Genomic DNA, 40,930 nt, shown 5'->3' with positions numbered 1-40,930 from the left:
GACTCCGAAAAAAACGTTTCCAACGTATGCAGATGGGTTGCAATGCTGCCGTTGCAACCCCCAAAAACTGGTGCCCTTTGCGGGAATCGGACCCGCGACCTCTCCCTTACCAAGGGAGTGCTCTACCACTGAGCCAAAAGGGCTTTGTCTAACCAAATCGCTTTCCGGCGCCGAACCGGGTCTCTGGAGCGGGAGACGGGAATCGAACCCGCGTCATCAGCTTGGAAGGCTGGGGTTCTACCATTGAACTACTCCCGCATCGGGGGCACTCAAGGCACCCAAAGCGCGAAATCCAATCGCTCTTAGAAACCAAATTCATCGCTGGTGGAGAGGGCTGGATTCGAACCAGCGTACTCGTAAGAGGGCAGATTTACAGTCTGCTGCCATTAACCACTCGGCCACCTCTCCGGCGAACCTCGAAATATAGCACGGTTTTGTGACTACTCGGAAATCCAAGCATCACCGAAGATGCCAGGGAACCGCTCGAGGCGTTAGCCCACGATTATCGCCTAAGTTTTCACCCCTCCGACCGCTGCGCTTCCCGCCAGGCACGTGCTTCGCCGAAATGCCCGCAGCCGATGAACGGAACGGGCGGCCGCTGCGCCGAGAGAGGCGACGGATGATTCGACATCAGCACCTTATGGCGCTTAACGTCGATCAACGCCCGCTTACTTTGAGCGTGCGAGCCCCACAACATAAAAACAACAGGTTTGACACCATCTGAAACACGCCGAATGACGGCATCCGTCAGCACCTCCCAGCCACGGCCAGCATGGCTGGCCGGCTGCGCTTCCTCGACCGTCAGGCAGGTGTTGAGCAGCAGCACGCCGTGGGTCGCCCACTTGACCAGACTGCCGCCCGGATTGGGGAACGGCGGCGGCGCGGTGCCGAGATCGCGCTGCAGCTCCTTGAAGATGTTGCGCAGCGACGGCGGCAGCGCCACGCCGGGCGCCACGGAAAACGCCAGCCCCTCGGCCTGCCCGCGTCCGTGATACGGGTCCTGGCCCAGGATCACCACGCGCACATCCTCTGGCGGCGTGAGTTCCAGCGCCCGCAGCGGCTGCGGCGGAAAGATCACGGCGCCCGCGTCGAGCCGTTCGCGCAGGAAACCTTGCAGCTTCTGCCCCACGGCGCCGCCGAAAAACTCGTCGACCAGCGGCTGCCAGCCCGGCGACACCGGCCAGTCGGCAGGATCGCTGCTCGACAGCTGATCGGGCCGGCTCATTTGAACAACGCAGCGAGGGCCTCGCCGGGTTCCTTGGCACGCATGAACGCCTCGCCGACCAGGAATGCATTGACGCCGGCCGCGCGCAGCGTGGCGACGTCCTCGCGCGTCGCGATGCCCGACTCGGTCACCGGCAAGCGATCGGCGGGCAGCTTCGGCAGCAGATCGATGGTCGCCTGGATCGACACCTCGAAATTGCGCAGGTTGCGGTTGTTGACCCCGATCAGCGCCGTCTTCAGCTTGAGCGCACGATCGAGCTCGGCCGCATCGTGCACCTCCACCAGCACGGCCATGCCCAGCCCGCGCGCGATGGCCTCGTAATCCTTCATCTGCGCATCGTCGAGGCAGGCGGCGATCAGCAGGATCGCATCGGCACCCATCGCGCGCGACTCGTACACCTGGTAGGCATCGACGATGAAATCCTTGCGCAGCACCGGCAGGTCGCAAGAGGCGCGTGCCTGCTTGAGATAGTCCACGCCGCCCTGGAAGAACTGCTTGTCGGTCAGCACAGAAAGGCAGGCCGCGCTGATCTCGCCATCGCCCTCGGCGTAGCTCTGGGCGATGTCGGCCGGAATGAAGTCCGCGCGCAGCACGCCCTTGCTTGGACTGGCCTTCTTGACTTCGGCGATCACCGCGGCGTGCCCGGCTGCGATCTTGGCGCGCAGTGCGCCTTCGAAGTCGCGCGTCAGCACGCGGCTCTCCGCGTCGAATCGCACGGCTTCGAGCGGCGCGCGCTTCAGTGCCGCAGCCACTTCCTGGTGCTTGACGGCAACGATCTTGTCGAGGATGTCGGACATGACTTCTGGGGTTCCTGTTCTCTTGAAACTCAGACGGTCGCGGATGCCTTGACCAGCTCGGCCAGCTTGGCCTTCGCTGCGCCCGACGCGATGGCGGCGCGGGAACGCTCGACGCCCGCCTGCACCGAATCGACCACGTTCGCCGCGTACAGCGCCGCGCCGGCATTGAGCAGCACGATGTCGAGCGCTGGGCCGGCCTGATTGTCGAGCACGCCGAGCAGCATCGCCTTCGACTGCTCGGGCGTCTCCACGCGCAGCGCGCGGTTGCTCGACATCTGGAAGCCGAAGTCCTCGGGGTGCAGTTCGTATTCGCGGATCTCGCCGTCCTTCAGTTCGCCCACCATGGTGGCGGCGCCGAGCGAGATCTCGTCCATGCCGTCGCGCCCGTAGACCACCACCGCGTGCTCGGCCCCGAGCCGTTGCAGCGCGCGTACCTGGATGCCCACGAGGTCGGGGTGGAACACGCCCATCAGGATGTTCGGCGCGCCGGCCGGATTGGTCAGCGGCCCGAGGATGTTGAAGATGGTCTTGATGCCGAGTTCCTTGCGCACCGGCGCGACGTTCTTCATCGCCGGGTGGTGGTTCGGCGCGAACATGAAGCCGATGCCGCATTCCTCGATGGAGCGCGCGATCTGCTCGGGCTTGAGGTTGATGTTCACGCCCAGCGACTCCAGCACGTCGGCGCTGCCCGACTTGCTCGACACGCTGCGCCCGCCGTGCTTGCTCACCTTGGCGCCCGCCGCGGCCGCCACGAACATCGAGCAGGTCGAGATGTTGAAGGTGTGCGAGCCGTCGCCGCCGGTGCCGACGATGTCCACGAGGTGCGTCGTGTCAGCGACGGGCACCTTGGTCGACACCTCACGCATCACCTGCGCGGCGGCGGTGATCTCGCCGATGGTTTCCTTCTTCACTCGCAGGCCGGTGATCAGCGCGGCCATCATCACGGGCGAGCACTCGCCGCTCATGATGAGGCGCACGATGTGCAGCATCTCGTCGTGGAAGACTTCGCGGTGCTCGATGGTGCGCTGCAGCGCTTCCTGGGGGGTGATCATGGAAAGTCTCCTCGGGGTGAATCAGCGGCCGACGCGAACGGCGGGCGCATCGGTGAACGCGAGCTTGAGGCCGAAGCCGATGAACAGCACGCCGGCTGCGCGGTCGAGCCAGTGCATGCCCTTCTGCACGGCGCTGCGGCGGGCCATCCACCCAGCGGCGACGGCCCAGCCGACATTCACCGGAATGGCGTTGATGTTGAACAGCACGCCCAGCAGCACGAAGTAAAGCGCCGTGTTGCCGGCGCCGGGCGCGATGAATTGCGGCACGAAGGCCAGGAAGAAAAGCGCGACCTTGGGGTTGAGCACATTGGTCCAGAAGCCGCCGAGGAAGATCGCCTTCAGGCTGCGCTCCCCACCTGCCGCGGCTTCGGCCCGCAAGTCAGTTGGCGGCTTTGCACGCGACAGCACCATGCGCACGCCGAGGTACAGCAGGTACGCCGCGCCGATGTACTTGAGCACGGTGAAGGCCGTGGCCGACGTCGCCATCAGGGTACCCACGCCCACGGCGGCGGCGAAGATGTGAACGAAGCAGCCCGTCGTGATGCCGAGCCCCGCCATGATGCCGGCCCGCACGCCGGAGCGCAGCGAGTTGGTCACGACGTACAGCACGTCGGGTCCCGGTGTCAGGTTGAGCAGCCAGCCGGCGGCGATGAAGGCGAGCAGATGAGGAAGATCAGGCATCACGCTCCCCCAGGGCTCAGGCGTTGAAGAATCCGCGGATCGCGGTGACCGCGCGGTCGACGCCTGCGGCATCGACATCCAGGTGCGTCACGAAGCGCAGCCGGTAGAGCCCCGTCGCCAGAATGCCCTGCCGGTTGAGGCTCGCGAGCAGTTCCGCGGACCGCGCCTGCGCGGCACCGGTGAGGTCGACGAACACGATGTTCGTGTGCGGCGCCTCGACCTTCAGCCCCTCGATGCCTTCGAGCCCCTGCGCGAGCCGCTGCGCCAGCGCGTGGTCGTCGGCAAGGCGGTCGACATGGTGATCGAGCGCATGCGAAGCCGCAGCGGCCAGCAGGCCGGCCTGCCGCATGCCGCCGCCCGCCATCTTGCGGATGCGGTGCGCGCGGGCGATGAACTCGCGTGAGCCGACCAGCGCAGAGCCGATGGGTGCGCCCAGCCCCTTGCTGAAGCAGACCGACACGCTGTCGAAGCACTGCGCGATGCGGCGCGCTTCCGCGCGGATGTCGCTGCGCTTGTTCAGTGCCGCCTGCGCCGTCGCGGCATTGAAGAGCCGCGCGCCGTCGAGGTGCCGCTGCAGCCCCTTGCTCTTCGCCAGCTCGGTCGCGGCCTGCACGTACTCGAAGGGCAGCAGCTTGCCGCCCAGCGTGTTCTCCAGCGCCAGCAGCCGCGTGCGCGCGAAGTGCGCGTCGTCGGGCTTGATGGCCGCTTCGATCTGCGCCAGCGGCAGCGTGCCATCGGGTGCATGGTCCAACGGCTGCGGCTGCACGCTGCCGAAGACCGCCGCGCCACCGCCTTCCCAGCGGTAGCAGTGCGCCTGCTGGCCGACGATGTACTCGTCGCCCCGGCCGCAGTGCGACAGGATCGCGCACAGGTTGCTCTGCGTGCCGGTGGGCACAAAAAGCGCCGCCTCGAAGCCCAGCATGGCGGCGATCTTTTCCTGCAGCGCGTTCACGCTCGGATCGGTGCCGAAGACGTCGTCGCCAAGAGGCGCCGCCATCATGGCCTCGCGCATCGCGGGCGTGGGTTGCGTGACGGTGTCGCTGCGCAGGTCGACGAGGGAATCAGAGGTGGGCATGTCTTTGGGTCCTTAGTGGGAATACCGCGGAACCGGCTTTGCCGGGCCGCCGGTATTGCCCCCGGCGAGGGGGTTGGCGAAGCGACACGAAGTGCGCGAAGCCTGGGGGAGAGCCATGCTAGTCCAGAAAGTTTTTCAGCATGGCGTGGCCGTGCTCGGTGAGGATCGATTCGGGATGGAACTGCACGCCTTCGATGCGCACATCGTGCGCGAATCCGGTGTGCCGCACCCCCATGATCTCGCCGTCGTCGGTCCAGGCAGTGACAGCCAGGGCCTTCGGGCAGCTCTCGCGCTCGATGGAAAGCGAGTGGTAGCGGTTGACGATGAACTTCTCGGGCAGCCCCGCGAACACGCCCTCGCGCGTGGTCGTGATCTCGCTGGTCTTGCCGTGCATGAGCTGCTGCGCGCGCACGATCTTGCCACCGAAGGCCGCGCCGATGGCCTGGTGGCCGAGGCACACGCCCAGGATAGGCAGCTTGCCCGCAAAGGCCTCGATGGCCGCCACCGACACGCCCGCCTCCGCCGGCGAACACGGCCCGGGCGACACCACCAGCCGCGTCACGCCCGAAGCGATCAGCTCGCCGATCTGCTCCAAGGTGATCTCGTCGTTGCGGTGCACCTGCACGTCCGCACCCAGCTCGCCGAAGTACTGGACGATGTTGTAGGTGAAGGAATCGTAGTTGTCGATCATCAGCAGTTTCATGGCTTGCTCACAATCCGGTGCACGCCCTTGACGACGGGGAACACGTTGAAGTTGATCAGAAGGCCCAGCTTGAGGCCCGAGAGACGCAGCGCGGCCAGCACCTGCGCGCGATGAAGGTCGGTCAGCACGTCGGCCGCCCTGAGTTCGACGATGACCGACTGCTCGACCACGAAGCCCGCACGGTACACCTCGCCGAGCGAGCGGCCCTTGTAGCTGGCCGACAGCGCCACGTCGCGCGCGAAGCCGATCTCGCGCTCGGCGAGTTCGATGGCCAGCGCCGCGGCGTAGGCTCCTTCGTCGAGCCCCGTGCCGAGCACGCGCTGCACCTCGACGGCCGCGCCGATGATCTCGTGCGAGAAGTCGTTCTGGATGTCTGGCGCGGCGCTCATTCCAGCCCCTCCTCGACCAGCTCGGCCGCACGCAGCAGCGCACGCGCCTTGGCTTCTGTTTCCTTCCACTCCAGCTCGGGCACCGAGTCGGCCACCACGCCGGCCGCGGCCTGCACGTGCAGCATCTGGTCCTTCACGATGCCGGTGCGGATCGCGATGGCCACGTCCATGTCGCCCGCATAGCTGATGTAGCCGCACGCACCGCCATACAGGCCGCGCTTGGTGGGCTCCAGCTGGTCGATGAGCTCCATCGCGTGCACCTTCGGCGCGCCGGTCAGCGTGCCGGCCGGGAAGGTGGCCTTGAGCACATCGATGGCGGTCATGCCGTCCTTCAGCGTGCCCTCGACGTTGCTCACGATGTGCATCACGTGGCTGTAGCGCTCCACCGCGAAGGCTTCGGTCACTTTCACGGTGCCGGTCTTGGCGATGCGGCCGATGTCGTTGCGCGCAAGGTCGATCAGCATCACGTGCTCGGCGCGCTCCTTCGGGTCGTTGATGAGTTCCACCTCGGCCGCCTTGTCGAGCTCGATCGACGCGCCGCGCGGACGCGTGCCGGCCAGCGGGCGGATGGTGATCTTCTGCTCGCCCTCGCCCGTGTTCTCCTGGCGCACCAGGATCTCGGGCGAAGCGCCCACCACATGGAAGTCGCCCAGGTTGTAGTAGTACATGTAGGGCGATGGGTTGAGCGAACGCAGCGCGCGGTACAGCGACAGCGGCGACTCGGTGTAGCGCTTGCTGATGCGCTGGCCCACCTGCACCTGCATGAAGTCGCCGGCGGCGATCATTTCCTTGGCGCGCTCCACCGCCGCGAGGTAGTCGGCTTTGGCAAAGCTGCGCTCGGGCGGATGCGGCTGCGTGGGCTTCACGACGGGTGCGCTCACCGAGTACTTGAGCTTTTCCTTCAGCTCCCGCAGGCGGCGCTTGCCCGTCGCGTAGGCCTCGGGCTGCTTCGGATCGGCGTAGACGATGAGATACAGCTTGCCCGACAGGTTGTCGATGACAGCCAGTTCCTCGCACTGCAGCAGCAGGATGTCGGGGCAGCCCAGCGCGTCGGGCGGGCAGGTCTTCTCGAGCTTGCGCTCGATGTGGCGCACGGTGTCGTAGCCGAAGTAGCCCGCAAGGCCGCCGCAGAAGCGCGGCAGGCCCGGCCGCAGCGCGACCTTGAATCGCTTCTGGTACTCGGCCACGAAGTCGAGCGGATTGCCTCTGGCGGTCTCGACCACCTGCCCGTCGGTCACCACTTCGGTGACGGCCTCGGCGCCGAAGCCGCTGGCGCGCAGCAGCGTGCGCGCCGGCAGTCCGATGAAGCTGTAGCGCCCGAAGCGCTCGCCACCCACGACCGATTCGAGCAAGAAGCTGTGCTTGCCACCGCCCTGCGAATGGGCCAGCTTGAGATAGAGGGAAAGAGGCGTCTCGAGGTCGGCAAAGGCCTCGGCCATCAGCGGGATGCGGTTGTAGCCCTGGGCGCTGAGGCTCTTGAATTCAAGTTCGGTGATCACGGATACGTTCTCCAGTTGCCTGCGGCGCTCCTTCGGCCGGCGGCAAGGTCATTCACGGGTGGCCCGGTGTCGGCGTGCATGCCGGTCCGGAACCGCGGGCGCACGGCGTGCGCCGCGCAATCAAACAGTCAGCGAAGTATGGCTACGCCAGGGCCAGGCTCCCCGGCTGCCTTCACCTGTTTGAATGATGTGATGAACGAACATATGAGGCGCCGAGTTTAGCCCACGAAAACGCCGAAGCGTGCAATCGGCCGCATCCACGCTCGCCTTCAGGGTTCCCCCGAGGCCGTGGACATAAAACAAAAAGATACATTCGCACGACCGTTCGCAAAATTCCAAGGAGACTGCGTTGACCGCCCTTTCGCTCCCGACCGTGCTCTTCTCCCGCCTCGCACTGGCCGCCTGCCTGGCCGCCACCGCCCTCGGCGCCTCGGCCGCGCAGGTCGACGTGGCCGGCGTCAAGCTCGAAGACCAGATGGACCTGCGCGGCAGCCCCCTGGTGCTCAACGGCGCGGGCGTGCGCTACAAGGCCATCTTCAAGGTCTACACGGCTGGCCTGTACGTGGGCAAGAAGGTCTCGACCGCCGAAGAGGCGCTGGCCGCGCCGGGCCCCAAGCGCGTGGCCATCACCATGCTGCGCGACATCGACGCGAACGAGCTCGGCAAGCTCTTCACCAAGGGCGTGGAAGACAACTCGCCCAAGAGCGAAATGGTCAACCTCATCCCCGGCCTGCTGCGCATGGGCCAGATGTTCGCCGACCAGAAGCAGCTGAAGACCGGCGACACCTTCACCATCGACTGGCTGCCCGGCACCGGCACGGTGATCACGGTGCGCGGCGTGCCGCAGCCCGATCCGGTGAAGGAGCCGGCTTTCTTCAACGCGCTGCTGCGCATCTGGCTGGGGCCGAACCCGGCCGACTGGAAGCTGAAGGACGCGCTGCTCGGCAAGCAGTAGCGGCTACCGCCCGGTGACGGGCACCAGCTCCGCCAGCGAATCGACGAAACCATCGGCATCGACGCCGCGCACCGGCTCGCCGTGGTTGTAGCCGTAGGTCACGAGCACGACGGGGCATCCGGCGGCGCGCGCGGCACGCGCGTCGTTGCTCGAGTCGCCGATCATCAGCGTGCGCGAAGGCGCGGTGCCCAGCGCTTCGCAGGTCTTCAGCAGCGGCAGCGGATCGGGCTTCTTGCGCTCGAAGGCATCGCCGCCGAACACCAGCTCGAAGAAGCCGTCGAGCCCCTTGTCGACCAGCAACGGCTTTGCGAACGAAGTCGGCTTGTTGGTGAGGCAGGCCAGCCGCAGGCCGCTCGCGCGCAGCGCCTTCAGCCCGTCGATGACACCGGCGTACACCGCCGAGTGCCGTCCGTTGATGGCCAGGTAGTGGTGCTGGTAGCGCTCCCACGCGCGACCGAACAGGGCGCGCGCCTTCGCATCGGCATCGGCTGGCGGCAGCACATGCACGAGCGCGGAATGGATCAGGTGCTCCGAGCCCTTGCCCACCATCGTCTCGATGGCGGCGGGCGCCACGTGCGGCAGCGAGAGGTCGTCGAGCATGCGGTTCAGCGAAGCGGCGAAGTCGCCGAGCGTGTCGACCATGGTGCCGTCGAGGTCGACGATGGCGGCGTCGAAGTTGGTGTGATCGAAGCTGATGGGGTTCAAGACAGGCAAACAGGGTTGCGAAAACTGCCCTTCACTTTACAGGGCACCAGGAAGCGGAGCCTTGTCCGAAGCGGAAGTGCCGCACATCGGCTCGAAGTTCATCGAAGGCCCGCATTCGTCTTGCCGGCGCGCCCTCGCCGCCGGCCGGCCTGCAGCTCCCTCTCGGTGAGCACGTATTCCGAGCTGTCGCCGAGTCGCCGAACCGCCAGATCGATGAACGCGCGTGCGCGCATCGGCTGCGAAGACCTGCTGCCGAAGTAGACGAAGTAGTTGGCGTAGTTGGGCATGTGGTCGACGAGGATGGGGACCAGCTGGCCCGACCGGATATAGGGCGCCGCCGTCACACCTGCGAGCTGGCCCAGCACCTTGCCCGCCAGCACGGCTTGCAGCTCGAACAACTCGTCGTTGCTACAGATCGCCGGCACGACGGGCTGGTCGGCAGGCTGGTCGCCGATCCTCACGCGCCATGGAAGAACCCTCCCCGTGCTCGGATGCCGATAGGCGCTGCAGCGATGCGAGGCAAGGTCGGCCAGGGAGTCCGGCACGCCGTGCTGCTTGAAGTACGAAGGTGCGCCGCAGATCGGCAGCTGCACGGGAAACAGCCGTCGCGCGATCACCCCTTCATGCGGTGACGGCCCGAGGCGAAAACCGACGTCGACGCGGTCCTCCACCCAGTTGCCGATACGGTCATCCAGCAGCACGTCGGGCTGTATTCCAGGATGCAGGTCGCAGAACTCCTCGACCAGGCGCCAGAGAATCGGCTGGAACGTCGTGCGCGGCCCGGTGATCCGGAGGGGGCCGGCAAACTCGCCCTTCGCCGACCTGGCCGTCTGCAGCGCTCGCTGCATCCCCAGCACCGAAGGCTGCACGTCTTCGAACAGCCGTTGCCCCGCATCGGTCAGCGACATCACGCGTGTCGTGCGATGGAACAGGCGCGCATCCAGGTGCGCCTCCAGCTGGGCCAGCGCCTTGCTCGCCGCCTGGGGGCTGATGCCCAGCTCGAGCGCCGCCTTGCGCAGGCTGCCCAGCTCCGCTGCCTTGATGAAGGTCGTGATGGACCGGAGTTCGTTGATCGCCATGAAGGGGCTCCTCTTCAAATGGATTGTCATCATCCGGATGCCAATAAATCAACCCGAATATCACTATTCAGATGCCAGTGCCGTGCCTAAAGTTCGACCCCAACGAACCATCGAAGGCAGCAACCCATGCAACACGTCACCCTGAACAACGGCCTCCGGATGCCCGTGGTCGGCTACGGCGTCTTCCAGATTGCGGACGCCGACGAATGCCAGCGCAGCGTCGTCGACGCCATCGAAGCCGGCTACCGGCTGATCGACACCGCCGCCTCCTACATGAACGAAGAGGCGGTCGGCAAGGGCCTGCGGTCCAGCGGCATCGCGCGCGACCAGCTCTTCGTGACCAGCAAGCTCTGGGTCCAGGAGACCGGCTACGAGCGCACCCGGCTGGCCATCGAGAAGTCCCTGCGCCGGCTGCAGCTCGACTACCTGGACCTCTACCTGATCCACCAGCCCTTCGGCGACGTCCACGGCTCGTGGCGCGCCATGGAGGACGCATACCGCGCCGGCAAGCTGCGCGCCATCGGCGTCAGCAACTTCCACCCGGACCGCCTGATGGACATCAAGGGGTTCAACGAGATTGCGCCGGCGGTCAACCAGGTCGAAGTGAACCCCTTCCAGCAGCAGCTGGAGAGCATCCCCTTCATGAACGACATGGGTGTCCAGGCCGAGGCCTGGGCTCCGTTCGCGGAAGGGCGCAATGGCCTCTTCCAGAACGAGGTGTTGCTGGCCATCGCCGAGCGGTACGGCAAGTCCGTCGGGCAGGTCGTGCTGCGTTGGCTGGTGCAGAGAGGCGTTGTCGCCCTGGCGAAGTCGGTGCGCAAGGAGCGCATGGCCGAGAACATCGCCATCTTCGACTTCGCGCTCGACGACACGGACATGGCTCGCATTGCGGCGCTCGACACCAACACGAGCAGCTTCTTCTCGCACCGCGATCCGGCCATCGTCAAGTGGATGTCCGAGCGCAAGCTGGACATCTGAGCAAAGGCCATGAACGTCGCCGACACGCCTCTGCAGAGCCGGAAGGCTGGCACCGTGCTGGCCATCATCGTGGCCAGCTACCTGATGATCGTGGTGGACATCTCCATCGTCATCACGGGCCTGCCCCGCATCCAGGCAAGCCTCGGTTTCAGCGCCGCGCAGCTTTCGTGGGTGACCAATTCCTACACCCTGGCCTTCGGCGGCCTGCTGCTGCTGGGGGCACGCGCGGGCGACATCATGGGCCGCCGGCGCATGTTCGTCGCCGGGCTCTCCTTGTTCACGCTGGCGTCGCTGGCGATCGGCGTTGCCCCGTCGGCAACCTGGCTGCTCACGGCCCGTGCCATCCAGGGCGCCGGCGCCGCCATCCTGGCCCCTTCGACCCTGGCCCTGCTGTCGACGCACTTCGCGGAAGGCCCGGCGCGCAACCGGGCCCTGTCCATGTACGCCGCGGCGGCCGGTGTGGGCGCCACGCTGGGGCTGGTGCTGGGTGGCCTGTTCGCAGACCTGGTTTCGTGGCGCGCCGGCTTCTTCATCAACCTGCCCATCGGCCTGCTGCTGATCGTCGCGGCCCGCCGGCGCATCCCGGAGACGCCGAGGCATGCAGGCCGTTTCGACCTGGGCGGAGCGGCCAGCTCCACCCTGGGAATGACGGCACTGGTCTACGGGCTGGTGCGCGCAGCCGACGCTGGCTGGGCCGATACCCGGGCGCAGGCCGCGCTGGTCGGCGGGGTCCTGATGGTTGCCGCATTCGTGTGGATCGAACGCCGCGTCCGCCAGCCGATCCTGCCGCTGCGCCTGCTGGCAAGCCGCACCCGCGCGGGCGCCTATCTCGCTCGCATGCTCTTCCTTGGCGGTGCCGTCGGCTTCTGGTTCTTCTCCACGCAGTTCCTGCAGGGCGTGCTGCATCTGCGGCCTCTGCAGGCGGGCCTCGCGTTCCTGCCTGTCACGCTGCCCAATTTCGCTTCGGCCATGGCCGTCCCCAGGCTGGCTCGGCGTTTCGGCAACGAAAGGCTGCTTCTCGTGGGCTTGCTGCTGGCTGCCCTTGGCCTGCTGTGGCTGGGGCTGGCCGATGCCGACTCGAGCTACTGGACGCACGTTGCGCCACCCATGCTCCTCATCGGCCTGGGCCAGGGCCTGCTGCTGGGGCCGCTGACCGCTGCGGGTGTGGCGGGTGTCGCTCCCGAAGATGCCGGTGCGGCATCGGGCATGGTCAACGTCGCGCATCAACTGGGCGGGGCCCTGGGGCTGGGCTTGCTGGTGCTCGTCTTTGCCAGCGCGGCGCCCTCCGCCGCACAAGACGGTGCTGCTGCTCTTGCTCACCGGATTTCAGCGGTCATGAACGCAGGCGCCCTGCTGCTTGGCCTGGCGCTGCTCGTGTCCTGGGTCTTCATCGTCTTGCCGCGCCGCGGCGCTCAACAGAAGCCACAGGAGGCAATCTCGTGAAGTCACTGCTTTGCATGGCCATCAGCGGCGCTGCAGCAGCCGCCGGAGCGCAGTCTCCTGGCAATGCCGCTACTGCCGTGCCGCCAGTCGTGGAAGTGCGCACCGCGTCGTCCTCGCCAGTCGCCACTGGCGCAAGGGAGAACTTCACCGGCATCGCGCGCATCAGCTCTCCGTTCCAGGCGCTGCCGCCCGGAAGAGCCGGCGGCGCAACGGTGAGCTTCGAGGCTGGAGCCCGTACGGCGTGGCACACCCACCCGCTGGGACAGACGCTGATCGTCACGGCCGGGCTGGGCATGGTGCAGCAGCAGGGGCAAGCCGCCCGGGCCATCCGTCCCGGCGACGTCGTCACCATTCCCGCCAATGTGCGGCACTGGCACGGCGCCGGCCCCGACGGCCCGATGACCCACGTCGCCATCGCGGAGAAGGAAGACGGCATCTCGGTGGCCTGGCAAGACAAGGTCACCGATCAGGACTACCGGGCCGCCTTGGCCAGTGTTGGTCCCGGAGCCCCGGCGGCAGCACGTGCATATCCCAGGTCCGAAACGCTGTCCGCCAGGCAGCGTGCTCTTCCGCTGATCGCTGCCTTCACCGCGACCAGCGACATGCCCAGGCTCAACGCTGCGTTGAACCGGGGCCTGGATGCGGGCTTGACCATCAGCGAGGCCAAGGAAGTCCTGGTGCAGCTGTATGCCTACGCGGGTTTTCCCAGAAGCCTCAACGCGCTTGGCGAACTGCTGAAAGTCGTGGAGGCACGCAGGCAGCGCGGCATCCAGGACGCGCAGGGCCGGGACGCCGGCATGACGGTTGCCACAGGCAACGAATTGATCATGGCGGGACGGGCGAACCAGACCGAGATTTCCGGCGGGCCGGTTCAGGGCGCCGTGTTCGAGTTCGCGCCCGTCATCAACCAGTTCCTGCAGGCTCATTTGTTCGGCGACATCTTCGAGCGCGACAACCTCGACTGGCAGAGCCGCGAACTGGCCACCGTCGGCGCGCTCGCTGCAACCCCGGGCGCGGAGGCTCAGTTGCGCTCCCACATGCGGGCCAGCCTGCGCGTGGGCTTGAGCGCCGCGCAGTTGCGGCAGCTGGTACAGGCACTGGCCGACGGGGTCGGCCCCGAAGTCGCCAGTCGCGCGAGCGAGGCGCTTGCGCAGGCTCTTGCCGCCGCATCGAAGGATCGGACATGAGCGTCACCCGAGCCCTGTTGACCGCGAGCATCGCCATGGCGAGCCTGCTGACGGGCTGCAGCGCTCCCGGTCCCTTGATGATCCAGGCCCAGGGCAGCTTCGCGGTCGGCGGCACGGTACTGAAGACCCCGGGCGACTACGAGAACAACAAGCCGACCGCCGCGGGCCAGAGCTTCCACGGCGATCATCTCTACGCCTTCTATCAGGTCCCGCAGAACCCGAAGGCATTGCCCATCGTGATGCTGCACGGCGCTTTCCAGTCGGCACGCAGTTGGGAGACCACGCCGGACGGTCGGGAGGGTTTCCAGACCTTGTTCCTGCGCCGCGGTTTCCCGGTCTATCTGGTCGACCAGCCGCGGCGCGGACGAGCCGGCAACAGCACCGTAGCGACAACGACCGGGCCGACGCCCAACGATCAGCTCTTCTTCGACCAGTTCCGCATCGGCAAGTGGCCAGGCTACTTCGACAACGTTCAGTTCGACCGCAGGCCGGACACCCTGAACCAGTTCTTCCGCTCGGTCACGCCCAACACCGGACCGTACGACGCCGCCGTGATTTCCGACGCCATGTCGGCGCTGTTCGCCAGGACCGGCCCGGCGATCCTGTTCACCCACTCCCAAGGTGGCGGGCCGGGCTGGCTGACGGCGATCAAGAACCCCGACGTCAAGGCCATCGTCGCGTTCGAGCCCGGCAGCGGCTTCATCTTTCCGCAGGGCGAATTGCCGCCGGCAATGCCCAGTGCTGCCGGCACGCTGGTGCCCGAGGCGGTGTCGCCCGCGGAGTTCCAGAGGCTCACCCGCATTCCCATCGTCATCTACTACGGCGACAACTTCCCACTGGAGCCGACCCCGGAGCGCGGCCAGGACAACTGGCGCGTGCGGCTGGCCATGGCCCGGCTCTGGGTGGACGCCATCAACAGGCACGGCGGCGATGCCCGCCTGGTGCATCTCCCGGAGATCGGAATTCGAGGCAACACGCACTTCCTGATGTCCGACCTGAACAACGTCCAGATTGCCGACCTCGTGTCGAGGTTTCTGGCCGTGAAGAAGCTCGATTGACCCCTCTTGCCCGGCCGCGCGGTGCGGCGGGGCCACACGAAGAACTGGAGTTTGAATGAACCACGAAGCCGTCGACGAGAAGAGACGCGAGTTCCTCGGAACCTCTGCGCTCGTTCTCTCATTCGCAACCGCTGGAGTATCCGCAATGACCATGCCCTCCCCTGCAATCGCTGCCGACTACAGGAAGAATCCCTTCACGCTGGTGTATGACGGGGCCATCACGGCCAACGAACCCGGCAAGGTCAACATCCACCCGGTGAAGTACAAGCTCAACGGCCTGGACATCGTCGCCAACGTCTACACGCCAGCGAACTTCGATCCCAAGAAGAAGTACGCCGCGGTCGTCGTCGCGCACCCGAACGGCGGCGTGAAGGAGCAGACAGCCGGCCTGTATGCGCAACGGCTGGCGGAGTCGGGCTACGTCACGATCGCCGCCGATGCCGCATACCAGGGCGGAAGCGGCGGGCAGCCGCGTTCGGTGGACAAGCCGGCGAACCGCATCGAGGACATCCATGGCATGGCGGACTTCATCACCGCCTATCCGAGCGTCGATGCCGGGCGCCTCGGCCTGCTGGGCATCTGCGGCGGTGGCGGCTATTCGCTGTCAGCGGCAAAGACCGACAAGCGCTTCAAGTCGGTGGCGACGCTCAGCATGTTCAATTCGGGCCGCGTCCGTCGCAACGGCTTCGCCGATTCGCAACTCGCCACGGTCCAGCAACGCCTCGCACAGGCTTCCGACGCGCGCGCCCGGCAAATGGCCGGGGGGAAACCTCCCTACTCGGGCGACGCGGACATGACCGACGCCCAGATCGCCGCACTGCCCTTCGAGATGTACCGGCAGGGCTACGAGTACTACTGGAGGACGCACGCCCACCCCGGCTCCACCTTCAGGTACACCACGAGCAGCCTGCTGGACCTGATGCGTTGGGACGCTACCGACCAGATCGGGCTGATCGAGCAGCCGCTGCTGATGATTGCCGGCAGCAAGGCCGACAGCCTCTACATGACCGAGGAAGCGTTTGCGAAAGCGACGGGTGCGAAGAGCAAGGAGCTGTTCAAGATCGAAGGCGCCACGCACATCGAAACCTATTGGGTTCCCAGGTACGTGGACGCCGTGATTGGCAAGCTGACCCCGTTCTACGCCGGGAACCTCTGACCGGAAGCGCCGAGTCCGCTCTATTTCCGGATGTCGCCCAGGCAGAGGTACTTGATCTCCACGTAGTCGTCCATGCCGTGGTGCGAGCCTTCGCGCCCCAGGCCCGACTGCTTCACGCCGCCGAAGGGCACGTGCTCGGTGGCGATCACGCCGGCGTTGATGCCGACCATGCCGTATTCCAGCGCCTCCGCCACGCGGAAGATCCGGCCGACATCGCGGGTGTAGAAGTAGCTCGCCAGGCCGAACTCGGTGTTGTTGGCCGCGTCGATGCCGTCCTGCTCGGACTTGAAGCGGAACACGGGCGCGAAGGGGCCGAAGGTTTCCTCCCGCGCGCACAGCATGTCGGGCGTGGCCTCGGCGATGACGGTCGGCTCGAAGAACTGGCCCTGCAGCCTGTGGCCGCCCGCCAGCACCTTGCCGCCCTTGGCGACGGCGTCGTCGACGTGGCGCTGCACCTTGTCGAGGGCCGCGTCCTCGATCAGCGGGCCCTGCACCACGCCGTCGTCGAAGCCGTTGCCGACCTTGAGCGCCCTGACCCTGGCGGCGAACTTCTCGACGAAGGTGTCATAGATGCCTTCCTGCACATACAGCCGGTTCGCGCACACGCAGGTCTGGCCGGCGTTGCGGTACTTGCTCGCGATGGCGCCCTCGACCGCCGAATCCACATCCGCGTCGTCGAACACCAGGAAAGGCGCGTTGCCGCCCAGCTCCAGCGACAGCTTCTTGACCGTCGGCGCGCACTGGCTCATGAGGATGCGCCCCACCTCGGTGGAGCCGGTGAAGCTCAGGTGGCGCACGACGTCGCTTTCGCACAGCTCCTTGCCGATCGCGATGCTGTTCTGGCTGTCGGCCGTGAGCACGTTGAGCACGCCCGCCGGAATGCCGGCGCGCACGGCCAGTTCGGCGGCGGCGAGCGCGGTCAGCGGCGTGAGCTCGGCCGGCTTGATGACCACCGTGCAACCCGCGGCCAGCGCCGGCGCCACCTTGCGGGTGATCATCGCCAGCGGGAAATTCCACGGCGTGATCGCCGCGCACACGCCGATGGGCTGCTTCAGCACCAGCAGGCGGCGGTTGTTGTCGAACTGCGGCAGCACCTCGCCGTTCACGCGCTTGGCTTCTTCGGCAAACCACTCGATGAAACTCGCGCCGTAGGCGACCTCGCCCTTGGCCTCGGCGAAGGGCTTGCCCTGCTCGGCGGTCATCAGGCGGCCGAGGTCTTCGGTGTTGGCGACCATCAGGTCGAACCACTTGCGCAGCACGATGCTGCGCTCCTTGCCGGTCTTGCCGCGCCAGGCTGCGAGCGCCTTGTCTGCAGCGGCAATGGCGTGCGCAGCGTCCGCGCGCGCGAGGTTGGCGACGTCGACCAGCTTGCGGCCGGTGGCCGGGTCGTTCACGTCGAAGCGGCTGGCGCCGGCGATCCATTCGCCGGCGATCAGCGCATCGGTCTTGAGCAGGGTCGGGTCGTTCAGCAGTGCGAGGGGAGATGTCTTCGTATCCATGGTGTCGTGTTGTCTCGAAAGAAATAGGTAGCCGGTGTCAGCGGAAAGGCACGCCGGGAAGCACGCAGAGCATTTCGTAGAGCAGGTTGGCTCCGAGCAGCGCGGTGTTCCCGCTCGTGTCGTAGGGCGGGCTGACCTCCACCAGGTCGGCGCCCACCACGTTCAGGCCGCGGCAGCCGCGCACGATCTCCAGCGCCTGCGGCACGGTGAGCCCGCCGATCTCGGGGGTGCCTGTGCCGCCGGCGAACGAAGGATCGATGCCGTCGATGTCGAAGCTGATGTAGACCGGGTGCGTCGGACCGATGCGCTCGCGCACCTGCGCCATCAGCGGCGCGAGCGACTGGTACCAGACCTCGTGCGCCTGCACCACGGTGAAGCCCTGCGCGCGCGGCCAGTCGAAATCGTCCGCCGCATAGCCGGTGCCGCGCAAGCCGATCTGCCAGACCTTGTCGCAGGCCAGCAGCCCTTCTTCGACGGCGCGCCGGAACGGCGTGCCATGGGCGATGCGCTCGCCGAACATGTCGTCGTTCACGTCGGCATGCGCATCGACGTGCACCAGCGCGACCGGACCATGCCTGCGAGCCACCGCGCGCAGGATCGGCAGCGCGATGGTGTGGTCGCCGCCGAGCGTGAGCGGCGCGCAGCCGGCGGCCAGCACCGTGTCGTAGAAGGCCGAGATGATGTCCAGCGACTTGTCGAGCGAATAGGTGTTGATCGGCACGTCGCCAAGGTCGGCCACGTTCAGCCTGTCGAAGGGCGCCGCTCCGGTGGCCATGTTGTAGGGCCGCAGCAATGCCGATTCGGCGCGGATCTGGCGCGGCCCGAAGCGCGCGCCCGGCCGGTTGGAAGTGCCGATGTCCAGCGGCACGCCGATGAACGCGGCGTCCAGTCCTTCGGGCGAAGTCGCGGAAGGCAGCCGCATCATCGTGCCGGGGCCGGCGAAGCGCGGCATGGTGTTGCCGCCGAGCGGCTGGTTCGGAGTGGTGGGCATCGTGTGTGTGTATTCAGCGCCGCCGCCCGCGCAGCCATTCGAGCGCAAGCAGCAGCGTGGTGGTGAAGATGATCAGCAGCGTCGCCACGGCCGCGATGGTGGGCGAGATGTTCTCGCGGATGCCGGTGAACATCTGACGCGGCAGCGTGACCTGGTCCGGCCCCGCGAGGAACAGCGTGACCACCACCTCGTCGAACGAAGTGGCGAAGGCGAACAGCGCGCCCGAGATCACGCCCGGCGCGATCACCGGCAGCGTGACGCGCATGAAGGTCCTGAACGGCGTCTCGCCCAGGCTCAGCGACGCGCGCACCAGGTTCTGGTTGAAGCCGGCCAGCGTGGCGAGCACCGTGGTCAGCACGAAGGGCGCGCCCAGCGCCGCATGCACCACGATCAGCCCGAAGTAGGTGTCGGCCAGCCCGATGGGCGCGAAGTAGAGGTACGTGGCAACGCCCACCACCACGATCGGCACCACCATCGGCGAGATCAGCACGCTCATCAGCAGGCCCTTGAAGGCGAAGTTCGTGCGCGACAGCCCCACCGCCGCCAGCGTGCCCAGCACGGTGGCCAGCACCGTGGCGGCCGGTGCGACGATGAAGCTGTTGCGCGCCGCGCGCGCCCACTCGGGCGAGTCGAAGAGATTGCGATACCAGCGCAGCGACCAGCCCGGGATCGGATACGCCAGGAACGAACTGTCGGAGAACGACAGCGGAATCACCACCAGGATCGGCGCCAGCAGAAAGGCCAGCACCGCGACGCAGCCGATGCGCACCAGCCACCATCCGAGCTTGTCGGCGAAGGTGGCGTAGGCCGGGAATTGGGGGAGCTTCAGCATGCTTGTTTGCCTGTGTGTCTTTTTTTGTGCAGCTTCTCGTGCCGCTCAGCCGAGGCTCAGCTCGGCCTTGCCGATGCGGCGGTACACGGCATACAGCACCAGCGTGGCGACCAGCAGCACTGTGCCCAGCGCGCATGCCATGCCCCAGTTGATTTCCACGTTCGTGTAGCGCGCGATGTAGTAGCTCAGCATCTGGTCGTCCGCGCCGCCGAGCAGCGCGGGCGTCACGTAGTAGCCGATCGCCAGGATGAAGACCAGCAGCGCGCCGGCCCCGATGCCCGGGTAGGTCTGCGGCACGTACACGCGGAAGAAGGCCGCCAGCGGCGAGCTGCCCAGCGAGACGGCCGCGCGCAGGTAGGTGGGCGGCACGCTCTTCATAACGCTGTAGAGCGGCAGGATCATGAAGGGCAGCAGGATGTGCACCATCGCGATGATCACGCCGGTGCGGTTGAACAGCAGCGCCAGCGGCTGGTCGATCAGGCCGAGGCCCATGAGGCCGCGGTTGACCAGCCCCTCGGACTGCAGCAGCACGATCCATGCGGCCACGCGCACCAGGATGGAAGTCCAGAAGGGCACCAGCACCAGGATCATCAGCACGTTGGCCTTGCGCGCAGGCAGCGTCGACAGCCACCACGCCAGCGGATAGGCCAGCAGCAGGCAGAAGAAGGTGACCACGGCGCTGATCTGGAAAGTGCGCAGCAGGATGCCGGCAAAGGCGCGCTGGTCGGCAGGCATGCGCTCCACCTCGCCGGCCACGTCGCGCCGCAGGTCGACCGAGGCGAGCAGGTAGTCGGGCGTCCAGCGCGAGCCGTTCTTGGCGATGGCCTGCCAGTACGGCGCCTCGCCCCAGCGCGGATCGAGCTCCAGCATGCGCGCCTTGACCTCTTCCGGCGTGCCGGTGATGGGCAGTGCCCTGAAGGCGCCCATCACCAGCGAGCGGGCGCCGGCGATCTCGGTGTTGAGCCGGCGCGCCAGGGCGCCCGCGTCGGAGCTGTCGGGCAGCTGGCCCAGATCGGCCGCGATGGCCGCATAGGCCGCGGGCGCGGGCGCCTCCTTGCGGTTCCAGCCGTCGAGCGCGCGCACGGTGCGCGGCAGCGCGTTGGCCACTTCGGGGTTCTCGACCGCCCGCTGCAGTAGCGCCACGATGGGCACCAGCAGCGTCAGCAGCAGGAACACCAGCAGCGGCGCAGTGAGCGCGAAGGCGCGCCACTTGCGGCGGGCTTCGGCGCGCGCCATCGCACGCCGCAGATCGCCGGGCGGGGCCTGCGTTGGAACCGGGGGGGCAGACGTTGCCGCGTGCATGGCCTCTTTCTTTCGCACTCGCTCGTTGGTTCGTCTGTCTGTTTACTGCGTGGCCCAGGACGCGAAGCGCTTCTCGAGCGCCTCGCCCTGGTCGGCCCAGAAGCCGACGTTGAACTGCAGCGCGTCCTTGGCGTTGGTCGACGAGGTCGGCAGGTCGGCCAGCACCTTGGGGCTGAGCGATGTCAGCGCCTTGGTGTTGGTGGGGCCGTAGGCGATGCTCTGGGCGTAGACCGCCTGGTTGGCCGGCTGCATCGCGAACTGGATGTACTTCAGCGAGGCTTCCTTGTTCGGCGCGCCCTTCGGGATCACCAGGTAGTCGAGGTCGTAGATGCCGCCCGGCCAGTAGATCTTGAGGTCGCGGCCTTCGCGGTTGGCCGCGTCGATGCGGCCGTTGTAGACGGTGGTCAGCACCACGTCGCCGGCCACCAGGAACTGCGGCGGCTGTGCGCCGGCTTCCCACCACTGGATGTTCGGCTTGAGTTCGGCGAGCTTCTTGAACGCGCGGTCGGCGCCTTCCTTGGTGCCGAGCACCTTGTAGACGTCGGCCGGCTTCACGCCGTCGGCCATGAGCGCGAACTCGAGGTTGTAGCGCGCGCCCTTGCGCATGCCGCGCTTGCCGGGGATCTTCTTCACGTCCCAGAAGTCGGCCCAGCTGCTGGGCGCGGTCTTGAGCTTCTCGCCGTTGTAGGCCATCACGGTCGACCACACGAACAGGCCCACGCCGCAGTCGGTGACGGCAGCCGGCAGGAAGTCGGCCTTGCTGCCGATCTTCGAATAGTCGAGCTTCTCGAACAGGCCCTCGTCGCAGCCGCGCGCGGCGTCGGGCGACTCGACCTCGACCACGTCCCAGGTGACCTTCTTCGTCTCGACCATGGCCTTGATCTTGGCCTGCTCGCCGTTGTATTCGACCGGAATGATCCTGGTGCCGGTCTTCTCGTAGGGCTCGTAGTAGGCCTTCTTCTGCGCATTGGCGTTGGCGCCGCCGAAGTTGACCACGGTGAGCTGCTGCTGGGCGAAGGCCGGCAGGGCGAAGCTGGCGGCGACGGTGCAGGCGAGGAGTGTCTTTTTCATGGTGGAGTCTTCCTGGGTGATGGAGAAGGGGAGAAGGGAAACGAGGGAACAACAACCGGCCGGGTTCAGGGGGCGTAGATGCGCGCATGCGCCGTCGGAAACTCGAGCACCACCGCTTCGCCGGCCTGCGGCGCAGCGGCGCCGTCGAGGCCGTTCAACGGCAGCTTCACGGTGGCCTCGGCCTGACCTCCGCCGACGCTGCACAGCAGCCGCAGGTGGTCGCCGAAGTAGATGACCCGCGCCACCTCGGCGTCGAGCATGTTGGCGCGCTGCGCGTCGGGCCGGCGATGCAGCACCACCCGCTCGGGGCGGATGCAGGCCTCGACGGTCGCGCCCGCTGCCGCGCCGCTGACGTTGAGCCCGTGCAGCACGCGGCCATCGGGCAGCTTCATCTCCGCGTGCTCGCCACCGCGGCCCAGTTGGCCCTTGAGCACCGTGTTGTCGCCGACGAAGCCGGCCACGAAGCGGTTGGAGGGCGTCTCGTAGAGCCGGTCGACCGTGTCCAGTTGCTGGATCACGCCTTCGTTGAACACCGCCACGCGGTCGCTCATGGTGAGCGCCTCGCCCTGGTCGTGCGTCACATACACGAAGGTCACGCCGAGCTGGCGGTGCAGGTCCTTGAGCTCGATCTGCATGTGCTCGCGCAGCTGCTTGTCGAGCGCGCCGAGCGGCTCGTCCATCAGCACCAGCTGGGGCTCGAACACCAGCGCGCGCGCCAGCGCCACGCGCTGCTGCTGGCCGCCCGAGAGCTGGCCGGGCAGGCGGTCGGTCATGCCGCGCAGCTGCACCATGTCGAGCGCGCGCTGCACGCGGCGCTGCTGCTCGTCCTTCGGCACCTTGCGCACGGTGAGCGGGTAAGCCACGTTCTGGCCCACGCTCAGGTGCGGGAAGAGCGCGTAGTTCTGGAAGACCATGCCGAAGTTGCGCTTGTGCGGCGGCGTGCGGGTGATCGGCTTGCCGTCGAGCAGGATCTCGCCCGAGGTCGGCGACTCGAAGCCCGCCAGCATCATCAGCGTGGTGGTCTTGCCTGATCCCGAGGGCCCGAGCAGGCTCAGGAACTCGCCGCGATGAATGTCCAGATCGAGCTGGCGCACCACCAGGTGCTCGCCGTCGTAGGTTTTCTGGACACGCTGGAAGCGCACCAAGGGTTCAGCTGTCATGGAGGATTTCAGGAAAGGATCGTTCGATCAGCGCAGCGCGGCGAAGCTGTCCGCGAGAAGCGCCAGGCCTTCGTCCACAAGCAAGTCGGATGCCGTGAGCGGCACCAGCACGCGAATTACATTGCCGTAGGTGCCGCATGACAGCAGGATTAACCCGCGTCGCGCCGCTTCCGCGACAACCTTGCGGGTCAGCACGGCGTCAGGTCGCGCGGTGTCGCCCTCCTCGAACAGCTCGATGGCCACCATGGCGCCGAGCCCCCGCACGTCGCCGATGGCCGGCTCGGCTGCGGCGATGCGGCGCAGGCCGGCCGTGAGCCGCTCGCCCAGTGCACGGCTGCGCGCCAGCAGCTGCTCGTCGTCGAACACCTTCAGCACCGCGAGCGCCGCAGCGCAGCCGATGGGGCTGCCGGCGTAGGTGCCGCCCAGGCCGCCAGGCGCGGGAGCGTCCATCACCTCGGCGCGGCCCACCACGCCGGAAATCGGGAAGCCGCCCGCCATCGACTTGGCGGTGGTGATCAGGTCGGGCGGCACGGGCCACTGCTCGCTGGCGAACCAGGTGCCGGTGCGGCCCGCGCCGGTCTGCACCTCGTCGGCAATGATGAGGATGCCGTGGCGGTCGGCCAGCGCGCGCAGGCCCTCGACGAAATCGTTCGGCGCCACGTAGAAGCCGCCCTCGCCCTGCACCGGCTCCAGGATGAAGGCCGCCACGCGCTCGGGTTCGATGTCGTTCTTGAACAGCAGCTCGACCGAATGCAGCGCGTCGTCCACGCTCACGCCGTGAAGCGCGTTCGGGTACAGCGCATGGAACACCTCGCCCGGGAACGGGCCGAAGCCGACCTTGTAAGGCGCCACCTTGCCGGTCAGGCCCAGCGTCATCATCGTGCGGCCGTGGTAGCCACCGGTGAAGGCGATGACACCGGGACGCCGGGTGTGGGCGCGGGCGATCTTGACCGCGTTCTCCACCGCCTCGGCGCCGGTGCTCAGGAACACCGACTTCTTCGCGAACGCGCCCGGCGCCAGTGCGTTCAGGCGCTCGGCCAGCTCCACGTAAGGCTCGTAGGCCAGCACCTGGAAGCAGGTGTGCGAATAGAGGTCTGCCTGCGCCTTGACGGCGGCCGTGATCTCCGGATGGCAGTGGCCGGTGTTGAGCACCGCGATGCCGCCGGCGAAGTCGATGTAGCGGCGGCCCTCCACGTCCCACAGCTCGGCGTTGACGGCCCGGCTGACGAAGATTTCATGGGCCTGGCCGACGCCGCGGGCAACAGCCGCGCTGCGGCGGGCCATGAGGACGGCATTGCTGAGATGGGGTTCGCGTTGCATGGTACGACCTGTGCTTTGGTGCCTGGAGGAAGGAATCCCGGCACTCTAGGTCGCACGATCCGATCCGGCCATGTACAGCGGAAGCGATCGACCGGAAGACTGTACTGGTCTTGTATCCTGTACATACTTTCCTCAATATGGTGCAGGCCGGTCTGCCGGAGACACCCCCGATGCTCATTCTTCGCCCCGAACAGCCGACGCCACTGGTCAGCCAGATCGTTGAAGGGCTGCGCGGACTGATCGGCGCCCAGAAGCTCAAGGCCGACAGCAAGCTGCCGTCGATCCGTGCCTTTGCAGCGGCCCACGGCGTCAGTGTCTTCACGGTGGTCGAGGCCTACGACCGGCTGGTGGCCCAGGGCCTGCTGGTCTCGCGCGCCAATGCGGGCTTCTTCGTCAAGCGGCGCAGCGAGGAGAGCGCCGCCGGCACGGCCACCGCCCCCCGGCCGGACCCCCGCTTCGACGCCCGCTGGTACCTGCAGCAGATCTTCGAGAACCGCAACCTGCCGCTCAAGCCAGGCTGCGGCTGGCTGCCGCACGACTGGCTGTTCGAGGACGGCATGCGCCGCAGCCTGCGCCACCTGGCCTCCGAAGGCACCGACATCGGCGGCTACGGCCTGCCCTTCGGCCACATGGCGCTGCGCATGGCGACGGCCGAGGCGCTTTCGGAACAGCAGATCGTGGTCGAGGCGGCCCAGGTGCTGCTGACCCAGGGTTCGAGCCAGGCGCTCGACCTCGTCGCGCGGCGCCTGCTCAAGCCGGGCGACTCGGTGCTGGTGGACGACCCCGGCTATCCGAACCTGATGTTCATGCTGCGCTTCCTGGGCGTGGAGATCATCGGCGTGCCACGCATCCCTTCGGGCTACGACATGCCCGCGCTCGAGGCGCTGCTCGCGGTGCACCGGCCCAAGGCCTTCTTCACCCAGCCGCGGCTGCAGAGCCCGACCTGCTCGATGGCCTCGCTGCCGCAACTGGTTCAGCTGCTGCAGCTGGCCCAGGCGCACGACTTCACGCTGGTCGAGAACGACATCTACGCCGAGATGGACGCATCGATGCGCCCCTCGCTGGCCAGCCTGGGGCAGCTGCGCCGCGTGGTCTACGTGGGCAGCTACTCGAAGACCATCTCGCCGAACATCCGCGTGGGCTACGTGGTCGCCCAGCCCGAACTGCTCGAAGACCTGGCGCAGCTCAAGATGATCTCGGGCCTCACTTCATCCGACATCACCGAACGCCTGGCCTTCGGCACCGTGACCGACGGCCGCTGGCGCAAGCATCTGAAAGCCTTGCGCGAGCGCCTCGCACAGGCGCAAGGCAGCGTCGCGAGGCGGCTGGGCGGCCTGGGCTTCGAGCTGTTCCACGAAGCGGCGGCCGGCATGTACCTGTGGGCCCGGCACCCGGACATCGCCGACAGCGCCGAGCTCTCGCGACGCGCCGCCGCCGAGGGAATCATGCTCGGCCCGGGGCAGCTGTTCCTGGTCAACCCGCGCCCCACCGGCTGGCTGCGCTTCAACGTGGCCTTCAGCGAAGACGAGCGGCTCTGGCGTTTTCTCGAGCGCAGCATCGAGGAGCGCAGGTACGACTGACGGCCGGCCCGGCCTAGGGATGCCAGGTCGAGACGACGGCCGGTGTCTGCGCGGTGGGCCTGCCGGCCAGCGCATAGGAGAGCTCGTTCGCGGCCTTCATGATCGTCTTCGCGTGGCCCAGCAGCTTCGCCTTGGGCAGGCGGTCCGCGGGCCCCGAGATGCACACCGAGCCCAGCAGCGCCCAGCGCAGGCCGAAGACCGGCGCCGACACGGTCGCCACGTTCTTCTCGCGCTCGCCGATGGAGAAGTGATAGCCCTTCTTGCGGATGTCCTCGTAGAGCTTTCCGGGTTCGCCGGAGAACGCAAGAATCACCCGCCCCGGTGATCCCTTGTCCAGCGGAAGCATCGCGCCCATGCGTGCGTGGTGCCTGATGGGCTGCGGCCCCTCCACGCGCGCCAGGCAAGTTCTTGAGTTTCCTTCGCGAACATAGAACGCGGCGCTCTCGCCCGTTGCCTGCGACAGGGCGAGCAGCATCGGCTCCACCACGTTGTTGGCATCGAAGCTGGCCTGGTAGCGAGCCCCGAGCCAGCCCGCCGCGGGGCCGAGCCGCCATTCGCCGTCGTCGCGCTGCACCACGTAGCCGGCAAGCGCCAGCGTGCGCAGCAGCCGCAGCGCGGTGGTCTTGTGCATCTGGCTGCGACGGGTCAGTTCGGCCAGCGAGAGGCGCTCGTCCTGCATGCCGAAGGCGTCGAGCAGCTGCAGGGCGCGGGTGACCGCCGTTACTCCGCCTGCGGCCTCCGGATCGGCCTCGCGCGGCAGCTCGACCACCTCTGTGCGTTTGGTTCTGGCCGTTGAAACTCGTTTCACAGAGTGGTCCATGGTCCGTTCAGTGGACCACCATTGTATGGAATGGAACGCCTGCCTAAAGTCGCCTCATGCCCCGGAGCACCACCGCTCGCAGGCACTTGCAGACAGACCAACGATTCGGAGACAGACCCATGCGCACATCGAGCCCCGGCTCCATCCATCGCCGCGCGGCCCTCGGCCTCGCCCTTCTTCTTTCCTGCGGCGCGACGCTGGCGCAGGGCTATCCGGCACGCCCCATCCGCCTCGTCGTGCCGTTCCCGCCGGGCGGCGGCACCGACATCATTGCCCGCGAGGTGGCGACCAAGGTCGCGACCTCCGAAGGCTGGACCATCGTCATCGACAACAAGCCCGGCTCCGGCGGCAACATCGGCGTCGACGCGGCAGCCAAGGCCGCCCCGGACGGCTACACGCTGGTGCTGGGACAGACCAGCAACCTCGCGATCAATCCGTCGCTCTATGCCAAGCTGCCCTACGACCCGGTGAAGGACCTTGCTGCCGTCGGACTGGTGGCCTCCGCGCCGCTGGTGCTGGTGGTGTCCGCCAACTCGCCATACAAGAAGCTCGCCGACGTGGTCGCTGCCGCGAAGGCAAAACCCACCGCGCTCAACTACGCAAGCTCCGGCAACGGCACGGTGGCCCATCTCGCCACCGAGCAGTTCCAGAAGGCCGCGGGCGTGCAGTTCACGCACGTGCCCTACAAGGGCGCATCGCAAGGCCTGACCGACCTGGTCGGCGGCCAGATCCAGATGTACATCTCGTCGGTGCCGACGTTGATCGCGCAGATCAGGAGCGGCCAGCTGCGCGCGCTGGCAGTGACCTCGCTGCAGCGCAACCGCGACCTGCCCGACGTGCCGACCATGGCCGAGTCGGGCTACAAGGATTTCGAGGCCGTCACCTGGTTCGGCGTGGCGGGCCCCGCGGCCATGCCGAAGGACGCGATCGCAAAGCTCAACGCCGCCTTCAACAAGGCGCTCGCCACGCCCGAGGTGCAGAAGAAGCTCGCAGCGCAAGGCGCGGAAGTGATGTCCGGCCCGCCCGAGAAGTTCGCGTCGCTGATCCGCACGGACGGTGTCCGCTGGGGCGCCGTCGTCAAGGTCTCGGGCATCCGGCTGGACTGAGCACCGCCCTCTTTCACCCCATCACTTCTTCCTTCCGAAAGCACTTCACATGTCATCCGCCCTTCCCGACATCGTCCGCAACTTCGAGCGCGTGCCTGCTCACATCGTGGCGCAGGCGGCCGAGTTCCAGCCCGCCATCCTGGCCGACGTGGCCGGACGGCGCGGCGCGCTGGACGGTCGCATCAAGGCGCTGCGCCCCCGCATGAAGCTGGCCGGCACCGCGATCACGGTGGAAGTGCGCCCCGGCGACAACCTGATGATCCATGCCGCCATTGCCATGGCGAAGCCCGGCGACGTGCTCGTGATCGACGGCAAGGGCGACCAGACCTCCGCGCTCATGGGCACGATCATGATGACCGCCTGCAGGCAGGTCGGCATTGCCGGCGTGGTCATCGACGGGGCCTGCCGCGACAGCAACGAGATCGACGAGATGGACTTCCCGGTCTTCTGCGTCGGCACCAATCCGAACGGGCCGACCAAGAACATCGGCGGGCGCATCGGGCACCCGGTGTCGATCGGCGGCGTCACCGTGCATGCGGGCGACTTCGTCGTGGGCGATGGCGACGGCGTTGTCGTGGTGGAGCGCGGGAAGATCGAATCGCTGCTGCCCCTGGCGGCGAAGAAGGTCGAGGACGAGGCCGCGCGCATCGCCTCCATCAAGGGCGGCAACACCGCCGCCAGGTGGCTCGATGCAGCCTTGCGCACGGCCGGCGTCCTGAAGGAAGGCGAGACGCTGTGACGGCTGCCATCCTGGTGACGGGCGCGGACCTCGCGCCGCAGGCACTCGATCTGCTCGAAGGATACGAAGTCGTCTACGCAGGCCGGACGCCGACCGAGGACGACCTCGTGGCCCTGTGCCGCGCGCACGACCCCGTGGCCATCATCGTCCGCTACGGCAAGGTGGGCGCCGCGGTGATGGATGCGGCCCCTTCGCTCAAGGTGATCTCCAAGCACGGCAGCGGCACGGACACCATCGACAAGGCAGCGGCGCAGGCGCGCGGCATCGAGGTCGTCGCGGCCGTGGGTGCCAACGCGGCGGCGGTGGCCGAGCAGGCGCTGGCGCTGCTGCTGGCTTGCGCCAAGTCGGTGGTGGCACTGGACACCCGCATGCATGCCGGCCACTGGGACAAGGCGACGCACAAGAGCCTGGAGCTCGGCGGTCGCACCATCGGCCTCGTCGGGCTCGGCGCCATCGGGCTGCGCTTCGCGCGCATGGCCGATGCGATCGGCATGCGCGTGCTCGGATTCGATCCGTATGCGAGGAACCTTCCGGCCTTCGTGCAGGCCGTGGACCTGCCAACCCTCTGGGCCGAGTCCGATGCGATTTCCCTGCACTGCCCCTTGACCGACGACAACCGCGGGCTGCTCGATGCCGCGACGCTGGCACGCTGCAAGCGCGGCGTGATCGTCATCAACACCGCGCGTGGCGGCCTGATCGACGAAGCGGCGCTGCTGACAGCAGTGCGCTCCGGCCAGGTAGGCATGGCCGGGCTGGACAGCTTCGCCGCCGAGCCGATGACGCCAGGCCATCCCTTCCAGGGCGAGAAGAACATCGTGCTGAGCCCCCACATCGGCGGCGTGACCGGCGACGCCTACGTGAACATGGGCGTCGGCGCGGCGAAGAACCTGCTGCAGGTCATCGCGCGCCAGACGACAGCCGCCTGAAACGTGGGGCCGCGGCGTCGGCGCGGCCTCTTGCAAACTGTTTCAAAAAACCTCGTTGCCATGTCCCGGAAACTTTTCGGGGCCTTTTGCACACCTATGCCCCATCGTTTGCAAAAACCCAACAACGAGGAACACTCCATGCGTCTCACGACGAAGGGCGGCTTCGCCTTGACGGCCATGATCGATGTCGCAATGCGCGAGCAGGACGGCCCCGTGCCACTGGCATCCATCAGCAAGCGCCAGCACATTGCCCGCTCATCGCTCGAACTGCTGTTCAGCAAGCTGCGCCAGCACGCGCTGATCAAGGCAACACGCGGGCCGGGCGGCGGCTACACACTGACGCGCCGTGCGTCCGAAATCACGGTGGCGGACATCCTCGCCTCCGTAGACGGCCAGCCGCTGGCCGACACCGAGGACTCGCCGAAGAAGAGCGAACCCGGCAGCAAGGGCTGCTATTCGACCGAGGCTCTTTGGGCCTCCGCCAAGCACCACGTCATGGAGTTCCTGGGCTCCGTCACGCTGCAGAGCCTGGTCGAAGACCAGCTTGCCAAGGGCGTGCGCGTCGAGCACGAGCCGGCACCGAGGAAAAAGGAAGCCCTGCCGAGCCCCGCCGCGCTGCCGTTGCGCGTGAACGCACCCAACTCGGTGTTCGCGTGGAACGGCGTGTTCGCCAAACGCTGAGATCGCATCGCCGCCCTCCTGCCTGACGATGCCACGCTGGTTGCTGTCGCTGCTGCTCGTGCTCGCACTGGGCTGCCAGAGCTTTGCCGCGCTGGCCCAGTCGCATGAGGCAGCGATGGCCCCGGTCGCGGCCGTGCTTCATCTGCAGGATGCCGGTTGCGAGGCGCCGGCGGAGCCTCTCTCCACGCTCCAGGAACGGTCGCCGGCCACGGAGCTGGCGCCGGATCTCTCCGAAATCTGCGGGCTGCGCAACGCCGCCCTGCATCACGCCGCATGGCGCGGCGCGGCACCGCCGCAGGACATGCACACGCCCGCGTCCCGCGTGCCACGGGTCCCGCTGAAACCGCCGCGCACGCAGCACATCGCCGCCTAGGCGACGACGCGGGCTTGCTCGCCTCGCGTCTTTTCTCTCTCCATCGCTCCTTGGAAAACCGCGACGCGCGGGCCGCTGTGCCTGCGCGTCGCGTTCGTCCTGCGCGGCCGCGGCCGACGCGGGCATTCGATTCAACCCAACGCGCAATCGCTTTTTTCTCTCATGAACGAACTCACCCTGGTCACCTTCGGCGCCTGCCTCCTGCTGCTGTATCTGGCGTGGCGCGAACGCATCGTCGCGAACCACCGCGATGCCGGGCTGCTTGCCGGCGTGGCCGCCTGCGCGGGCGTGGCGGGCATCGCCTCCCTGGTCGTGTGACGGCGCCAGCGGCCGTACGCTGGATCGCCGCCGCGCTCGCCGCGGCGGCGAGCGCCTGCACCGACGGCTATCCGACGAAGGACGCACCCGCCGCCAACACCCTGAGCCCCGCCGAGCACATCCACGCGCTCAACGACATGCTGCTGCACGAAGCGCGCGGCGTGGATGCGAAGCTGACGCTGGCGACGCCCTGCGTCCTGCGGCTCGCGACCACGCCGCCGGGCGGACGCGAGACGATCGCCTCGGTGCGGCTGGAGACGCTTCACATCGCGTTCTCGGTGGACGAGCGCTATTGGGTGACCGTCGCCCGGGGCGCCGACATTCCCGCCGCACGCGATCACCGCTTCGTGGTGGACGACTGGCACGACGCGGTCGCTTTCCGCTCGCGCCTCCAGCAGCTGCAGATGGCCTGCGCGGCTTCGAAGGACTGAGACCGGGCCCTCTCTTTTTTCTCCTTTTTTGCAGCCGGGCATTGCGGGTTCCGGCATCTCGTTCGGCAACCGGATGAAAGCCTCTGAATTGCCAGAAGCGCCATCCGGAGATTGCCTTGGTTATCCTTCCTGCACGCCACCGCTCAGCCTGCGTCCGGCTGTCCGACATCGCACTCACGTTGCTCGCCATCCTCGCGATCGGCGCGCTGGTTCCCGCCTGCGGAGACACCCGCAGCAGCGTCGGCACCAGCAGCAGCAACCATGGAAAGAGCGGCATTTCCGCCCGCCCGACAGCGCCCGACGACGCGCCCCCGGGCGCGCGCGACTGCACCGTCACCTTCGAGGGCGACTCGATCCTCCACGGCAGCTACGCCAACAACCAGCGCTTCGACGAGCCGCCCGCGGCGATGCTCAGACGCCTGCGCCCCGCCTACACGGTGATCGACAACAGCGCACCCGGCACGACGGCCGCCCAGCGCGCGCCCGTGTTCTCCACGGCGCCGCTCACCACGCATTTCGTGGTGCTCCAGCACGGCATCAACGACGGGCAGTTCGGCCAGCCCTATGAGCCCGCGCTGCGCCGCATGGTCGCGCACGTCCAGGCCGAGGGCCGCACGCCGGTGATCACCGGGCTCAGCCGGCAGACGCATCCGCTCCTGGGCCGGGACGCGGCCGACGACATCGCCCGCCGGGTGGCCGGCGAAACCGGCGCACTGTTCGCCGACTGGGGCGCCGTGTCCTTCAAGCCCGCCGAGATGGCCGACGTGCTGCACCCCGCGCCCGCCTACAGCGAGCGGCTGGTCGCGCGCATCGTGTCCCTGCTGGACCGGGCCGCGCCCGAGTGCAGGTACTGACATCGGCATTTTTTCGACGCGCCATTGCGGGTTCTGCCGCTTCGTTCGGCAAGAGAGTGAATCCACCTGAAACCCGAAGAGGAACCGCCTCCCCATGCTTCAGAACACTTCCAGCCAGGCAGCACAGCGCGCTTCGCACCGCCGGGAGACCGCCCGATGAGCACCGGCAGCCTCGGCCTCGTGGTGGCCGCCCTTTTTGCGCTGGGCGCCGCCTGGCTCACGGGCAAGACGATCGGGACGCGCGCCGCGGGCACGCCACCGGCCCACGTAGCCACCCGAGAGCAATCCGTCGTCGTGCGCGAGCGCATCGACCTGCGGCAGCCGTTGCGCACGCTCGCGGCCGTCCACGGCGCGACGCTGGCGCAGCGCGGTATCGGACTCGACATGAACATGCCGGACGCTCCGCTGACGGTGACCGCTGTCGCCGGCGACCTGCCCCGGCTCATGGCGCACATCGCCGATGCGGCAGCCGCCACCCTGCCGCAGGGCACCACGCTGCAAGTGCTGGCGCGTGCCGAGGGGCACCAGGCGGTGATCAGCCTGCGCGAGGCCGACGCCGACACACCCCCGCGCCTGTCCCGGGCCTTCGAGACCGGCGCCGGCCGCCCGGTCGCGCCCCATGTCCACGCCTGCCAGGCCATCGCCGCGCGGCATGGCGCGCGCATCTACACCGCACCCTCGCCGCTGGGCGACGGCTGCCTCACGCTGCGGTTCGCGCTGGAGGACAGGCGCATCGCGCGCGCTCCAAAGGGGCTGCTGTGATGGCCACCCGCCGGCATACCGGCATCTTCCAGGCCCACATGCCATCGCGCCCCCGCAGCGCCGGTCCACTGCGGTCCTGGCTGGTCGACGGATGCTGCCTCGGCGCAGCGGCTGCCGGCCTCGCGCTCGCGGTGGGCTTCAGCCGCTGCGAGGCGGGCAGCGCCGGCACTTCGGCCCTGTCCACGCTGGCGCCGATCATGCAGACCCGGGGCCATCGGCCCCCGGGGGGATGCAGGCGCGGCAGAACTTCGGTCACAAATGTCAACGCAGTGAGATAGATTCATGCCTGCCGCATTCGCAGCGTTCCCGAACGACTTCCCCTCCCTCTCCATGCCGGACCGCCCTCCTTCGCGCAGCGTGGAAACCCTCTACGGCGACCATCACGGCTGGCTGCTCGGCTGGCTGCGCCGCAAGCTCGGCCACGCGGGCGACGCCGCCGACCTGGCGCAGGACACCTTCCTGCGGGTGCTGGGCCGCCCGCGGGACGTCGACGAGGTGCGGGAGCCGCGCGCCTGGCTCACCACCATCGCGCACGGCCTGGTGGTCGACCACGTGCGGCGCCGCACGCTGGAGCGCGCCTGCCTGGAAGCGATTGCAGCCCTGCCGGAGCCGCAGGCGCCTTCGCCCGAGGCGCAGATGCTGCTGATCGAGTCGCTGGTGCGCATCGACGCCATGCTCGACGGCCTGCCCGCCAAGGCGCGCAGCGCCTTCCTGCTCTCGCGGCTCGACGGCCTCGGCTATGCCGAGATCGCGCAGCGCCTGAACGTGAGCCTGAGCTCCGTCGAGAAATACATGGCGACCGCCATCCGCCATTGCCTTGCACTGAGATGAACGCAGCAGCCTCCCCTTCTTCCGACCTGCTCGACCAGGCCATCGCCTGGGCCGTGCGGCTCGGCTCCGGCAGCGCCGACACGAAAGCGCACGACGAATGCGACGCATGGCGCGCCGCGCACCCCACTCACGAACAGGCCTGGCAGCAGGTGCAGGCCGTGGAGGACGCTTTCCGGCAGGTGCCCCGCATGAGCGACACGGGCGGCGCGCTGGCCCACGGCGCGCTGCAGGCCGCCACCCGCATGCGGGCGCAGCAGGGCCGCCGCCGCGCGCTGGGAGCGATCGGCGTGATGGGCCTCGCGGCCACCGGCGGCGTGATCGGCCTGTTCGTCTGGCGCGAGCAACCCTGGGAGCAGCGCACCGGCTACGCCACCGCCGTGGGCGAGCGCAAGCGCGTGACGCTGGCCGACGGTACCGAGCTGAACCTCAATACCGGCTCCGAAGTGCAGGTGATCTTCTCGCCGCGCCAGCGGCGCATCGTGCTGAACCGCGGCGAACTCTTCGTGCGCACCGGCGCCGACAGCGGCGCGCTGCTCGGCCACCGCGCCTTCTGGGTCGAGACCCCGCACGCACGCTTCGAGGCGCTGGGCACGCGCTTCGGCGTGCGGGAGCAGGACGGCCAGACGCGGCTGTCGATGATCGAAGGCCGCGTGGCCATCCACACCGCCGGCGGCGACGCGCAGCCGGTGGTCGCGCAGGCCGGCGACGGCTACATCGTGCGAGCCGACGCGGCACCGCCCCAGCGCATCGTGGACCGCAGCTTCGAGCCCGACGCCTGGACCGATGGCGCACTGGTGGCCAGGCAGATGCGGCTGGACGCATTCGTCGCCGAACTGGCGCGCTACCACGGCACACCGCTGCTTTGCGACGCGGACGCGGCCTCGCTGCGCGTGTCGGGCGTTTTCCAGCTCAACGGGCCCGATCCGGTCGGCCGCGCACTCGAAGCGCTGGTGCGCACGCTGCCGGTCCGGCTCGAACATGGCACTGGAGGCACATTGACCATCGCGCGACGTTGAGAAGACTTCCTCCGGACCGCCATCCCGGGTTCTGGCGCTTCCGGCCGGCAAGGCCCACCCTGCTTCCCGCGCTGCTGCTGGGCGTCGCGGCGGGCTGGCTCGTGCCTGCGGGATCCGCACGCGCCCAGGCGCGGCCGGCGGAGGCCCCCGCACGCGCCGGTTTCGACATTCCGCCCGGCGCGCTGGAAGACTCGCTCAGCACCTTCGCGCGCCAGGCCGGCATCACGCTGTCCTTCGATCCGGCGCTGGTGCGCGGCAAGAGCGCCGGCCCGATCCAGGGCAGCCGCACGGTGCCCGAGGGTCTCGCCGAACTGCTGTCGCCCCACAGGCTGGAGGCCGTGCCCGGCACGAGCGGCGCGTATGCGGTGCGCCCCGCCGCAGCAGCGAGCGCGGCCGTTTCCGGCACGGGCGCCGCACTGCCGACGGTCACCGTCACGACGGCGGGCGAGCGCGCCGACGGCCAGGTCGATGGCTACGTGGCGCGGCGCAGCGCCACCGCCACCCGCATCGACACGCCGCTGCTCGAGACGCCGCGCGCCGTCACCGTCATCACGCGCGCGCAGATGGACGACCAGGCCGTGCACACCGTGGAGCAGTCGCTGCGCTACTCGGCCGGCGTGCTCACCGAGGTGAGCGGCTACGACACGCGCTTCGCCTCGCTCACGGTGCGCGGCTTCGCGCCCGCCGAGTACCTCGACGGCTTCAAGCTCCCCACCAACAGTTTCGCCACGCGCTGGCTGGTCGAGCCGCAGGCGCTGGAGCGCGTGGAACTGCTGAAGGGGCCGGGCGCGGTCTACGACCCGTCGGCGCCGGGCGGCGCCATCAACATGGTGTCGAAGCGGCCCTCGGCGGAGGCGGTGCGCGAAGTGAGTCTCTCGGTGGGCAACAGCAACCGCCGCCAGGCCAGCTTCGACATCGGCGGCGCGATGAACGCCGACGGCAGCCTGCTCTTCAGGCTCAACGGCGTGCTGCGCAACAGCGACGGCCAGACCGACTACTCGCGCGACGACCGCAGCTTCATCGCGCCCTCGCTGACGTGGACGCTCTCCCCGCGCACCAAGGTCACGCTGATGGCGGAGGCCACGCGCGACCGCACGACGCCCAAGAGCATCTGGCCGCAGGGCGCGCTCATCACGCCCAACCCGTGGGGCAGCATTCCGCGCGAGCGCTACACGGGAGAGCCCGGCTTCGACCACTACAACCGCGACGCGTTCTCGCTCACCTACCTGTTCGAACACCAGCTCGACGACAACTGGACCCTGCGGCAGAACGCGCGTCACGCGAAGCTCGACATCGACTACCGGCAGGTCTACGGCAGCAGCTTCCAGAGCGACCAGCGCACGCTCGATCGCCAGGTGATGCGGGCCAGCGAAAGGAACCGCAGCACCACGCTCGACACCCAGGTCGAAGGCCGCTTCAGCACCGGCCCCGTCTCGCACACCCTGCTGATGGGCATGGAGTACCAGCGGCAGACGAGCTCGCAGCAGAACGGCATCGGCCCGGCGCCATCCATCGACGCCTTCGCGCCGGTCTACGGCCAGCCGGTGTCCGACCCACCCCTGAACGGGCTGAACGACAACAGCATCACGCAGCGTGGCTTCTACGTGCAGGACCAGATGCGCAACGGGCCATGGTCGCTGGGGCTGACAGTGCGGCAGGACCGCGCGCGCAGCAGCGTCAGCCGGCTGGTGGCCCAGTCCTTCGGCATCGACACCAACGCCAAGACCACCTACAACGCGGGCCTGCTGTATCTGGCGCCGAACGGCCAGGCGCCTTACTTCAGCTACTCGACCTCGTTCACGCCGTTGTCTGGCGCCATCGCCGGCGGAACGCTGCTGAAGCCCGAGCTCGGTCGCCAGTTCGAGGCGGGCCTGAAGTACCGGCCACCCGGCGTGGACGCACTCTTCACCGTGTCGGTCTTCGACCTGCGCAAGAACAATTCGCCCACCTTCGATCCGTACGTGATCGGTCCGGTCTCGCAGATCGGCGAGGTGCGCACGCGCGGCCCGGAGTTCGAGGCACGCGCGGCGATCACGAAGCAGCTCAAGCTGGTGGCCAGCTACACGCTGCTCGACGCCAAGGTCACCCGCAGCCTGAACCCCGCGGAAGTGGGCAGGCAGCCGCTCAACACGGCGCGCCAGACCGCCGCGCTATGGCTCGACTACCGCTTCGGCAGCCCCGCGCTGCAGGGCTGGAGCATCGGCGGCGGCGTGCGCCATGTCGGCAAGGTGCCGGCCAACACGGACAACAGCCTCTACAACCCGCCCTACACGCTGCTCGACGCGGCCCTGCGCTACGAGCGCGGCCCTTACAGCTTCGCGCTGAACGCCACCAACCTCACCGACAGGAACTACGTCGCGGGCAACGGCCAGTACTTCGGCCAGGGCCGCGCGGTGCAGGCGAAGTTCGCCTACCGCTGGTAGCGGCGGCGGCTCGGCGCAGCGTCGCGTGCGTGTGCAGCGGATGCGCCAGCGTGTGGGCGATCGGCCGCAGGGCCTGATCGCACTGCTCGCACGACTGCACCGCAGCGGTTCTTCGTTCGCTCTCTTCCAGCGCACTCTTGTTGCGTTGGCAACGCTGCATTGCTTGCGGGAAAGCACAGGCACGGCCCCCGCGCCTCCTCCCTAGACTGCATCGCGCAACGCGGTGCGTTTGCAGCAAGAAGGGAGACAACCTGATGAGCACTCGAAGACTGTGCCGGCTCGCGCTGGCCATGGGGGTTTCGCTATTGGCCGCCTGCGGCGGCGGCGGTGGCGGATCGAACAACGCGCTCTGGCCATCGTCGGGATCGACGGGCGGCACCACCGGTTCCGTGGTTCCCGGCTCGGCGAACACCGACGGCACGGCTACGGCGACACCCGTCACCCCACCGGACGGCGGGGCAGGCACGCCGTTCGTCAAGCAGGCCCTCGCCGACTACGTGAACACCATGCGCGGCGCGAATTCGAGCGGCGACTTCACGCGGGGCAACACCTTCCCCGCCATCGCCGTGCCCTTCGGATTCAACTTCTGGACGCCGGTCAACCGCGACGACAACAACTGGTTCTACCAGTTCCACACGAGCACCGGCGAAACCTCCGACGGCTCTCCCATCACCACGATCCAGTCCTTCGCCACGGTGCACGAGCCCAGCCCGTGGATCGGCAACAGGCAGTCGCTGTCGATCATGCCGATCGCCGACGTGAACGCCACCGACACATGGAACCGGGCGCAGACCTATTCACGTGCAACGCAGGTCGCCCACGCGCACTACTACAGCGTTACCTTCGACAACGGCATCAAGACCGAGATCACGCCGACGGACCATGCGGCGTATTTCCGCTTCACCATGCCGGCATCGATGGCCACGGCCACCGTGCTGCTCGACCGCTTCGCCTCGGAGGGCTCCGGCAGCCTGAGCGTGGACACCGCCAACGGCACCGTGTCCGGAACGGTCGACAACAACGGCGACAAGAACGCGCCGCTCATGTACTTCCACGCGAAGTTCGATGCGCCCATCGTGGCCTCGAAGAACATCGACACCGGCAGTCTCAAGACCTGGGTGCAGTTCGCCACGCCCGGCAGCGGGAAGACCGTGGGCATGAAGATCGCCACCTCCTTCATCAGCATCGACCAGGCGAAGGACAACCTGGCGCAGGAGATCGCCGACAAGGGCTTCGACGACATCCGGCTGCTGGCCGCCGCAGCATGGGACGACAAGCTCAACACGGTGCAGGTGGAAGGCACCGCCGCCGATGCGAAGACACCCGAGGCCGTGAAGGCCTTCGAAGACAGGAAGGTCACGCTCTACTCGAACATGTACCGGGCCTTCCTCTATCCGAACTCCGCGTGGGAGAACGTGCGCGACCCGGCCACCGGCAAGGGCAAGGGCACGGCGACCTACATGAGCCCGTACATCTCCGGCACGCCCAAAAGACAGGGAAAGATCTGGGTCAACAACGGCTTCTGGGACACCTACCGCACCACCTGGCCGCTCTATTCGCTGCTCGTTCCGACTCAGGCGGGCGAGATGCTGGACGGATTCGTCAACGCCTACAAGGACGGCGGCTGGGTGCCGCGCTGGTCGGGCCCCGACTACCGCGACAGCATGGTCGCCACCAGCTCCGACGTGATCTTCGCCGACGCATACCTCAAGGGCGTGCGCAACTTCGACGTCGATGCGGCCTATGCGTCGATGCTGCGCAACGCCTCGGTCTACAGCAGCGACAACGCCCGCGGCCGCAAGAACATGGACAAGTCGATCTTCTACGGCTACGTGCCGTCGGACACGATGTCGCGCGAGAGCGTGGCCTGGTCGCTCGAAGCCAACCTCAACGACTTCGGCGTCGCCCAGATGGCCAAGGCACTGAACAAGCCCGACGACTACGCCTACTTCATCGACCGCGCGCTGAACTACGCCCGCCTCTTCTCCGACCAGGGCACGGGCGCCTGGGCCGGCAAGTGGTTCCGCGAGAAGGGCAGCTCCGGCAAGTGGACCGACGACGGCAACACGCCCGACGACTGGGGCTACGGCTACACCGAGGGCAACGCCTGGTCGTACCAGTTCCTCGCGCCGCAGGATGGCCAGGGCCTTGCCAACCTGCACGGCGGACGCGCGCAGCTCAAGGCCAGCCTCGACACCTTCTTCTCGGCGCCGACCTACCTGTCGCCCGGCAGCTACTGGACGGTGATCCACGAGATCAAGGAAGCCCACGCAGTGAGCGTGCTGGCCAAGGTCGGCCAGTACCAGCACTCCAACCAGCCGGTGCATCACTCGATCTACATGTACAACTACGCGGGCGCGCCGGCCGAAGGGCAGAAGCACCTGCGCGACGTGATGGACAAGCTCTACACGCCAGGGCTGGACGGCAAGGGCGTTCCCGACGGCAGCGGCTACATCGGCGACGAGGACAACGGCGAGCAGTCGGCCTGGTACGTGTTCAGCGCCATGGGCTTCTACCCGGTCAGCATGGGACGGCCCGAGTACGCCATCGGCGCGCCCTACTTTGCGAAGATGGCCGTGAACCTGCAGAACGGCAAGCGCATCGTCATCAACGCGCCCGACGTGAGCGAGACCAACCGCTATGTGCAGGGCCTGCGGCTGAACGGCCAGCCGATCACGCGCAGCTACCTGCTGCACACCGAGATCGCCGACGGTGCGACGCTGGACTTCGCCATGGGCGCACAACCCTCGTCGTGGGGCACGGGCGACAACGACGTGCCCGGCTCGATCACGCAGGGCAATGCGAAGCCTGCACCGCTGCAGTCGCTGCTGCCTACCGGCACGTACACGGTGTCATCGAGCACGCCGGCCCAGCTGTCGAACGTGTACGACCGCGACTCAGATACCGCGTGGCAGAGCGCGTCGGCGGCCGCGTGGATAGAGGCCGACGCCGCCACGAACCAGCCGGCCAGGGTGCTCAGGATCTACACCCTGACCTCGGGCGCGCAGGGCGCGGACCAGGACCCGAAGAGCTGGAAGCTCAAGGCATCGAAGGACGGCGTCACATGGGTCACATTGGACGAGCGCACGAACGAGAGCTTCCAGTGGCGCCAGCAGACCCGCCCGTTTGCGCTGAAGGCGAATACCGAGCCCTACAGCAGATACAGGCTGGAGATCGACAACACCGGCACGGTGACGGTGCCGGAGTTCGAACTGCTGGTGCAGGCCGACGCGGGCGGCCAGTAGGGAATAAGGAAGCGGATGAAGCCATCGCCTTGGTGCGGTTGCGTACGTCGAGCGCACGGAAGATCGCCGCCGAGCGCGACAACACCAACCAGTGCGTGAGCGGCCGCAACGCAAGAAAGCCGCCATCGCTTCTTCATGCGTGCGTCATGTTGGTTCCACCTAATGCGTGACTCAGTCGGAACCTTCACATGAACAAGCAAAGTACCTCAACGATCAACCAGGCCACCACGGACACGGACCCGCGCGAGGTCGCGAATCGGCACCGCCGCGACTTCCTGGATTTTCTCGTCAAGTCTTCTGCCAGCGCGGCTGCTCTTGCAGCGGCCGGCTCGTTGGCGGCATGCGGGGGAGGAGGCAGTGGCGGCGGCGGGTTCGACTTCACCGCTCCTCCGGCACCGGCTCCGGCCCCGGCGCCCGCACCGGCCGCCCCCACTCCGGCGGCATTCGCATTTGGAGTCGCCAGCGGAGACCCGTTGACGGATCGCGTGATTCTCTGGACGCACGCCAAGGTTCCAGGCAGCACCGCCGACGTAGCGCTTACCTGGGAAGTGGCCAGCGACGCCGCCTTCGCCAAGGTGGTTCGCAACGGCATGGTGACCGCCACCGAAAGCGCTTCCTTCACGGCCAAGGTCGACGTGACGGGCCTCGTGGCCGGTGCCAGTTACTTC

Annotated in this window: 39 protein-coding genes and 3 tRNA genes (1 of these 42 cut by a window edge); 21 read left to right on the top strand and 21 right to left on the bottom strand. The window is 67.8% G+C overall.

Translation table 11 applies throughout. The features are described 5' to 3' along the window. Positions 1-68 precede the first annotated feature (68 nt). The 11 genes from EJO71_RS13205 to trpE all read right to left on the bottom strand — a co-directional run bounded on the left by EJO71_RS13205 (position 69) and on the right by trpE (position 7,421). Positions 69-143: transfer RNA gene (locus EJO71_RS13205), tRNA-Thr, on the bottom strand. Between the two features lie 41 nt (positions 144-184). Next, positions 185-258: transfer RNA gene (locus EJO71_RS13200), tRNA-Gly, on the bottom strand. A gap of 64 nt (positions 259-322) precedes the next feature. After that, a tRNA-Tyr gene (locus tag EJO71_RS13195) sits at positions 323-408 on the bottom strand. Between the two features lie 109 nt (positions 409-517). Beyond that, positions 518-1,225 carry a uracil-DNA glycosylase gene (locus tag EJO71_RS13190; protein WP_125949146.1) on the bottom strand — a complete coding sequence of 236 codons (708 nt, stop codon included), beginning with the start codon at positions 1,223-1,225 and terminating at the stop codon, positions 518-520. Continuing rightward, a complete protein-coding gene (gene trpC, locus EJO71_RS13185) occupies positions 1,222-2,022 on the bottom strand; it encodes an indole-3-glycerol phosphate synthase TrpC (RefSeq protein ID WP_125949145.1) in 801 nt (266 codons plus the stop codon). Before trpC ends, EJO71_RS13190 begins: the two co-directional genes overlap by 4 nt. 29 nt (positions 2,023-2,051) lie before the next feature. After that, positions 2,052-3,074, bottom strand: coding sequence for an anthranilate phosphoribosyltransferase (trpD, locus tag EJO71_RS13180; RefSeq protein ID WP_125949144.1), 1,023 nt, complete (start codon positions 3,072-3,074; stop codon positions 2,052-2,054). Between the two features lie 21 nt (positions 3,075-3,095). Continuing rightward, on the bottom strand, positions 3,096-3,755 hold the full coding sequence (locus tag EJO71_RS13175; RefSeq protein ID WP_125949143.1) for a LysE family translocator: 660 nt from the start codon (positions 3,753-3,755) through the stop codon (positions 3,096-3,098). A gap of 16 nt (positions 3,756-3,771) precedes the next feature. Further along, on the bottom strand, positions 3,772-4,830 hold the full coding sequence (gene ltaE / locus EJO71_RS13170) for a low-specificity L-threonine aldolase (protein WP_125949142.1): 1,059 nt from the start codon (positions 4,828-4,830) through the stop codon (positions 3,772-3,774). A 118-nt stretch (positions 4,831-4,948) separates the two neighbouring features. Beyond that, positions 4,949-5,533 (bottom strand): aminodeoxychorismate/anthranilate synthase component II, encoded by a 585-nt coding sequence (locus tag EJO71_RS13165; RefSeq protein ID WP_125949141.1) that lies wholly within the window; start codon positions 5,531-5,533, stop codon positions 4,949-4,951. Further along, on the bottom strand, positions 5,530-5,922 hold the full coding sequence (locus EJO71_RS13160; RefSeq protein ID WP_116267004.1) for a GxxExxY protein: 393 nt from the start codon (positions 5,920-5,922) through the stop codon (positions 5,530-5,532). The genes EJO71_RS13165 and EJO71_RS13160 overlap by 4 nt, the downstream gene beginning before the upstream one ends. Beyond that, a complete protein-coding gene (trpE, locus tag EJO71_RS13155; RefSeq protein WP_125949140.1) occupies positions 5,919-7,421 on the bottom strand; it encodes an anthranilate synthase component I in 1,503 nt (500 codons plus the stop codon). The genes EJO71_RS13160 and trpE overlap by 4 nt, the downstream gene beginning before the upstream one ends. A 349-nt stretch (positions 7,422-7,770) precedes the next feature. Between trpE and EJO71_RS13150 the strand changes: the two genes are divergently transcribed. Further along, entirely contained in the window at positions 7,771-8,376 is a 606-nt protein-coding gene (locus EJO71_RS13150; protein ID WP_125949139.1) for a chalcone isomerase family protein, read from the top strand. 3 nt (positions 8,377-8,379) lie between these two features. Here the strand turns inward: EJO71_RS13150 and EJO71_RS13145 are convergent, their stop codons facing one another. Together EJO71_RS13145 and EJO71_RS13140 are read right to left on the bottom strand one after the other, a co-directional pair. After that, on the bottom strand, positions 8,380-9,081 hold the full coding sequence (locus EJO71_RS13145) for a phosphoglycolate phosphatase (protein WP_125949138.1): 702 nt from the start codon (positions 9,079-9,081) through the stop codon (positions 8,380-8,382). Positions 9,082-9,179: 98 nt separating this feature from the next. Beyond that, positions 9,180-10,160 (bottom strand): LysR family transcriptional regulator, encoded by a 981-nt coding sequence (locus tag EJO71_RS13140; RefSeq protein WP_125949137.1) that lies wholly within the window; start codon positions 10,158-10,160, stop codon positions 9,180-9,182. A gap of 126 nt (positions 10,161-10,286) precedes the next feature. On the opposite strand from EJO71_RS13140, the gene EJO71_RS13135 reads away from it, so the two are divergent. The 5 genes from EJO71_RS13135 (at position 10,287) to EJO71_RS13115 (ending at position 15,982) form a co-directional block, all read left to right on the top strand. Further along, the gene (locus EJO71_RS13135; RefSeq protein WP_125949136.1) at positions 10,287-11,138 is read left to right on the top strand and encodes an aldo/keto reductase; all 852 of its coding nucleotides are present in this window, start codon (positions 10,287-10,289) and stop codon (positions 11,136-11,138) included. Between the two features lie 9 nt (positions 11,139-11,147). After that, positions 11,148-12,581: an MFS transporter gene (locus tag EJO71_RS13130; RefSeq protein ID WP_125949135.1), complete on the top strand. Its 1,434-nt coding sequence runs from the start codon at positions 11,148-11,150 to the stop codon at positions 12,579-12,581. After that, the gene (locus EJO71_RS13125; RefSeq protein WP_164546818.1) at positions 12,578-13,768 is read left to right on the top strand and encodes a carboxymuconolactone decarboxylase family protein; all 1,191 of its coding nucleotides are present in this window, start codon (positions 12,578-12,580) and stop codon (positions 13,766-13,768) included. Before EJO71_RS13130 ends, EJO71_RS13125 begins: the two co-directional genes overlap by 4 nt. Continuing rightward, positions 13,765-14,826, top strand: coding sequence for an alpha/beta fold hydrolase (locus EJO71_RS13120; RefSeq protein WP_171022443.1), 1,062 nt, complete (start codon positions 13,765-13,767; stop codon positions 14,824-14,826). The genes EJO71_RS13125 and EJO71_RS13120 overlap by 4 nt, the downstream gene beginning before the upstream one ends. A 145-nt stretch (positions 14,827-14,971) precedes the next feature. Continuing rightward, positions 14,972-15,982 (top strand): alpha/beta hydrolase, encoded by a 1,011-nt coding sequence (locus EJO71_RS13115; protein ID WP_206169016.1) that lies wholly within the window; start codon positions 14,972-14,974, stop codon positions 15,980-15,982. Between the two features lie 20 nt (positions 15,983-16,002). Here the strand turns inward: EJO71_RS13115 and EJO71_RS13110 are convergent, their stop codons facing one another. From EJO71_RS13110 to gabT, 7 genes are all read right to left on the bottom strand, one after another. Continuing rightward, complete coding sequence (locus tag EJO71_RS13110; protein ID WP_125949133.1) at positions 16,003-17,481, bottom strand: NAD-dependent succinate-semialdehyde dehydrogenase; 1,479 nt, start codon at positions 17,479-17,481, stop codon at positions 16,003-16,005. 37 nt (positions 17,482-17,518) lie between these two features. After that, on the bottom strand, positions 17,519-18,472 hold the full coding sequence (speB, locus tag EJO71_RS13105) for an agmatinase (protein ID WP_125949132.1): 954 nt from the start codon (positions 18,470-18,472) through the stop codon (positions 17,519-17,521). Positions 18,473-18,485: 13 nt separating this feature from the next. Continuing rightward, positions 18,486-19,304 (bottom strand): ABC transporter permease, encoded by an 819-nt coding sequence (locus EJO71_RS13100; protein ID WP_125949131.1) that lies wholly within the window; start codon positions 19,302-19,304, stop codon positions 18,486-18,488. A gap of 45 nt (positions 19,305-19,349) precedes the next feature. Beyond that, the gene (locus tag EJO71_RS13095) at positions 19,350-20,606 is read right to left on the bottom strand and encodes an ABC transporter permease (protein WP_125949130.1); all 1,257 of its coding nucleotides are present in this window, start codon (positions 20,604-20,606) and stop codon (positions 19,350-19,352) included. Between the two features lie 42 nt (positions 20,607-20,648). Beyond that, a complete protein-coding gene (locus EJO71_RS13090; RefSeq protein WP_125949129.1) occupies positions 20,649-21,677 on the bottom strand; it encodes an ABC transporter substrate-binding protein in 1,029 nt (342 codons plus the stop codon). Positions 21,678-21,742: 65 nt separating this feature from the next. Next, positions 21,743-22,837, bottom strand: a complete 1,095-nt coding sequence (locus tag EJO71_RS13085) for an ABC transporter ATP-binding protein (protein WP_125949128.1) — start codon at positions 22,835-22,837, stop codon at positions 21,743-21,745. Between the two features lie 27 nt (positions 22,838-22,864). After that, a complete protein-coding gene (gabT, locus tag EJO71_RS13080; RefSeq protein WP_125949127.1) occupies positions 22,865-24,157 on the bottom strand; it encodes a 4-aminobutyrate--2-oxoglutarate transaminase in 1,293 nt (430 codons plus the stop codon). Positions 24,158-24,327: 170 nt separating this feature from the next. Here gabT and EJO71_RS13075 point away from each other — a divergent pair, with 170 nt between their 5' ends. Then, positions 24,328-25,737 (top strand): PLP-dependent aminotransferase family protein, encoded by a 1,410-nt coding sequence (locus EJO71_RS13075; RefSeq protein ID WP_125949126.1) that lies wholly within the window; start codon positions 24,328-24,330, stop codon positions 25,735-25,737. A gap of 13 nt (positions 25,738-25,750) precedes the next feature. Here EJO71_RS13075 and EJO71_RS13070 read toward each other — a convergent pair whose 3' ends face one another. Then, positions 25,751-26,545 carry an IclR family transcriptional regulator gene (locus EJO71_RS13070; protein ID WP_240651381.1) on the bottom strand — a complete coding sequence of 265 codons (795 nt, stop codon included), beginning with the start codon at positions 26,543-26,545 and terminating at the stop codon, positions 25,751-25,753. Positions 26,546-26,676: 131 nt separating this feature from the next. Between EJO71_RS13070 and EJO71_RS13065 the strand changes: the two genes are divergently transcribed. From EJO71_RS13065 to EJO71_RS13000, 14 genes are all read left to right on the top strand, one after another. Further along, positions 26,677-27,663, top strand: a complete 987-nt coding sequence (locus EJO71_RS13065; RefSeq protein WP_171022442.1) for a tripartite tricarboxylate transporter substrate binding protein — start codon at positions 26,677-26,679, stop codon at positions 27,661-27,663. A 49-nt stretch (positions 27,664-27,712) separates the two neighbouring features. Further along, on the top strand, positions 27,713-28,402 hold the full coding sequence (locus EJO71_RS13060) for an RraA family protein (protein WP_125949125.1): 690 nt from the start codon (positions 27,713-27,715) through the stop codon (positions 28,400-28,402). Then, the gene (locus tag EJO71_RS13055; protein ID WP_125949124.1) at positions 28,399-29,328 is read left to right on the top strand and encodes an NAD(P)-dependent oxidoreductase; all 930 of its coding nucleotides are present in this window, start codon (positions 28,399-28,401) and stop codon (positions 29,326-29,328) included. The genes EJO71_RS13060 and EJO71_RS13055 overlap by 4 nt, the downstream gene beginning before the upstream one ends. A 138-nt stretch (positions 29,329-29,466) precedes the next feature. Further along, a complete protein-coding gene (locus EJO71_RS13050) occupies positions 29,467-30,009 on the top strand; it encodes an Rrf2 family transcriptional regulator (protein ID WP_125949123.1) in 543 nt (180 codons plus the stop codon). Between the two features lie 28 nt (positions 30,010-30,037). After that, positions 30,038-30,382 carry a hypothetical protein gene (locus EJO71_RS13045; RefSeq protein ID WP_164546817.1) on the top strand — a complete coding sequence of 115 codons (345 nt, stop codon included), beginning with the start codon at positions 30,038-30,040 and terminating at the stop codon, positions 30,380-30,382. A 162-nt stretch (positions 30,383-30,544) separates the two neighbouring features. Continuing rightward, the gene (locus EJO71_RS34320; RefSeq protein ID WP_164546816.1) at positions 30,545-30,700 is read left to right on the top strand and encodes a hypothetical protein; all 156 of its coding nucleotides are present in this window, start codon (positions 30,545-30,547) and stop codon (positions 30,698-30,700) included. Beyond that, on the top strand, positions 30,697-31,131 hold the full coding sequence (locus EJO71_RS13040; RefSeq protein ID WP_125949121.1) for a hypothetical protein: 435 nt from the start codon (positions 30,697-30,699) through the stop codon (positions 31,129-31,131). The genes EJO71_RS34320 and EJO71_RS13040 overlap by 4 nt, the downstream gene beginning before the upstream one ends. A gap of 116 nt (positions 31,132-31,247) precedes the next feature. Next, positions 31,248-31,985 carry a GDSL-type esterase/lipase family protein gene (locus EJO71_RS13035; RefSeq protein ID WP_164546815.1) on the top strand — a complete coding sequence of 246 codons (738 nt, stop codon included), beginning with the start codon at positions 31,248-31,250 and terminating at the stop codon, positions 31,983-31,985. Between the two features lie 156 nt (positions 31,986-32,141). Then, complete coding sequence (locus EJO71_RS13030) at positions 32,142-32,747, top strand: hypothetical protein (RefSeq protein WP_125949119.1); 606 nt, start codon at positions 32,142-32,144, stop codon at positions 32,745-32,747. Positions 32,748-33,077: 330 nt separating this feature from the next. Then, positions 33,078-33,578 carry a sigma-70 family RNA polymerase sigma factor gene (locus tag EJO71_RS13025; RefSeq protein ID WP_125949171.1) on the top strand — a complete coding sequence of 167 codons (501 nt, stop codon included), beginning with the start codon at positions 33,078-33,080 and terminating at the stop codon, positions 33,576-33,578. Continuing rightward, positions 33,575-34,594 (top strand): FecR family protein, encoded by a 1,020-nt coding sequence (locus tag EJO71_RS13020; RefSeq protein WP_125949118.1) that lies wholly within the window; start codon positions 33,575-33,577, stop codon positions 34,592-34,594. Before EJO71_RS13025 ends, EJO71_RS13020 begins: the two co-directional genes overlap by 4 nt. Next, positions 34,591-37,017 carry a TonB-dependent siderophore receptor gene (locus tag EJO71_RS13015; RefSeq protein WP_125949117.1) on the top strand — a complete coding sequence of 809 codons (2,427 nt, stop codon included), beginning with the start codon at positions 34,591-34,593 and terminating at the stop codon, positions 37,015-37,017. Before EJO71_RS13020 ends, EJO71_RS13015 begins: the two co-directional genes overlap by 4 nt. Positions 37,018-37,271: 254 nt before the next feature. Further along, entirely contained in the window at positions 37,272-40,262 is a 2,991-nt protein-coding gene (locus EJO71_RS13005; RefSeq protein ID WP_206169015.1) for a GH92 family glycosyl hydrolase, read from the top strand. 188 nt (positions 40,263-40,450) lie between these two features. Next, positions 40,451-40,930 carry the 5' end (the start) of an alkaline phosphatase D family protein gene (locus tag EJO71_RS13000; RefSeq protein ID WP_125949115.1) on the top strand. The gene runs 1,434 nt beyond the window's last position, so only the first 480 of its 1,914 coding nucleotides appear in the window; its start codon is at positions 40,451-40,453; its stop codon lies off the right edge, out of view.

The organism is Variovorax sp. 679, assembly GCF_003952185.1.
GTDB lineage: Bacteria > Pseudomonadota > Gammaproteobacteria > Burkholderiales > Burkholderiaceae_C > Variovorax.
The sequence above is the reverse complement of the archived record's forward strand: the minus strand, read 5'-3'. Positions and strand labels throughout refer to the sequence as shown.

Coding starts and splice junctions, on each gene's coding strand:
- EJO71_RS13190 (WP_125949146.1), bottom strand. CDS start 1,225: ATGAGCCGGCCCGATCAGCTGTCGAGCAGCGATCCTGCCGACTGGCCG.
- trpC (WP_125949145.1), bottom strand. CDS start 2,022: ATGTCCGACATCCTCGACAAGATCGTTGCCGTCAAGCACCAGGAAGTG.
- trpD (WP_125949144.1), bottom strand. CDS start 3,074: ATGATCACCCCCCAGGAAGCGCTGCAGCGCACCATCGAGCACCGCGAA.
- EJO71_RS13175 (WP_125949143.1), bottom strand. CDS start 3,755: ATGCCTGATCTTCCTCATCTGCTCGCCTTCATCGCCGCCGGCTGGCTG.
- ltaE (WP_125949142.1), bottom strand. CDS start 4,830: ATGCCCACCTCTGATTCCCTCGTCGACCTGCGCAGCGACACCGTCACG.
- EJO71_RS13165 (WP_125949141.1), bottom strand. CDS start 5,533: ATGAAACTGCTGATGATCGACAACTACGATTCCTTCACCTACAACATC.
- EJO71_RS13160 (WP_116267004.1), bottom strand. CDS start 5,922: ATGAGCGCCGCGCCAGACATCCAGAACGACTTCTCGCACGAGATCATC.
- EJO71_RS13140 (WP_125949137.1), bottom strand. CDS start 10,160: ATGGCGATCAACGAACTCCGGTCCATCACGACCTTCATCAAGGCAGCG.
- EJO71_RS13135 (WP_125949136.1), top strand. CDS start 10,287: ATGCAACACGTCACCCTGAACAACGGCCTCCGGATGCCCGTGGTCGGC.
- EJO71_RS13130 (WP_125949135.1), top strand. CDS start 11,148: ATGAACGTCGCCGACACGCCTCTGCAGAGCCGGAAGGCTGGCACCGTG.
- EJO71_RS13120 (WP_171022443.1), top strand. CDS start 13,765: ATGAGCGTCACCCGAGCCCTGTTGACCGCGAGCATCGCCATGGCGAGC.
- EJO71_RS13115 (WP_206169016.1), top strand. CDS start 14,972: ATGACCATGCCCTCCCCTGCAATCGCTGCCGACTACAGGAAGAATCCC.
- EJO71_RS13110 (WP_125949133.1), bottom strand. CDS start 17,481: ATGGATACGAAGACATCTCCCCTCGCACTGCTGAACGACCCGACCCTG.
- speB (WP_125949132.1), bottom strand. CDS start 18,472: ATGCCCACCACTCCGAACCAGCCGCTCGGCGGCAACACCATGCCGCGC.
- EJO71_RS13100 (WP_125949131.1), bottom strand. CDS start 19,304: ATGCTGAAGCTCCCCCAATTCCCGGCCTACGCCACCTTCGCCGACAAG.
- EJO71_RS13095 (WP_125949130.1), bottom strand. CDS start 20,606: ATGCACGCGGCAACGTCTGCCCCCCCGGTTCCAACGCAGGCCCCGCCC.
- EJO71_RS13090 (WP_125949129.1), bottom strand. CDS start 21,677: ATGAAAAAGACACTCCTCGCCTGCACCGTCGCCGCCAGCTTCGCCCTG.
- EJO71_RS13085 (WP_125949128.1), bottom strand. CDS start 22,837: ATGACAGCTGAACCCTTGGTGCGCTTCCAGCGTGTCCAGAAAACCTAC.
- gabT (WP_125949127.1), bottom strand. CDS start 24,157: ATGCAACGCGAACCCCATCTCAGCAATGCCGTCCTCATGGCCCGCCGC.
- EJO71_RS13075 (WP_125949126.1), top strand. CDS start 24,328: ATGCTCATTCTTCGCCCCGAACAGCCGACGCCACTGGTCAGCCAGATC.
- EJO71_RS13065 (WP_171022442.1), top strand. CDS start 26,677: ATGCGCACATCGAGCCCCGGCTCCATCCATCGCCGCGCGGCCCTCGGC.
- EJO71_RS13060 (WP_125949125.1), top strand. CDS start 27,713: ATGTCATCCGCCCTTCCCGACATCGTCCGCAACTTCGAGCGCGTGCCT.
- EJO71_RS13050 (WP_125949123.1), top strand. CDS start 29,467: ATGCGTCTCACGACGAAGGGCGGCTTCGCCTTGACGGCCATGATCGAT.
- EJO71_RS13045 (WP_164546817.1), top strand. CDS start 30,038: ATGCCACGCTGGTTGCTGTCGCTGCTGCTCGTGCTCGCACTGGGCTGC.
- EJO71_RS34320 (WP_164546816.1), top strand. CDS start 30,545: ATGAACGAACTCACCCTGGTCACCTTCGGCGCCTGCCTCCTGCTGCTG.
- EJO71_RS13030 (WP_125949119.1), top strand. CDS start 32,142: ATGAGCACCGGCAGCCTCGGCCTCGTGGTGGCCGCCCTTTTTGCGCTG.
- EJO71_RS13025 (WP_125949171.1), top strand. CDS start 33,078: ATGCCGGACCGCCCTCCTTCGCGCAGCGTGGAAACCCTCTACGGCGAC.
- EJO71_RS13020 (WP_125949118.1), top strand. CDS start 33,575: ATGAACGCAGCAGCCTCCCCTTCTTCCGACCTGCTCGACCAGGCCATC.
- EJO71_RS13005 (WP_206169015.1), top strand. CDS start 37,272: ATGAGCACTCGAAGACTGTGCCGGCTCGCGCTGGCCATGGGGGTTTCG.